The following is a 56064-nucleotide window of genomic DNA, read 5'->3' as shown; positions in this document are numbered from 1 at the left end:
CCTCCAGCACCGAAACATAACCCGTGCAGTTAGTCTGTTGGCTGAGCTGCACCATACTGGCCGCCACGCTGTCGACCAACGGCGTCGATAAATAGTGACTGGAGACCGATAACAGCAAACGACCGATTTTATACAGCTTGCTGTCAGGATCGCGCTCCAGCATGCCCTCATTTTCCATGGTCTGTAACAGACGCGAGGCGGTGCTTTTTGGCAGCGCCAATTGACTCACTACATCATTGAATGAAATACCAGCCTGGCCGTGCATCATTCGCTGTTGTGAAAATAACTTTAATACCGCAGCAGCATTTTCCAGAGTTGTCATCGCACGCCTTGTTCCACTATATGGAACTCAGTTCATGTTTGATAATTAGAAACTAAAACTCGTACAACTTATCGTCAAGCAGTTTATTTTTTATCCCGACCATTAATAGCAGCGGATGATGCTTTGCTAAATTAAATGCAAAGGCGAACGCGGATAAAATAAGCCTATTACCACTTGGTTATTCGACCACGGGGGTATAAATCAGCATGTCATGCTAATTTATCGTTATCGCGTGAGGTAATTAAAGCAGTAAGCGGAATAAATAAAGAAACCGGCCTGACGCCGGTTTCAGAGGGATACAATTTAATCTTCCAGCGCCGGATCTTCGTAACGATGCTTGGCATCGAGCGCTTCCTGCTCGGTAGGATGCTCACTGAGTAGCGTATTCGGCTCAATGTCATCGGTACGCACCTCAAAACGGTGCATATGCAAGCTTGGATCGCCCCGGTCAACGGCGACCACTCGGGCGGTTCTCGGATAGCCAGGTCGGTTATTTTCACGCATGCTGATCTCCCGTTTGATTCCACAGGGTTAAGTATAGCAGCGGTATTTATACCGACACGCGCGACCCCAGATCGCGATCGCCGTGTTCGCCTTCCAGCAGTTGCGTCAGCTCATCGCAGGCGCAGATCTTGCCGTCACGCACGGTGAAATGGGCCAACACCTTAACCAGGCTACGGCCTCCGTCACGTTTTTCCACCCGAACCAGATGGTGGGTCAGTACCGAATCCCCCTGCCCGGCCACAGCGACGATCTCCAGCATCATGCTGCGGGTGAGTTGTTTCAGTAACGCCATATGCTGCATAAAATGGGCATAATCCAGCATGTTGCCGTCTACCTGCTGGAGGTAATCTTCACTGAAAAACTCAGCAATCAGCAGCGGCTGGTGTTGTGGTGCCGCGACGACCCGCTGCAGGGCCTCGAGCACAATGGCAGTTGGGGTTTTCAGGCTCATCATTTTTCTCCAAAAATTGAATGATGAGCAGAGCATAAATCAGACAGGGAATGGCATAATAACCGCACATGGACTTTATATACCGCAAAACGGCCAATCCTGATGATCCTGCAAAGCGCACGACTTTGGCATGAGAAAAAACACTTAACACCCTGGCATCAACACACCAGCGGACAGCTTTATTTATTAACCCACGGCATGATCGCGCTGGAAACTCAGGAGCAACAATGGGCAATGACCGCCGGCAGTATCGGCTGGCTGCCACCCCATTGCGCTCATCAGGCGCTGGCGTGCGGTAACGTTGCAGGCTGGAGTTTGTATCTGCCGGAACCTTACTGTAGCGGGCTACCGGAACAACCACACCTCAGCACCGCCTCTGGGTTGATTCAAGCGTTGGTGGAACGCCTTGCACAATTCGCAGGCCAAAGGCTGAACGCGCAACAACGGCGGCTATTACAGGTATTACGGGATGAGGTACGCATGCAGGAAAATACACCGCTGCAACTGCCGCTACCGCAGGATGCACGGTTGTTGAAAATTGCGCGTGCGCTGCTGAACGAACCAGCTGATAACCGAACACAGAGTGAGTGGGCCGCCTGGGCAGGGTTGAGCATACGCACCCTGAGCCGGCGTTTTATCAACGAAACCGGCATGACGTTCGCCCGCTGGCGTCAGCAAGCCCGGGTGATCCGTTCGCTGGAGCCGCTATCTCGCGGTGAAGCCGTCAATCAGATTGCCGGCGACTGCGGTTATGACAATGTCAGCGCCTACATTGCCGCTTTCCGCCAGCGTTTTGGCACTACACCGGGATTGTATTTTGTTCAGCGCGAAACTCATTTTCGAGAGAAAAACGAGGCCGCCGTCAAGCGCAATTGACGGTGCCCCAAGAGAAAACTCACTGAGGTCTTATTTTACCGTTTCCAGTTGCAGGGCGGCGAAGATCTGCTCCACCACCTGTTGCGGACCATCGGTGCCGTCCATCACGTAGTGCGCGGCCTCCTGATACAGCGCTTCACGCGCGGCCAGCACCTCCAGCATTTCTTCGGCAATCGGACGGCCGGTCAGCGTAGGGCGCTGTGTGTCTTGCGGGTACTCTTCCAGCCGCTGTGCCAATACTTCAGCGGGTGAACGCAGGTAAATGACCTTGCCGTGCTGACGCATATAGCGGCGGTTCTCTTCCGCCAGGATCGCACCACCGCCAGTGGCAACTACAGTTGACGGTTGAGTGACCGTTTGCAGAGCAATGCTTTCACGGCGACGAAATCCCAGCCAACCTTCTTGTTCGACCATTTCCGCCACGCTCATCTGCGTGGTCTGCTGCATAAACAGATCGGTATCGATGAATTGATAGCCCAGCGCCAGCGCCAGTGCGCTGCCCACCGTGGTTTTACCGGCTCCGCGCGCGCCTACCATGAAAATGGTTTGTGTCATTACGGGTTGTCCCTTATACGGTGACTTGAGTGCATTTGCTCGCCAAAACCCGGCGTGCTGATCCTGCGATGGCGTGGTTGCTGCATCATACCGCCATCATCTTGTATTTCAATATTTACGATAGTGTAAATTCCATGGCACAGCGACTGCCGACGGTGAAGCCGTCCGCCACCTCTTGCGCCAACCGAGAGCTCAATGATGCACTGAGCCGCTCAGGGGCTATTGGCCGGAACCCCAGCCGTTGGTAATAGGGAGCATTCCAGGGCACCTCGATAAAGGTGGTCAGCGTCAGGCGCTGCGCGCCCTTCAACCTGGCTTGTGCTGCGACCTCGGCAATCAACCGACGTCCAATGCCCTGACGTTGCCAGTTGGCGGCAACCGAAAGTTCGGCGATATGCCAATCCTGCTGTTGCGCCGTCACCGCGATAAACCCGACCACCTCACCTACGGTGCTTTCCGCCAGCCATTCCTGCCGCTGCTGAATAAAATCAGTATGCTGCCGTGCATCCATCACCGGGCCTTCGGCAATAAAAGCCCAAGCCGGTTGTTGATGAAATAACTGCGCAGCCGACCGTTCGACGGCGATCAGTTGAGCAATATCCTGCAGTTGCGCCAAACGGATCTTCAGGCTCATCGGATTCTCCTTAACAACAGGCCGGCTATTTAACCAGATTTATCCGACGGCAGATACCCGCCGCCGAACTGGCTTATCGGCCCACCAAATTAGAAGTCGACGCTGGCACGCAGCACCACTTCACGTGGTTCCCCCACCGCCACACGCAAATTACCGCCGCTGGAAGGGTAATAGGTTTTGTCGAACAGATTCTTCACGTTCAACTGCCATTTCACCCGATAGCCATTGACCGGCATGGTGTAAGCGGCGAAGGCATCGACGACGGTGTAGTTATCGAGATTAAAACTGTTGGCAGCATCGCCAGGGCGGCGGCCCACATAACGTGCACCGGCCCCCATGCGCACGTTGTCTCCGCTGTATAGCCCTGGGGAACCCAAATCCTGCGTCAGGAACAGTGAAGCCGTGTGGCGAGCCACGTTGGTCATTTCCTTGCCCTTGTTGTCAGGATCATCCACCACCCGCGCATCGGTATAGGCATAAGAACCGATCAGGCTCAACGAGTCGGTAATATTGCCCGCGACATCCAGCTCCACACCCTGCGAGCGCACGCGCCCGGCGGTGCGGGTCACGGTTTCGCCATTCACAAGTTCGCTGACCATCACGTTGCGTTTGGTGATATCGAACAAGGCCAGGGTACCGGTGACACCGTTGGGTAATTCAACCTTGCTGCCCACTTCCCAGGCCTTGCCCTGTTCCGGCGGTAGCGAACCAATCTGGCTGGCGATAGAAGAGTTCGGTTTGAAAGACTCGGTATAGCTGCTGTACAGCGACACATACGGCGTCAGCTTGTAGACCACCCCGGTGCGGGGCACCAGTTTGCCGTCAGAGCTGTCGGTATTGGTCACAAACGGTCGCCCTTTGCCGGCAAGCACGTCAAAGGCATCGTAACGCAGCCCGCCCATCACCAGCCATTTATCGGTCAGCTGTACGGAGTCCTGCATAAACCAGCCGTAGCTGGTGAGGTTTTCACGCTGATCGCTGTCTTTGGCGCTGACGGCGTTCGAGGTAGGCATCTGGCCATAAACAGGATTGTAGATATTGAAATCGCTGTTCTTCTTGCCGCGGATCATATCGCCGCGGTAGGTGCGATTATCTTCAAAATCAAAGCCGAACAACATCTGGTGGTTGATGCTGCCCCAGTCGACGTCACCGTTAAGCGTCAGCTGTACCGCGTTGGCATGGCTGACGGCATGGGCGGTGGAGTCGGCCTGGCGCGTCAGTACGCCAGTTTCAGGATCCAGAGCCAGCGCACGTGCCTGGTTATCGCTGTAGCTGTTGCGGCTATAAGCGTAGGTCAGCGAGCTTTTCCAACTCTCGTTCAACACTTGATCAACCTGCAGGGTAACGCTGTCCTGATCGCCACGCGTGGCGTTATAGCTTTCGTCGAAACGACGATCGCGCGGCGTATTCACCGGTTTGCCGGTACGTGAATCAATGATGGTACCCCGATCGAAGGGCACCAAATATTCCATATGCTCGTAGGCAACGCGCACCGTGGTGCTCTCGCCATACCACATCAGCGACGGTGCGATCACCGTCTGACGGTTGCGGCCAAAGTTGCGCCAGTAGTCGGTCTCGTCGTGGTCGACAATCATCCGATAGGCAAAACCTGAAGTCCCCAGCGGCCCGGTAACGTCCAACTGGCCGCCACCGCCCTTGAAGCTGCTGCCCCAGCCTTCCACATGGGTGTGCTGCTGCAACTGCGGCTTTTTGGTGATCATATTGATCATCCCGCCCGGTTCCCCCATACCGTATAACATCGAGGCCGGGCCTTTCAGCACCTCAACCCGTTCGGTGGTTGGGGTAAAGTTGCGCGCCTGCACTGAGCGCACGCCGTCGCGTAAAATTGAGCCGTCGCGGTTATCGCCAAAGCCACGCTTCATCACGGCGTCCTGGGTTCCCCCCAACGTATTCGCCTGGGTGATGCCGCTGACGTTATACAGCGCCTCATCCAGGCTGCTGACCGCCTGATCGCTAATCACCTGCTGCGGCACCACGTCAATAGCCTGCGGCACGTTCAACAGGCTGGTTTCGGTGCGGGTGCCGGTCACACTGGTCAGCGGCTGATAGCTTTGCACACCGCCGGTCTGTTTTTGCCCGACCACCACCAGGGTTTCACCCTTGTCTGCGGTTTTGTCGGCAGCGATCGCCGGTGCCGATGCACAGGCCGCCAAAGGCAGTGCACACCACCAGCCACGTTGGGTGTTATTCATTATTTAACTGACTCCAATAAGTCCCTGAAAAAGGTAACGGCAAAAATTGTTGATATAACTGCTTAAAGGTCTGCTGCGGGTTGATGTCTGCAAACAGATCCGGATAGAAGGTTTTGGCGAACATCTCAACCGCCACCACGTGGTAAGGGCTGAGATAAAAGTTGTGCCAGAGGCTCCAGGCCTGATGATTTTTTATTGCTTTCAGATTGGCGAGCATGGGCTGCTTTTGCATCACCCGACTAAAGCTCTCATCAGCCTCCTGCTGGGTGACCAGGGGCCCAAGGCGCAGATCGGAAAAATGCTTGCCCTGCGGCCCGGCCATGCCGGTGGCGATATAGATGTCGGGGTTGGCGGTCAGAATGGTTTCCGGGTTCAGCTCACCGTAGACGCCTTTGATGCTGGCGTTGGCAATATTATCGCCGCCGGCAAAGGCCAGTAAATCACCGAGGTTGCCATGTGCCGCCGTGGTGCAGCAGGTTTCGCGCCGCCCGAGGTGCAAGTGCAACATCACCTTGGGTTTAGGTCCCTGATAACCGGCCAGCCGCTGCTGGATCACCGCCATATGCTGTTGGTAGAAGTTAATGAACTGCTCTGCGCGCTGCTGACGGTTAAGCACTTCGCCCAACAGGCGGACGCTAGGCACGGTGTTGTGCAGCAGATCAACCCGTAAATCGACGTAGATCACCGCAATTCCGGCCTTGCTCAACGCACTCAGCAATAAATCACTGTCACCTTCTTCCCGCGCATAGCGCGCGAGGATCACTAAGTCCGGCTTCAAGCGGATCAGGTTTTCAATATTTACCTGGCGGAAATTACCCTTGCTTATCGAGGGGATCGCTTTAATCTGCGGAAATTTCTGCGTGTAGAGTTGCCAGCTTTGCGCATCGAAACGCGCCATATCTTCCGGCCACCCAACGATACGTTGGGTGGGGTTTCCCGGCTCGAGCAGCGCCAGGGTATACAACATGCGGCTCTCGCCCAGCACGATACGCTGCGGATTATCTGGCACCTCAACCTGACGACCCGTAATGTCAGTGACCATTTTTGCCTGAACGCCAAAGAAGCCAAGCAGCAGGGAAAGCAGCAGAAAAATGAGGGAATTGCGCATCAGTGAGCCGGATTAGCTAAAATATGCGCGCATGATAATCACTCTCATTAGCACTTTCAATCATAACAGACAAAGAGCGGGTCAAATCCACTGAATGACGCAGTTTCGTCACTGATGCGTGCAAAACCGCTATAAATACGGTTTTATTAAGTTAAAAAAGCGGTCGATAATCCGATGACGGCTGAACCAGAGTGGCAAATAAAAGGAGGTGCAGAGATGACTCAACAGATTATTCCACTGACCGAGTGCCCACAGTTCAGCGACGTTTGTGCCGCATGGGCCTTTGGCCAATGGGGTTCGCAGCGCGGCGGTACTCTGGAACGCACGCGTCAACGCTTTGCCCAATGTGCACAACCGAGTGAAGACTACACCACCTTATTGATGATTGAGGACGAACGCCCGCTGGGCATGGCCAGCCTGTGGCCGAGCGACGATCATCACCGGATGGACCTTTCCCCCTGGCTGGCCGGGGTGTTTGTTCACCCTGACCATCGCCGTCAGGGCATTGCGCAGCGCCTGGAGGCCGCCATCGTCCAACTGGCACGCCAGCGCAACCACCCCGTATTGCACCTGATTACCGACAAATCAGAGTCGCTGTATACCGGCTGGGGCTGGCAAACCATCGAACGCCGGCAGCAATATGATGGCCAGGTGGTGGTGATGGAAAAAAGGCTTTAGTTAACGTGGCGTGCAGATATACACCAACGCCGGCGGGAAGTTACGCACCACCCGCAGTCGCTTCCAATGGAAATAGCGGGACAGTAATTTTTCTGACAGGTGGCTGTACTGAAACAACACCAATGTCCCGTTGTTTACACGCAAGCATTGCTGCGCCTGCTGCAAAATACGAATGCTGATTTTAAGCGGAATTGACAGTAGCGGCAGGCAGGAGAACACCACGTCGTAATCGCGAGCCATCAGTTCTGCCGAACGATCCATCACCTGCAGGCGACGATCATCAATTTTCCGCAATTGATGGACAAAGTTTGATTGAATTTCAAAAGCCTCCAGCGAAGCATCGGCCCGCATGCGTCCCAATATGCGCTTGGTCAAGACGCCATCCGCCGCACCCAATTCCGCGATCGACAGTGCCCCTGTCCATTCAATCTGATTGAGCATCGCCTGGCACAGCCAGGGGGAGGAAGGTGCCAAAGTGCCAATGGTGCGTGGCGAAGCCATAAACTGCTGGAGATAGGAAAAGTGGTTCTTCAGTTGCAGCCGGGTCGCATTTAACATTGGGGCCTCCTTAGGTTGAGTAGCCACCAATCTGAACTCAATTCCTTAAGCATTCATTAACATGAGTCTTAAAACCACCGACACAGTTGTAATAAAATGCAACTGACAACCGGCAAAAAAAAACGGCTGCGATAATGATCATCGGGTAAGCCAATAACGGCCTTGCCGGTCAGATTATTATCCACAACCGTTTATTTTATCGGCCACTTATTTAAGTGACCGATTTTAATTTACTGCCTGATAATTACCGGTAGATTTCCGCATTACCACGCCAGTTACTGGAATCCCCCGGGGTGTCCAGCCCAATAATACGCAGATGGCTGGCGCCATCCGCCTGAGCTTTTTCTTTCAGCGCGTGAACCGCATCAGACGGTGAACCTCTGACGCCGGAAACCGATACCACGCCAAGGCTCTGCAGGCCACTGGTTTGCTCGGTACTGACCTGTTTTACCGATGATAGCGGCGCTGCAAATGAAGAGAACGAAGCGGCTGCCAACAGAACTGCTGCGATGCCAGTTAATAGTTTCATGATTAACTCCAGGTGTTTTTGTTTATTTTGTCGTATCAGTGGAGTTAATTATCGGCCAGGCAATGAAAATGGACGTAATGCAATGTAAAGAACATCAATCATTGTGACGAAAATAAGGAGAAGGCGAGTGAGGATATGTCTTGTCGAAGATTTTTCCTAGAGGAGAGACCAACAATACCCCCGACAGATGACAATGAAAAATCAGTTTGGTCATAGAAAGATAAAAATCTCGTTTTTAAGATTTATCATCCATATCCGGGCGGCTGAACTACGCTATTGCTGAAGGTTATCATTTTGGAAGGGCTCTCTATGTCACAAACCTTGCTACGTGTACGCGATGGCCATGGTGCCTCGGTTTCGTTTTCGGAACTGCTGTTCGATCTGATCTACGTTTTTGCCGTTACCCAACTTTCCCATTATCTGCTGCATCACCTGACGCTGACCGGTGCTTGGCCGCTCCGACCGCAGCAGCGAATGGACGATTGAAGGCCATCACCTGGCAGAACGCTGCCAACTGTTTGTGATCGTCGCGCTGGGAGACACCATTCTGATCACCGGCTCCACCCTCAGCGAAATGGAGTCCTGGACGGCACTGGTGCTGATTGCCTATCTCACCGATTTATTGATGGTGAACGACCTGACCACGTTGATTATGGTGGCAGTAGCGGTATGGGTAAGCATCTCGCGTGGCAGAGCATCGCAGGCTAGCCGCGACGCTATCATATAAGGAAGGAAACAGGGGGCATGCCCCCTGTCCTGGTGTTTACTTCAGCGATTGCGGCAACGTCAATACCCAGAGTTCGCTGAGCGACTCCGGTTTTTCCAGCGGCTGCAATTCGATACGGGTCGAGACGGTTTTGCCATCCAGGCTCAGCTTGCCCTGTTGATCCAACTGATAATCGCCGATTTTCTTGGCCTTCGGCTGCGCGTCCACCAACTTGGCCTGCAGGCCAAAATCATTATCGTTGATGACGGCTAAGGTGCGATCGTCAATCAACGACAAACCTTCCACTTTCTCCTGCTGCCAGCCCAATTTGCGCAGATCCACCACTTCGCGCTTCTGTGCCAGCTTCACGCCGCGTTTAGCGAGATCTTTCGCATCGTCAAATTCCAGCGCCTTGCCCTTGCCGTCAAAAGCCGTCAGGTCAGTTGCCTGGCTGAGATCAACCAGGTAGATCTTGTTGAGCATCTGCTTGTCTTTATCACTGCCCTGCTCAACCAACAGGATGTGCTGGTTATCGACCGCCACAATGTCGCCGACCTTGGCGTCTTTGGCTTTTTTATAGCTGTCGATATCGATCGGGTAACCGTACATCGTCGTTTTAGCGCTGGCGGGATCAAAACTGACCAGACGGGTGAACTGCGCCTTGTTCTTGCTTTTACCCTCAACGTCGAGCGTGCTCTGTACCGCCGCTAAAATCCGTCCGTCCGGCATCCGGGTGATACCTTCAAAACCGCGATTCGGCTGACGCCACTTGATGATATTCGGTAACCCGCCCGCCACCGCCTGCTCGCCCTGCTCCGGCGTTGGGCCGTATTTGGCGAGGATTTTGCCCTGGCTGTCGATATGGATCAGGAACGGGCCGTATTCGTCACACAGCCAGTAACCGCCCTTGCCGTCCGCAGTGATACCTTCGGTATCCAGCCCACGCCGATCGCCCTGCAAGGTTTTCAGCGTATCGCTCAGTGCCACTTCGTTGGTGGAACCAATCAGACCCGCCGGCAGCGGCAACCCGCTGATCGGCCCTTGCTGGTCATGCAGCGGGCGTGCATTGCCGGCAACCGCTTTGCCGCCGCCGACACGGATATCCATCAACAACGGAACGAACTCCGGGTTGGCGAAAATTTTTGCTTCCTGTTCCCCAACCGCTGGTGCATCAGCATTAGGGCCACGATCGGTCAGGGTGGTCAACAGCAGTTCCTGGCCTTCACGACCATTGAATACCAGGCCCGAGCCAATACCTACAGGCAACCCCTGTGGGAAATTCCTGGCGAATGCGCCTTGATAGCTCACATGTTCGCCACCGGGAAAGCTGACCACATAGCGCGCTGCCTCAACGTCAGTGGCAGCATAGGAGAACAGAGGAAACAACGAACTGATTAACAGCGAAACCGATTTTATTTTCATGGTTATGGCTCAGAGTTAAGGGTGTGAAGTTGGCAGCTTGCTAAGGTATTAGTTCTGCATGACGATTTGATGACAGACAGACCTAATACCATGAATTATCGTAAAAATTAAATATATCAAATAGGAATTAACAATTAACTCTGATAAACCCAATGGAAAAATCATATGATAAATCGAATTTAATCGTAGCTATTTTTAGCCATAAATACCTATACCGCTTAAGCTTAGGGTAAATTCTTATAACAGCGATAAAAAAATCAGCAAACGCGCTCTGACCCTCAAAATATAGGCGTTTTCGCATAGACAAAGTTAATTGGCGGGGATTTAATACCTGTCGTTACTCAAACTGCATTAAGAATAATCCCGATAGAAACCTGCATTAATTGAAAAAGGTGTTCTATAGTTTTTAGTGCTAACGCCCGTTAGTATTTTCCGTAGGATGGAGTCTATGTCAAAGCGACTTTTTGCCGAATTTTTTGGCACATTTTGGTTGGTGTTCGGTGGTTGTGGTAGCGCAGTATTAGCAGCAGCATTTCCACAGCTGGGTATTGGTTTTCTTGGTGTCGCGCTCGCTTTTGGTTTGACCGTGGTCACCATGGCTTATGCCGTTGGTCATATTTCCGGCGGGCACTTTAACCCGGCGATTACCGTGGGATTGTTTGCCGGTGGCCGTTTCGCCGCTAAAGACGTGATCCCCTATGTGATTGCTCAGGTTATTGGTGGTATTGCTGCAGCAGCGGTGTTGTATTTGATCGCCAGCGGCAAGGCAGGTTTTGACGCTACCGGCGGCGGCTTTGCCTCCAACGGTTACGGTGAACACTCACCGGGCGGCTATTCTCTGCAGTCCGCTATCGTTATTGAATTGGTACTGACCGCATTCTTCCTGATCGTGATTCATGGTGTAACAGATAAACGTGCGCCTGCCGGCTTTGCTCCGTTGGCCATTGGTTTAACGTTAACCCTGATTCACCTGATCAGTATTCCGGTAACCAATACTTCCGTTAACCCAGCGCGCAGTACCGGCGTGGCAATATTCCAGGGAACCTGGGCTTTGCAACAGCTTTGGGTATTCTGGCTGGTGCCATTAGTAGGTGGGGCTATTGGCGGTCTGATTTATCGCTGCCTGCTGGAAGACAAGAAATAATGTCTGCCCGGTAATAGTCTGTCAGGGCAGCCGCTATATCCCATGAATTTCCGATTGCTATCGGGAAAATGAAGGGTATATCGGCTGCCCTGAATTATTTAACCTCTGATAACTTCAAACATCATAATATCGCTGGTGAATGAACCGTCCGGCTTGATGGCAAAATGCTGCAACACATCTTCAGAAAGTCCCTGTTGCAACGCGCGAATCGCAGTGACGAAATGCTCTGGTGTACGCATGCGCTCCACCCAACTGCTGAACTCCAGATAAAGCCGATCCGACGTCACCTCCCGAACCAACAATCCAGACTCTGTCAGCAGACTCAGCCATTCACCTGGTGTGTAATTGCGCACATGTGAAGTATCGCGCAGTACTTCTACGGTTTGCAGATAGATATCCAACAGCGGATGCCCCGGTGCAACCACATCCATAAAGATGGCCCTGCCACCCGGTTTCAATACCCGCCGAACTTCGCGCAGCGCCTGCCCCACGTCATGCCAGTGGTGCGCCGAGTAACGGCTGATCACCACATCAAAGCTGGCATCGTCAAACGGCAACGATTCTGCCACGCCCTGCTGCACCTGAATGTTGTTGAAGCCTTTATCTGCCGCCGCCTGGCTTACCACTGCCAGCATCTGCGCCGATAAATCATAGGCCACCACCTGCGCCACTTTGGCTGCCGCGGCAAAGCTGGCATGACCCGCGCCACACCCCAGATCCAGTAATTTGGCGTTGGTATCGGGTTCCAACAATCGTGCCAGCCGCTGTAAATCCTTTCCCTGTGCATGCACTGCACTGGTCAGATAGGCGCTGGCCTGCTCGCCAAACTGACGGTCGACCGCACTTTTATGGCTATTGCCGATGCTCATAGTTGCTCCCTTTATTGTATGGCTTTCGCCTGTGCCGGATGGCTTTTAATGACTATAATCAGCTTATTATACGGGTACAATATAAGCAGTTATCCTAGTATAAGGAGGTACCAGTCTATGCAATCAGAAGCCTTATCCGGCCCTAAAGCCCTCGGTGCCTTCCTGCGCGCACACCGGGAACGCATCACACCGGAAATGCTGGGTTTACCCTGCGCCCCACGCCGTCGCACCAGCGGCCTGCGCCGTGAAGAGCTGGCCCAAATCAGCGGTATCAGCGCCACCTGGTATACCTGGATCGAACAGGGGCGCGAAGTTTCCATATCCCCCCATACGCTGGCACGCATTGCCAAAGCGCTACGCCTGGGGGCAGCCGAACGTCACTACCTGTTTACCCTGGCGCGAGTGGCCGATCCAGAACAAGAGCATCATCAGGAAACGGCAAACAGCGCCGTGTTGCAAAGCGTTCACCAGGTAACGGTGCCCTGCTACCTGCTGGATATCACCTGGAAAGTCGTTGCCTGGAACCCGCAGGCGGAAAGCCTGTTCAGCGGTTGGCTGGGCCAGGCCGCTACCCCCAATCTGCTGCACTTTATGTTTTTCCACCCGTTGGCCAAAACCCTGGTCAGCGACTGGGACAACCGTGCACGACGCGTGGTCGCCGAATTTCGGGCCGAAACCAGTCACCATCAGAACACCGAAGAAATGCGCGCTTTCGTACGCAACATGACGCACAACAGTGAGGCCTTTAACCACTGGTGGAAACAACAGGACGTGCTGGCAAGAGAAGGAGGCGAGCGTGTGTTTACCCATTTGCAACAGGGGCAGCTGCGCTATCGGCAACTGACGTTTAACCCGGCGGAAAATAGCGGGTTGAAGCTGGTGATGCTGATCCCTCTGCCGTAACTGGTAACAAATTCATAAACAGGTTTACCTGCCATTTGTTTATTGGTTCATATAAACGCGCTAGGGTGGTGGCCACCGATGATATTCTTCATCCAGTAACGTTATTCATCTCCTTGAGGTAATCCTATGCAATCCGAAGAACAACGTCTTATCGATGGTCTGTTTGGCCGCTTGAAAGAAGCCGAGACCAAGACGGGCCAAAGGGATCTCCAGGCAGAGCAGCAAATCAACCAGCACATCCGTGAACAGCCTTCCGCACCCTATTACATGGCGCAGGCGATGATCATTCAGGAAGCGGCGCTCAAACAGTTGGATCAGCGAGTGAAAGATCTGGAAGGCCAACTTGCCCAACAGCAGCAAAATAACGCCAGCCAGCCAAGCAGCGGTGGTTTTCTGGCCGGGCTGTTCGGCGGCGGTAACCGTAACACGCCAAGCCCGCGCGAGCAGTTCCAGGCGCAACAACAGAATAACGCGGCCTGGAACAATCAGCCGCAACCGGGCTATGCTCCACAACAGCAGCAACAACCGGCTTACAGCCAGCCACCACAGGCGGCACCTTCACGTGCCGGTGGGTTCCTTGGTGGGGCATTGCAAACCGCAGCCGGTGTGGCAGGCGGGGTGGTATTGGCCGATATGCTGACCGGCATGTTCCGTCATTCGCAACCGCAAGAGATTGTGAACATTATCGATGAGCCCCCGGCAACGCCGGTGGATGACAGTGCGATGAGCAATTTCGACGCCTCTAACAACCTCGACACCTTCAACGGTGGCGATAGTCGCTTCCTCAATCAGGACAATGGCTTCCAGAACGCGGATTATCAAAACGACGATAATACCGACTTCTCTGATGACGACTACGGCGACGACGATTCGTTTATCTGATGCTGCCCCCTCTCCGCCCGGGGAGGGGTTTACTATTTCTTGTTCCCCGCATCCTGGTCTACAGTTAACCCTTGCCATTAACTGCAAGTGACGAGAAGCCATGCCACAAATTCCCTCTACCCGCCCTTTTGTTAGCGCCCGTATGCTGATGCGTCCGCCGGTGGCCGACGATGTTGCCCGCTTTTACGCTATTTTTGGCGATCCGGAAACTCAACGCTTTAATCCCGCCGGACCTGTCGCCAGTGAACACTTGGCACAACAGGCGCTGTCAGAAAGGATCGAAAACTGGCGGCAGCACGGCTATGGTTCCTGGGCGATTGCGCTGCATGAACGGCCGGAGTGGATTATTGGATTTGGCGGGATTTCCTGGCGGCCTCTGGGGGCCCAACGTACGGTGAACCTGGGCTATCGTTTTGATACGCAGGTTTGGGGCCGTGGATTAGCTACGGAACTGGCGCAAGCCTCGCTGAAATATGGTTTCGAACAGCTGCGGCTGGCAGAAATTTCCGCGATTGTTCGTGAAAAGAATCTGGCCTCGCGCCGCGTCCTGGAAAAAGCAGGTTTGCGTCTGGTGGATACCCTCGATGACGTACCCGGCGATAGGCCAAGCCTGGTATACAGCATCACGCGCAGCGCCTATCAGAGCTGCTGAGACGGGGGTTCATCGTTAATTTTCGCCAGTTTCCGGCGGTAGGACTTCACCTTCTGGCGTTTCTTCAGCCAGGTGGTGGTGGAGACGATAAAAATCAGCCCGGACATGGTCAGCACGCCGATCGGATGGCCGTAAAACACCATCAGGGTAAAGTAAATGGCAGAGACAATCGCTACCCATTTCGCCGTATTCCCCATCGTATTCTTTTCCTGACTTAAACGGCGGATGTGCTCTTCTTCACTGATTCCCATACTCTCTCCCTATTGGCTGACCGTTCCATTATATAGGGCCGGAATGCTGATATTTCAATCGATTAAAGGGTAAAGAAGAGTAAAGCTCAGCGGGTTTATTCACCACGATGATGCAGATAGCGCTCCGGCAACTCCAGCCCAGGCAAGGCAGTGCCGTCGTTGCGGCCAAACAGCCGATAGCGGTTACGCGCCACCGCATTGTAAAACGCCTCCGCCAGCCGTGACGGCAGAAAGCGAGCCAACGCCAGCAGGCGAAATGGCCTGCCAAACTGTTGCAGTGCCTGAAAGAAGGCCGCCGAGCGCAGCCAATGCTGGCCCTGCTCCAGATAAACAATGGAGTCAAAACGATCGGTGGGTAACGCCAGCCAGCGCAGAATGGCCTGCCCTTCCTCGGATTGCACCGTGGCCAGCAGGATCTTGCCCTGCCGATCGGCACGGATCAAAAATCGCACCAGCCCGTGGCACAGATTACATTCACCATCGAATAACAATGCCCGATCACCGGGCTGTAGATAAGGGGGGAGTCCTGGCCGATTCATCCTGCCTCCTGAGGGGTTGCCACCAGACTAACGCGCATTCCCCCTCAGTACCAGCAGGCTCGTTTAAGGCGCAGGCGGAACCGGTGGGTTATCCGGCAAGGCTACCACGGAGATACGCACCTCATAATGTTTGGCACTACTGGCCGGGATCACCGAGGTTAGCTTATTGATGGTTTCAGTCGGATTATCACTGGCGGAAGTCGCGCAGAATAGCTCCCCCCTGTGGCAGAAACCCGGTTTGGGCATAGGCCCACCAGGGAACGGCGGCAAGCGAAAGCCTTGCTCAGTCGGTGGAGGGGCGTTTTTATCAGCCGGAGCAGAAAGCGCACTGACGCTGAACAGCGTCAAGCCAGCCAGAAAAGGCAGTGCCAGTACTTTGACGGTATTTTTCATGTTATTGATCTCATTTGCCGGGGTTGGATTTAACCTACTCCGCCCCCGGCCCATGAGAAAGTCGCTTTTCGCGACCTTTTCACCTCAGATGATCTTTGCTTACATACCACCTCTAACGTGATGAAAAATTAAGGATTATGTAAAGAATAATCGAGGTGTGCTTCCTGTATTACATTACTTGCCGTTGGTCAGCGTATTGTAACTGGTCATCAGGTTGCGGTAGTCGGGGATATGGTTCGCAAATAGGGTACCCAGCCCTTCGACGTCGTTGCGCCAATCGCGGTGCAGTTCACAGGCAACCCCGAACCAAGTCATCAACTGCGCGCCTTCCGCTTCCATACGGCTCCAGGACGATTGACGGGTCAACTCATTAAAGGTGCCGGAGGCATCGGTGACCACAAACACCTCAAAACCCTCACTGAGAGCAGATAGTGCCGGGAAGGCCACGCACACTTCGGTAACTACACCGGCGATAATCAATTGCTTACGACCGGTGGCTTTCACTGCCTTGACGAAGTCATCGTTGTCCCAGGCATTGATCTGTCCGGGACGAGGGATAAAGGGCGCATCGGGGAATTGCGCTTTTAGCTCCGGCATCAGCGGGCCATTGGGGCCATCTTCAAAACTGGTGGTCAGGATGGTCGGCAGATTGAAATACTTCGCTAAATCACCCAATGCCAGTACGTTGTTTTTAAAACGATCGGGATCGATATCTCGTACCAGTGAAAGCAGTCCTGCTTGATGATCCACCAGCAATACGGCGGCCTGATCCTTATCGAGGCGCTTATAATTTGCAGTCATGGTTTACTCCTGTGGGGTTTTGATTATTGCGGCTAAAGTTGCCCTTGGCCGATAAGGCCAGAGCGCAGAGATTGTCTTAAAGTATAGAACCGGATCCGGAACTGTGCTTCCAGATCCGGTTCTGAGGTGTGGATTGAGCTTAGACGGCTTCGTGCTTTGCCACCATGCTGCCAAACTTGCCACCGTTGAAGTCATGGAAAGCCTGCTGAATTTCCGCATCGCTGTTCATCACAAACGGGCCGTAGCCGACGATTGGTTCGTCGATGGGCTCGCCGCTCAGTACCAGCAAGCTGACGTCATTATTGGCTTCGATAGTGATTGAATCCCCCGCACGGTCAAACCTGACCATTTGGGTTTCACGCACCACTTCCTCGCCGTTAACATGAATGGCACCGTGCAGCATCACCAGCGCCAGCGTATGGCCTTCTTTCACCGTCAGCGTGGTGGTGTGACCGGCGTTCAGCTTCATGTCCCAGACATTGAGCGGGCTGAAAGTGCGTGCCGGGCCTGCTGCGTCGCCGAAGCTACCGGCAATCACCCGAACCTGCCCTGCGCCGTCCGCCAGTGAGACCACCGGGATATCCGCATTCAGCAGCGTCTGGTAACCTGGCTCAGCCATTTTGTCCTTGGCCGGCAGGTTTACCCACAACTGCACCATTTCCATGGTGCCGCCGTTGCGCGAGAAATCCCGTGAATGGAACTCTTCATGCAAAATACCCGAAGCGGCTGTCATCCACTGCACGTCGCCGGGGCCAATCACCCCGCCGCTGCCGGTGGAATCGCGATGCTCGACTTCCCCCTGATAGACGATGGTCACCGTTTCAAACCCACGATGCGGGTGCTGGCCAACGCCACGGGTGCCGGAAGCAGAACGAAACTTGGTTGGCGCCGCATGATCCAACAGCAGGAACGGGCTCATTTCCGCCCCCAGATCGTTATAGGAGAACAGCGAATTCACCAGGAAGCCGTTGCCGACCCAATGGGCTTCAGGGCTGTTGTAAATACCGAGGATCTTTTTCATCTTGGACTCCTGTTTCAGGTCTCACGACCTTAGGTTGATGCCAGAAGTTTAATCCAACGCCATTTGCTGCAGTAGTAGGCAAGATGTACACTCAGCGTTCTATATATGGAACGATAAGGACAGGCGATGTTCACTGATTTGAACGATCTGTTTTATTTCGCCAGCGTGGTCGACCATCAGGGATTCGCCCCCGCCAGTCGGGCGCTGGGTATTCCCAAGTCCAAACTGAGCCGCCGCGTGGCACTGTTGGAAGAACGTCTGGGCGTGCGCCTTATCCAACGCTCGACGCGGCGTTTTTCCGTCACCGACGTGGGGCTGAATTACTACGCACACTGCAAGGCGATGCTGGTGGAAGCCGATGCGGCACAACAGGCAATCGAACAAACCCGCGCCGAACCCTGCGGCACAGTGCGCATGTCCTGCCCGGTGGCGATCCTGCATACTCAGGTCGGCAGCATGGTGGCGGCCTTTATGGCCGATTACCCGCAAGTCACGGTACACCTGGACGCCACCAACCGCCGGGTAGATGTGGTGGGTGAAGGGCTGGATCTGGCGATCCGCGTGCGGCCACCGCCGCTGGAAGACAGCGATCTGGTACTGAAGATCCTGGCGCAGCGCACCTGGTGTATCGCCGCCAGCCCGGCATTGGTACGCACCCTCGGCCCAGTGCAACGACCGGAGGATCTGCATAAGTACCCCACGCTCGATCTCGGGCCGGCGCGTGCACAGCATCTGTGGCAGTTGACCGGGCCGGACGGCGTGAAAGTGGAATGGGAACACCGGCCACGGCTGGTCACCGACGATATGCTGATGTTGCGTACCGCGGCGATTGCCGGTGCCGGTATTGTACAATTGCCGTCGATGATGATGCGCGACGACATGTTGCGTGGCGAGCTGGTGCAACTGTTACCCGGCTGGCAGCCACAGGGCGGCGTGGTGCATGCGGTTTACCCGTCACGCCGTGGGCTATTGCCGGCGGTGCGGCTGCTGCTTGACTATCTGGCGCAACGGTTCGCGACTATCGAAGAAGAGTGATCAACCGGTGATTTCTATGGCGTTACCGTCCGGATCGCAAATGATCGCTTCGTAAAAGCCATCGCCAGTCCAGCGCGGCGGCGCTTGCAGGATCCCCTCCTGCTGCGCGCGCTGCGCCAGTTGATCGACCAGGCCCTGATCGCCTAGCGACAGCGCAATATGCGCCCAGCCGACTCGTTCATTGGCCTGCTCCGCCGGCAGCAACTCCGGCAAACTCATGATCTCCAGCGTTGGGCCGCTGGCCAGGCTGACAAAACGGGAAACAAAACCCGGACGGTTGTTGCTGACATATAATTCTCCGGCCACGCCGTTGAAGTAACGCTGCCAGAACGCCACCTGCGCATCAATATCACGGGTCCACAGGGCAACATGGGCTATTTTCATTTCAGTCTCCAATTGATGAATCGCTGTACAACACCTTGCCACCGCTGTGGGTCACCTGCTGTTCGAGCTGTGTGTGCTTGCCGGGAGGTGCCACCAAATAATCAACGCGGCTGGCATGAAGGAAGCTGTAAGGGGCATAGGTATTCAATTTGTCGCCGGTACAGAGCACCACCACATTTCCGCAACGCGTCAGCAGGCGTTTCTTGAACTGGGCATCCTGATAATTCAGCGCCGAAAAACCGCTGCCTGGCTCATAGGCGCAGATACCGGTAAAAGCGATATCGAAATGAAAGCCGTCAATTTCCTGCACCGCTTTGGCGTCCACGCAACCACCGATGTCGGCATCCAGCTCACCACCAATTAAAATAGTGCGGATCCCCGGCCTTGCCAGCATTTTGGCGGCGATACTCAGCGAATTGGTCACCACTGTCAGCCGTTGGTCAGAGGGCAACAGATCGGCCAGATAAAGGTGGGTGCTGCCGGCATCGAGGAAAATCACCTGACCCTGCTTGATCAGCGTCAGTGCAGCCAGTGCCAGCGCCTGTTTCTCATCAACGCTCAAATGCAGTCGTGTACTAATCGGCCCGGTTGCCGGTGTCGGTGCCAGTGCGCCGCCATAAATTCGCTTACACAGGTTCTGAGCCGCCAACTGGCGCAGATCGCGCCGAATGGTGGCTTCGGTGGTGTTCAGGCGCACGGCCATTTCAGCCGCCAGCACCTGCCCCTGTTGCTGTAGCAGGGTCAGGATCGCTTCATGACGCTGGTTGGGGAGCAGTTTGGACATTCTGTCTCTCAGAGGCGAATAAGTGATCATGAATGTACATAAACGTTTATAAACGTACAACCCATTTATCCCTTATCGCAAATGGACAGCCCTGGACTAGACTTTGACTGAAGTGTTACGTCTCAGATAAAGGAATATTGATGACCTCCGCCGTGCTTTATACGCTGTTCCCCGCCGCCGCCACCGCGATCGGTGCCGCCGTTGCACTCTATCGCCGCCCTGGCGCTGCCACTATGCGCATCATTCACCACTTTACCGCCGGTATTGTGTTTGCCGCCGCCGCCACCGAAATTCTGCCCGACCTCAAACAGCAATCGCCCTGGCCGGTACTGCTTGGTGGGATCGTCGGCGTGTTGCTGATGCTGTTGGTCAGGCGTCTGGGAGAACGTGCGCAGGGGCCGGCAGGTTTTGTCGCCGCCGTCGGCGTGGACATTTTTATCGATGGACTGGTGCTGGGTATCGCCTTTGCCGCCGGTGCCAAAGCGGGTCTGCTGTTGACCCTGGCACTGACGCTGGAAGTGCTGTTTCTCGGGTTGTCGATCGTCGGCGATTTGCGTGATTTTCTTGGCAGACGGATAAGAGCCATGCTGGCGGTGATCGGTCTGGCCCTGTTGCTGCCGCTCGGCGGCATGCTGGGTGCGCCGATTGCCACGCTGGGCGCCTTCTGGCTCACGGCGTTTCTGGCCTTTGGCCTGATTGCCCTGCTGTATCTGGTCACGGAGGAACTGCTGGTTGAGGCGCATGAAGGAGGCAAAGATACGCCGCTGGCTACCGCGATGTTTTTTGCCGGTTTTTTACTGCTGTTGCTGTTGGAAGAAGGGATCGGTTAAACGCAGGTATTTCAACAGACGATCTCCTCAGCCTGAATGCTTTGGCTATACTGAGGCAAGCAACGTTACCGCAGAACGTAACGGCTTGGGCGCTAAGGGAAAAAAATGCTGTCAAAAGTGGTGAAGTGGCTGTTTCAATTGCCGGGCAGGCTGTTTGGGGGGATTTTCAGGAGTCGCCTGACGATTTTTATCTTCTTTATGCTGATCGCCGTTGGGGTGTTCAGCACCAAGCGCTATCTGCGTGCTCATCAAAATGACGATGAGTTTGTCTCGGTCATCCCCACTGATTACAACCGGGCTATCCAGCGTGAAATGCCGCTGCGCGAGGCACGCGAACAGTGCGGTGGCCCCCTGCATGACAATGCAGGACAACCCTGGCCAACCTCGGCCGGTTTCCTGCACCAGGCAGAACACCAGGCCAACGGACACCTGCAGCAACTGACGCTGGACAATCAAAACAACGATTTTCCGGTATTGGTTAAACTGGAAACGCCCGGCCAGCCGCAGCCGCAACAGCTGGCAGAAGTGTTTATTCCCGCGGCCGGCAGTTTCAATCTCAAAACCAATCCGGCCGGCGAATATGTCCTGAAGGTCAGAAATATCAAAAGCGGCTGTAACTTCCGCTCCCGGCCTTTCACCCTCAGCAGCCAGCAGAATTGGCGGCTGCCGCTAACCCCGCAAACGGACGGCAGCGTGCAGCTACAGCCGATCAGCGATCGTGAGTTTTAACCAGAGCGCTTATTTCTTCACCGGGTGGTCACGACGGAACAGTTCCCAGCTTTCAATTTCCTGGCCATCAGGCAGGGTACAGGTGGAATACTGGCCGTTGGCATTTTGCTTGGCATTCAATTTGCCGCCAATCTCGGTGCAATAAACGTCTGCCGGATTAGCCATGCCGATTGATTTCATCTTGGGTGGGGGTGGCGCATCGTTGGATTTCATGGTGCAACCCTGTAGCATCGCCATCCCTGTGAACAGCGAGATCATCAGAATTTTTTTCATGTTTTCAGCTTATACAAATTAAAAACGGCGGTGCATAAGCAACCGCCGTTTACATTATCAGGAAATGAATGACGCGCCCTGCTTCAGCACCAGATCGCAGGCCTTTTGCTTCACTTTTTCGGTAATTTGCGAGGTACCCAGGCTGTTCAGATCCAGGCTCTTGCCTTCGCCGGTTTGCAGCAGACCGCCCAGCCCTTGCTGGTAGTCCTGGCTCTTGGCGTTCTCAGGGCTGCTGATACCCAGCTTGCTCAACAACTTGTCCTGTATCGCTTCAGTGCTGTTACCTGACAGAACGTTGTTTTTCACACAGTACTGCAGGATGCCGGCGGCATTGGTCATGCTTTTGGAGCTCAGCGCTTTGTCACCGCCGTTCAACAGGCTGGTTAGTGAGGACAGTGAAGTGCCGCCAGTACTGCCGCCTGACTTGCTCAGTTCACCGGCTGCACTGCTGAGAGAATCCATCAGTCCGGCTGCCTGAGCCGCGCCACAGGTCATAGCGGTGGTCAATGTCAGTGCCAACAGTAAACGTTGTTTGGTGTTCATGGGGTAAAACTCCTGTTATCTCGCCATTCCTGCCTGCTTCCATTGCCCTGTGCGACGAGGGAAATCAGGCAGGTCTATCCGGTGCAATAAGCGCAATGCGCTGGGTCAATTGTTCGGACGCCACAACCGGCGACAAGTTCCTTTTAACTGACCACGCCGCGATTTTTTCAGAATTCAGGAAATTTTTGGCTAAATAATCAGCAGCAGGGGGGCGAATCGAACGACCCGCCGGTGATTAGAACTGCCAACGGAACCAGCCAAAAAACACGTTACCGTTATTGTAGGTACCGGGAATATAGGTGGCCTGGAAGGTCAGTTGTTTGTAGCCGATAGAGGCCAACGGCAACGGTGCCGGAATAGGAATGTAATTCCAGTTATCACGCGCGGTGATGCTGGCGGTAAAGCCCAGACCAAGGCGGAAATCCTTGTCCTCCAGCGGCCGCCAGATCTTCTCATAAGCGTAACCGCCGATCGGCTCCCACTTATTGAACGAATCCTTGAATACCATCATATAGAGGCCATGCCAGTCGCCGTCACTGTCGTAACGCGAGATACCATAGCCACCGCCCCACGGCCGCTCGTTGTACGAGTCGATTTTTTCCTGGCTGTAAGTCAGACGATTATGCCAGGTAATTGCTGGCACATAGATATCTTTATTCGGAGAGTTGTTCCAGGTTTCCGCCACGTTACTGGTGAAACGCTGCCACAGACTCGGCTTTTCAACCTGCATAGCGTTGCTATTTTCTGCACCAACCTCAGCGTAAGAAGGTAGTGCAGAAAATAGCAACGCCAGTGTGCAAGCCAAAATTGTCCGTTTAAGAAACATCATAGATTCCTGTAAAAAATAAGGCCGGGGATTCTTACCGATCACCCCGCCAAGATCAAGCTGTATCTTATTCTTCCAGCTTGTTTCTGCTCCCTGTTGTCACTTGGTTAAGTTTAGCCGCCATCAGGGGAGAGAGCCGATTTGGGGCGCTCAGGCTACCCTTCCCCCAGGGCGGCGTCTGTCAGAAAACTCCGCAATCGCACCGCCACGGCAGCAAGTGTTGGCAATTATGCGGCCTGGGGTAAAACTTCTTTTCTATTCTGGATGTAGCGAAATGTTTACCCCCTTCCGGCAAACAAATGTAACGGCGGTCACGTTTTTAATCGCTACTGAAAAGCCGTTTTATCGGCGATCCTGCCAAACTAAGGCCTCTGCCGCACAGAGTCGCTGTAAATATGCAGTTACATCGCTGCAATTGAAGCCCAAGCCACCAATAACAGGCGTATGGCAGAGAGTAATTTAATCAGCAGGCAAAAGTACCGGGTGCGTAACCCGTGCCCCATGATCTGGCTGCACAAGCCAGATTTTACATATCCGTTACATTCAATGAAAAATACCCTCGGCAGTATCCACACAATTCATGCAGCATCAGCACAGCGTAAACCCCCGAATACAAGCCACTGGCTCCCGATACAACCGCCGTAACTTGAACAAGCCGATAGTTTAAATAATTGTTAAAGCTAACCAGCGCAGCCCAGCCTACAGGGCCCAGCTTTATTTCATGATTAGCCACACAACATCGCCGGCAATTAATTTTGCCGTTCTCTGCCTGATAAAAGAAAGATAAGAAATCCGGAGAAATACATGAAAATCACTATCGGGGCTTTTATCCTGCAACAGCTCCGCACCCTCAACATCGATCGTATTTATGGCGTACCCGGCGACTATAATCTGGCGCTGCTGGAACTGATTGAACAGGATGACAAGCTGGAGTTCATCGGCAATTGTAATGAACTCAATGCTTCGTATGCGGCCGACGGCTATGCAAGGCTAAAAGGTGCCGGAGCACTGATCACTACCTATGGCGTCGGTGACCTGGCCGCACTGTCCGGCATTGCCGGCGCCTACGCCGAATCGGCCCCGGTGGTCTGTCTGTCCGGCACCCCGCCGCTGCATGCCATGAAAAACCACCTGCTGCTGCACCACACGCTGGCGGACGGCAACTTTGATAACGTAATGAACTGCTTTAAACAATTCACCGTCGCCCAGGCATTAATTACGCCGGAAAATGCGGCGGTGGAAATCCCCCGCGTTATTTCCCGCGCCTGGACGGAAAAGAAACCGGTTTATTTGCAATTGCCTTCCGATATTTGTGATGTAGAAATTGAAATTACTCAGGCTGTGGCACCACCGCAATTGCCCGCCAGCGACAAATATAATGTGCAACTGGCAGCAATGGCGTTGCTGGCGCGAATCAAACAGGCGAAAAAACCGATTATTCTGGTCGACCAAATGGTGGATCGCTTTCAGCTACAGCAATTAGTGATCGACGTGGCGCATAAATTCGCCATCCCGCTCACCAACATGCCGACGGCCAAATGCATTATTCCGGAAACCACGCCGGGCTGGATGGGCGGCTACAGCGGTAATCTGTCACGCCCCGAACTCTATGAACACATGGCACACGCCGACTGCGTGCTGAGCTTCGGCGTACGGCTGGTGGACTCTACCACCGGCTATTTCTCGCATCGCATCCTGTCCGACGCGCAAATCGATATTCAGCCGTTTTCAGTGAAGCTGGGCGAGACTTCTTATCCGGCAGTGGCGACGGCAGACCTGCTACAGGCGCTGCTGGCATTGGGTGAAGGCGTGGCAGATCATCACCCGGCCCCGCTACCCGAAGCGCGCCATCGGCTGGCAACACCGAGCGAAACCCCAATCGATCAAGCTTATTTATGGCAGCGCCTGCAACGCTTTATTCGGGCCGATGACGTGCTGGTGGTAGAAAACGGCACCTCGGGCGCGGCGATTGGCGGCATGCGGATGCCTGACGGCGTCCAGGTGGTCAATCAGCCAATTTGGGGGTCGATCGGTTATACCCTGCCGGCGCTGCTGGGTACCATGATGGCCGCACCGGAACGTCGGCACCTGCTGTTTATTGGCGATGGCTCGTTCCAGCTTACCGCACAGGAAGTTTCAACCCTGCTGCGTTACGAGCAAAAGCCGATTATCTTCCTGATTAATAACGACGGTTACACTATTGAGCGTTACATTCTCGGCGAAAATTCGTCGTACAACGATATTGGGCCGTGGGACTACGCCAAACTGCCTGCGGTGCTCAACACCCAGGCGACACCGTATTGCGTGGCGGTAGAAACCACTCAACAGCTGGAGTTGGCGCTGGAGCACGCCTCACGACAGGATCAATTGATCTTTATCGAAATAAAGGTGCCGATGATGGACACACCGCCGGTGATGAAGGAGTTCTGCAGCCGCTGCAATAACTTTAACTTTGGCCTGACCAACCCGCGTCGCGCTTAACCTGTCCGGATCCGCCGTTGCTCAGGGAACGGCGGATTTTCCCAAAATCTGCACCACCTGCTGCTGCAAGGCTTGCAGTAGTGGGTGGTGCCGCCTTGCCCCCAGACGTAACGCATGCGCCACGGGTGGCAAAGGCATCCTGCGTTTATCAGCACCCCACAGGTTTAACCCGCCGAAGCGCGCGTCATGCAACGCTGGCGCCGCTCATCCACCCGCTTGGCAAACCAGGCGGTGGTCAACTTACGGGTAATTTTCGGGCTTTCCAGTTGAATGCCCGGCAGCATTTCCCGTGGCAGTTTCTTGCCGGTGGATATCTCCGCCAGGGCATAGACTCGCTCATACAGGTCGGTGTCGGCAAACTCCGGCAAATCCCCCTTTTCCAACGCCCGACGAATCGACGAGTTACTCATATCCAACCGTTTACCGAGGGTACGCACCGCCAGCTCGGTGGTGCCCGGCTTGTCGGTACCGTAGTTAATCAAATCGCCGTCCAGCGCCAGCGGAATACCCGTCGCCCGGCTGACTGCGCTCTGGAAGGCCGCGTTGCGGCTGGCGTACCAACCAGCATTGAAGTCGGCAAAGCGATAAATCGGCTGGCTGTAGTTGGCCGGGTAGCCCAACAGGTGAGCGATACCGAAATACATACCGCCACGGCGGCTGAACACTTCGCGGCGGATGGTGCCGTCAATCGGGTACGGGTAGCCTTTGGCATGGGCTTCGGCAAAGGCAATACTCACCTGCATCGGCCCGGCGGTATGCACCGGATTCAGGCTGCCAAACAACCTTTGCCCCATCGGCACCGAATTAATCATGTCATCAAAGATATCGCTCAGGTCTTTTTCGGTGCGCACCTTATCGAGCCGCTCGCGGTAGCTCTTGCCGCTCGGTGATTTGATCATCAGGGCGGTATGCACCAGGAAGTTGGGAATATGCAGCTGGTCGGCGCGGCGGTCGATCTCTTTCCAGGCGATTTTTGGCAGCCCCGGCACCGGCGGGTTAGCCTGGAAGGTCGACTCCTGCTCGGTGACCGCCAGCACCGAACACAGGTTCTGGTCGCTGGGTTCAATGCCCTGCGCGGCAAAGGCAGCGGTGATATCGGTGGCCCACCCCTGGCGGTCTGCGGTGTTGGCCGGCATTAACCGCACCAGTTGGGCTTTGACGTCTGCCGGACGTTGCACCGGCGTAGTGGTCGTGGTTTTGGTGCTACAACCGGCCAGCACCAACAGTGCACCCAGGCTCAATGGCTTGATAAAATGGCGAATTAGCATCTTTTCCCTGATCTTTCAGCATAAACTGCACTGACGTTAGCCCAGGCTGGGGCCGTGATCCAGTTTAAATATGCCAATCCTCTCGTACGGCCACTAGGAACATCTGCTTTGATGATCTCAGACATGTTCAAATCACCGATAAAAATGTATTTTACATGCAACATATAAAATAATTCTGTTCGCCCGCCACATGCGGCAACGCAGAACCAAGGAGTGATTGATGAACGAACTGCTTTGTTATAAAACCCTGCCGGAGTGGAACAGCACTACACTACCAGAGAGTTTCCAGCAAAAGCACAACACCCAAAGCGGTACCTGGGCCAAGCTCAAGCTACTGAGCGGAACATTAACCTTCGCACTGATGAACGAACAGGGCGAGGCCAGCGAAACCTGGCAGTTCAGCCCCGAAAACCAACCGCCGTTTATCGAGCCGCAGCAATGGCACCGCATCGTTTCATTCTCCGATGATATGACCTGCCAACTGGCTTTCTATTGCTCGCCGGAAGATTACTATCACAAGAAATACCAACTGACGCGTACCCACTCCGAAGTGATTGAGGCCGTCCAGCAGATCGCGCCCGGCAGAACGCTGGATCTGGGCTGCGGCGGCGGACGTAACTCGCTTTATCTCAACCTGAAAGGCTTTGACGTCACGGCATGGGACAAACACGGCCCGTCGATCGATAACCTCAACAACATTATCGACAGCGAAGGCCTTTCGCACATTCGCGCCAGCGTGCAGGATCTCAATACCCACAGCTTCGGCGGCGAATACGACTTTATCCTTTCTACCGTGGTGTTGATGTTCCTCAACCCGGCGCAGATCCCACGACTGGTGAAAGACATGCAGGACAGCACCGTCAACGGCGGTTACAACCTGATCGTCGCAGCGATGGATACCCCGGATTACCCTTGCAGCCTGCCCTTCCCATTCACTTTTAAACCGGGTGAGTTGAAAGACTACTACGCCGGCTGGGAAGTGCTTAAGTACAACGAGGACGTTGGCCAACTACACAAAACCGATGCCGCCGGTAATCGCATTTCACTGCGTTTCGCCACGCTGCTGGCACGTAAGCCATAACCCCTGTCTGGCTGCGCGCGACTGATGACAAAAGATGGCAATCAACATGAAGTTTATTACGTTGCCAACCCGCCCCTGCGGCGTTAGGATCGCGCCCGGCTACGGGTGTAGCCAGTGTTATTGGCTGTCAGTTCCGCGCATGGAGAGGTTATTGTGTTAGAAAGTTTTGGCGTCCTGAATCTTTGGACCTATCTGGCCGGGGTGGTTTTTATCATCATCCTGCCGGGCCCGAATACGTTGTATGTGTTGAAAACCGGCGTAACACGCGGTGTGCGGGCCGGCTATACCGCCGCGCTGGGCGTGTTTATCGGTGATGCAATCTTGATTTTCTGCGCCTATATCGGCGTGGCTTCGCTGATCCGTACCACGCCGTTTCTGTTTACCCTGGTGCGTTTTCTCGGCGCGATCTACCTGCTGTTCCTGGGTGCCAAAATTCTTTACGCCACCTTTATTCAGAAAAATGCCGAGCAGCATCAACAGATTGAAGGCAGCCACAGCATTCTGCGCAAATCGCTGACGCTCAGCCTGACCAATCCGAAAGCGATCCTGTTTTATGTGTCGTTCTTCGTGCAGTTTATCGACTTCAACTATGCCCACACCGGCCTGTCGTTCACCATTCTGGCATTGATCCTCGAATCGGTCAGCTTTATCTATATGACCACGCTGATCTTTTCCGGCGCGATGCTGGCGCACTTCTTTAACCACAAGAAAGGCCTGGCAAAACTGGGCAATGGCCTGATTGGCCTGCTGTTCCTCGGCTTCGCCACCCGCCTGGCGACCCTCAGCTCCTGATCCTGTCGATTAACGGCTGGCTCGCTCAGCCGTTATGTCACGTAGGACAAACCGATTGTCAGGCAGACAAAAGTCGTGCTTCTCCACCTGCTGTAAGCTTTTAAGGTTAACGATAGCGACCTTTTTTGTCTGACAGGAGGGCGTATGCCTGACAATACCCTAGCAGTGATGGACAGCGTTTCGCGTTTTCTCGATCGTCATCATGGGCTGTATATCGACGGCCAATGGTGCGAGTCCAGTGCCGAACACCGGTTGGCGGTATTTAACCCCGCTGACGGAAAACAAATCTCCTCCACCGCCGACGCCAATGCACAGGACGTCGCGCGCGCTGTGCAATCCGCCCATCAGGCTTTCACCTCCGGAGTCTGGGCCCAGCGTTTACCCGCCGAGCGCGAGCGCATTCTATTGCGCTATGCCGACCTGCTTGAACAACACACCGAAGAGCTGGCCCAGTTGGAAACGCTGGAACAGGGTAAGTCGATCAATATTGCCCGCATGTTCGAGGTCGGCTGCACGCTGAACTGGATGCGCTACACCGCCGGGCTGACCACCAAAATCACCGGCCAGACGCTGGACGTGTCGATCCCGATGCCACCGGGTGCCAAATATCAGGTGTATACCCGTAAAGAGCCGATTGGCGTGGTAGCCGGTATCGTGCCATGGAACTTCCCGCTGATGATCGGCATGTGGAAGGTGATGCCGGCGTTGGCGGCGGGTTGCTCTATCGTCATCAAACCCTCTGAAACCACCCCGCTCACCCTGCTGCGCATGGCCGAACTGGCCACCGAAGCCGGTATTCCGCCGGGCGTATTTAACGTGGTGACCGGCAAAGGCACCGGCTGTGGCAAGGCACTGACCGAACACCCGTTGATCGCCAAAGTGAGCTTTACCGGCTCCACACCGGTGGGTAAAGGCATCGCGCGGGCGGCGGCAGATCGCCTGACCCGCGTCACGCTGGAACTGGGCGGCAAGAACCCGGCCATCGTGCTGAAAGATGCCGATCTACCACAGGTGATCGAAGGCCTGATGGCGGGCAGCTTCCTCAATCAGGGCCAGGTGTGCGCTGCCAGTTCGCGGATTTATATTGAAGCACCAGTCTACGACAGCCTGGTCGCCGGGTTCGAGCAGGCGGTGAAGTCTCTGACCGTCGGGCCGGGCATGGATGCCAACGCGCAGATCAACCCGCTGGTCTCCAGCGATCACCGTAATAAAGTCGCAGCCTATCTGGACGACGCCAGATCCAAGCATGCGGAGCTGATCAGCGGCGCAGCCGGGCCGGACTCGCAAGGGTTCTATATTCCGCCGACGCTGGTGATAAACCCGGATGATAAGTTGAATCTGGCACGCGAAGAAGTGTTTGGCCCGGTGGTCAATTTGATCCGGGTGGCGGACGCCGAAGAAGCGCTGAGCAAAGCCAACGACACCGATTACGGCCTGACCGCCAGCCTATGGACCACCAGCCTGCAGGCGGCGATGGCTTATACCCCACGCATTCAGGCCGGTACAGTGTGGGTCAATACCCATACGTTGATCGATGCCAACATGCCTTTTGGCGGCTTCAAACAATCGGGCAGCGGCCGTGACTTTGGCCCGGACTGGCTGGATGCCTATACCGAATCCAAATCGGTGTGCATCAGATACTAAAGTACCCGGATCATCAGTAGCGTCGCCTGCGGCGCTACTGATATTGCTTGCGATATTCGCTCGGCGAAACGCCAAAACGGCTTTTGAAAGCGGTGGAAAAGTGGCTGTGATCGGCAAAACCCCAGTCATAGCCGATAGTGGCCAGTTTCTGTCGCTCCGGCGAGCTGCGTAATGCCTGCGCGCACAAATCCAGACGGCGGTGCTTGATATATTGCGCCACCACCAGCCCCTGACGAGCAAACATCCGATACAGACTGCGCACCGAAACGCCAAGCTCATCGGCGATCCACTCCGGCCGTAACTGCGGCGACTGAATATGCGTATCGATAAACGCCAGCGTACGGCTGAAGCTGCGCGGAGGGCTCTCTTCCCCCACTACGCGATCGACCAGCGCCGGACGCAACAGCGTCGCAACCGCGTTCAGGATCGCCTCACTCTCTGGAGCGCTCATCTGTGAGTCCTGCATACACCCCAGCACCAGTTGCCGACTAAGGCGCACCACGCTGCTTTGCGCATCAAGCCGCCGCACGCACTGTACATCTGACGCAGACTGCTCAAGATAGCTGCGCGGCATCAGCAATGAAATTTGGCGGGAGTCTTGTTGAAAGGTAAAGCTGCTGGTACGCGAAGCGTCGATTAGCGTGACGTCACCGGCAGACAACACCGCCTGCCGATCGCCCTGCTCCATCAATGAGCTGCCACGTAGCTGAAACACCGTGAAAAAGTGCGAGCCGTCGCTGCGGGCAATCTCCTGCTGGGTACGATACAGCCGGGTCTGGGCGGCATCCACCACGCTCAGGCGCAGCGCGTGGGAGCGAAACTCCTGCATAGCACCGCTAAAACCAGGCCCCAATGTCCTGGCGCAAAACCGGCCGCAGGCGGAATTGATTTTCGCCAACCACTCCTCGAAGCTGGCCTCCCTGACCTGCGCGGAAATTGCCATGCTTTTCCCCTTCCAACATCAGCGATGAACAGAAAATCAACATAACAACCCGATAACATACAAGCAATGCCGAAACCGGGATCTGGCGCTGGGATCACAGATTGCGTTCGCAATATCGGCAGCGTCATTAAATCGACACTTTTCCGTCATGTAACCATCACAACACTCGCCAAATATAGAGCTCGGTTTGATGACAGCCACCTTCACACCATGGGTATGACTAATAAAATTATTACAAAAATCTGCGCTGGCACTGTGTTTGTTCACTATGGTGCCGGAAAAGCGCGCCGAGATCATGGCGCGCCTGGCAATACGGCGATAACCGCGTGGTCGCCGGTATTCACGCCCCGTCAGATATTGAGATGGGCCGAATCTCCGGCAGCGTGATCAGCCAGCAGCTCTCACACCAAGAAGATTTCCAGCAGCAATACCTGCCAGCGCGTGAAGAACTGCGTCACGCGCTGGATTTGCCTGCCGCAAAATAGCGCTTAGGGCTGGGTATCCAATAAATAGCGGACCACGGCTGCGTACTCTTTGGCGTAGCCGTCCACGCTTTGGCTCGCCATTCCGGCATTGTCGATCTTGTACTTGCCGGAAACATAAAACGATGGCGTGGCGCGCACGTCCAGCGCTTTGACCGCTTCATTCTGTTTGGCGATCATGCCCTTCACCAGCAGGCTGTGACGCGCATTTTCATAGCTGGCGGCATCAACACCGGCAGCGGCAAACACCCGCTGAATATCCTGTTCATTGTTGATGGCACGCTTCTTTTGCAACTCGTCGAACAGCATACCTTCGATTTTGTCCTCAATGCCCATCACCATCGCCACCGACCAGGCTTCGGTCAGCTCATTCCCCAGCTTACCCATCAGGCCAACGTGGTATTTGATCAGTTTAGTGCCCTCCGGCAAGGCCTGGCTGACGGTGCTGCCCACATGGTAAGTCTCGGCAAACTGATAGCAAGGGCCGCAATAAAAGGAGAAAAACTCCACCACCGCAGGGGCGGAAGCGACTGGTTTATCCAGGCGGGTGAATTGCTCGCCCGCACGGTAATCTGCTGCGCCAGCGACGGCAGGAAGCAGTAACACCAATAATGCACCGGCAAGCAGCCGATTGATTTTAGCCAACATAAATACTCCAATTCAGATGAGAACATTGTCCCTAACGCCGGTGTTTATAATCAAATTATCGGTTCAAGGCCAGGTTTTATTACCTTATGCTTATGTGGAATTGACCCATATCAAAGGCGTGGACCAGGCATCCGGTGGCAATCTCTGACTCAGGTTCTATGCTTAAAAAAAGGCGTTGAACGGTGCTTAGCGGCACCAGTATTTACAGCGTCTTTGCCCGCAGGGTGTCGCCACTGCGAATAAAATTGCCGGCTCCCAGATGATGGATGGTATGCAACTGCAGATTGGCATCGGCAAAGTTCCAGCGACCACCGTGAAACGCTACAATCCCCCAAATACAAAAAGGGCACAGTCGAATGAACTGCGCCCCTGTATTTTTACTGCCCCGAACTAAAACTTAGCTACGAACCAAATCATCACCGTAACCGATCCACTTGTAGGTGGTCAGCGCGTCCAGGCCCATCGGGCCGCGGGCGTGCAGTTTTTGGGTGCTGACGGCCACTTCTGCGCCCAGGCCGAACTGGCCGCCGTCGGTGAAGCGGGTGCTGGCGTTGACGTACACAGCGCTAGAGTCCACCGCGCGCACGAAGTGCTCGGCGCTGCTCAGTGAACGGGTGAGGATCGCGTCGGAGTGGCTGGTGCCGTGGGTGCGAATATGGTCGATGGCCTGATCGATATCATCCACCAGCGCCACGTTCAGATCCAACGACAGCCATTCGTCATCGTAATCTTCCGCTGCAACCGCCACCACCGTTGCCGGGCCGTCTTGCAACAGCGGCATGGCGTTCTCTGCCGCGTGCAGGGTCACTCCCACCGCCGCCATTCGCGTGCTCAAGGCAGGTAAGAACTCTGCGGCGATGTTGCGGTTCACCAGTAGCGTCTCCAGCGAGTTACAGGCGCTTGGCCGTTGGATTTTGGCGTTCTCGATTACCGTCAGCGCTTTGTCGAAATCAACGCTGTCATCCACGTAGGTATGGCAAACGCCGATACCGCCGGTGATCACCGGGATGGTAGATTGTTCGCGGCACAGCTTGTGCAGGCCGGCGCCACCGCGTGGGATCAGCATGTCGACGTAGCGATCCATCCGCAGCAGTTCATTCACCAATGCGCGATCCGGGCTTTCAATCGCCTGTACCGCCGCAGCCGGCAGGCCGCACTGTTCCAGCGCCTGCTGGATCACCTTCACCGTCGCCTGATTGGTGTGGTGGGTTTCTTTGCCGCCGCGCAGGATCACCGCGTTGCCGGTTTTCAGGCACAGGCTGGCGACGTCGATGGTGACATTGGGCCGTGCTTCATAAATCACGCCAATTACCCCGAGCGGTACCCGGCGGCGTTCCAGCTTCAACCCGCTGTCCAGCAGGCTGCCGTCCAATACATGGCCGACTGGGTCATTCAGGCGGCAAACCTGGCGCACGTCGTTGGCTATCGCCGCCAGGCGTGCCGGGGTCAGCAACAGGCGATCGAGCAGCGCTTCGGTCATCCCGCTGGCGCGTGCCTGTTCCATGTCCTGTTCGTTAGCCTGTAAAATCACTTCGCTTTCGGCTTCCAGTCTGTCGGCAATCACCGACAGAACCTGGTTTTTCTTCGCCGTGCTCAGCACCGCCAGTTGCCAGGAGGCCTGCTTGGCGGCCTTCCCCATCTGCTCCAGCATGCTCACTCCTTAGCTGACAATCATATCGTCGCGGTGCACTGCCACCGGGCCGTATTCATAACCGAGAATTTCGCTGATTTCCTGCGAGTGGTGACCGGCAATCATGCGCATCGCGTCGCTGTTATAACGGCTGACGCCGTGCGCCAGATCGCGCCCCGTCAGGTTGCGGATGCGGATCACTTCACCACGGGAGAAATCGCCTTTAACTTCGCGAATGCCCTTCGGCAGCAGTGAACTGCCGCGCGCCATAATGGCGTCCACCGCACCGTCGTCGACGGTGATCTCACCGGCCGGGGGTGCGCCGAAGATCCAGCGTTTACGGTTTTCCAGCGGGGTTTCCAGCGCGTGGAAACGGGTGCCCACCGGTTTGTCTTCAATCACGTCAGCCACCACGCCTGACTTGCTGCCAGCGGCGATGATCACGTCGATACCGGCACGGCAGGCCACGTCGGCGGCTTGCAGCTTGGTGCCCATGCCGCCGGTGCCCAGGCCGGACACGCTGTCGCCGGCGATGGCGCGCAGTGCGTCGTCGATGCCGTGCACTTCACGGATCAGTTCTGCCTGCGGGTTGTTACGTGGGTCGGCGGTGTACAGCCCCTGCTGATCGGTCAGCAACAACAGTTTATCGGCCCCGGCCAGGATCGCCGCCAATGCCGACAGGTTGTCGTTGTCGCCAACCTTGATTTCTGCGGTCGCAACCGCGTCGTTCTCATTGATCACCGGCACGATACGGTTGTCCAGCAACGCCGTCATGGTGTCACGCGCATTGAGGAAGCGTTCGCGGTCTTCCAGATCGGCACGCGTCAGTAACATCTGCCCGACGTGGATGCCATAAATGGAGAACAGTTGCTCCCACAGTTGGATCAACCGGCTCTGCCCGACCGCCGCCAGCAACTGCTTGGAGGCGATGGTGGCGGGGAGTTCGGGGTAACCCAAATGTTCGCGCCCGGCGGCAATCGCGCCGGAGGTGACGATAACGATGCGGTGACCCGCTGCATGCTGTTGTGCGCACTGGCGAACCAGTTCGACAATATGGGCACGGTTAAGACGCAGCGATCCGCCGGTCAACACGCTGGTGCCCAATTTCACAACCAGTGTCTGGCTGCCGTTCATAGTGTTTCTGCCGTATAAGATGAGAAGAATGATACTAGGGACTTTGTAACAGGAGAGACGCGTTATGCCAACAGGCACAACGCGAAATCAGCAGAATACTTGCGGTCAAACGGGGTCAGGCGGAAAGTTTAATTAGTTTTTCTTTGAAATCAGCGGCGGGTTCAAGCGTCAGTTCCATGGTGGCCAGCAGTTCGCCCAGACGACGATGGAAATCACGCAGGGTGGTTTCCAGCTTGGTTTTCACTTCAGTATCTTTAATCTTTTCCGGCGTCCACTGCCCTTTCTTATCAAACAGGCCAAACTGATAAGCGTAGGTGAAACGCGTATCTTCGGCATGCAGTTCGATCCACCAGCCCCAGAACTCACGCAGTTCTGGAGAAGGCTTAACATTGACGCAGACGGCTAAACAATCAAAGAAAAAACGGTCGTTCTCACATTGCCCTTCTCGCAGATACGGCCCCAAGCTGGCGAAACGTTTCATTAGTCGGCTTTTAGGGTGACCACTCGGTAACGTCATTCTTAAGCTCCTCAATGTAGACCATTCTTTTTAACAAATTGTTAAAATTTAGCAACTAATTAACGCATTTTATCTTTCATCCAATGGGACATTTGCAGCAGCGCCTTGTGGAAACTGCTGTACACTGGCTTGCGCGGTATGGCGATCAGTTTGCCGTCCATCGAGGATGAAACGATCAGTTGCGACTCTTCTTTCGGGCTGAGCGGATCCTGCTCCCAGTAACCGGCCAGCATCGGCGTCGGGCAACGACGGCCCAACAACCCCTGGGTTTTCAGCGAATAGCTGTTCAGCTCGACCTTCAGCACATGATCCGAAGCGTTGGCCATGCCCATCCGACTGGCCAGCACGTCCATATACATGTCCGGTACGTGCTTCTGGGTGCTGCTGTCGCACAGCAGGCGATGCACCACCGGTCCCAGACAGGCCACCCCACGCAGCCGCTGTGGCTCCAGATAGGCCAGACGCACCGCCACATTGGCGCCAAAGCGGAAGCCAAACGCGGTGACGCGCTGATGGTCAATCCAGGGCACAGTGGTTAACTGGGTCAGCACCTGCTGATGCAGGAAGCTGGAATCCTGCGTCAACTTCCACTTGTAAGAAGAACCGATGGAAGGCATATCAATGGTCAGCATGGCGATGCCCTGCGGTGCCAGATAATCGCGGAACAGGCGGTGATAGTCGGTCTGCAGGGTATCCAGGCTGCCGCACATCAACACCGTCGGGAACGGCGCTTCGCCCTTCTCCGGCAGATGCAGGAAGCCGGTAATGCTGCTGCCACCTTCAATGCGAAACTCCAGTTCTTTCAACTGGTACGGCAGTAACAACGCGCCCTCTTCGTAAGCCCGGTTGGACAACGCCTCCGCCTGCTCGGCCAGTTCATCGCCCTTCAGATGCGGGTAGCCGGCAATGCTGTAAAAGTTGGCAGCATTGAGCCAATGCTGGCCACCGATCAGCGGATCCTGCTGTTCCAGGGCACGCTGCTGCCAAAGCATGCCCTGGTGTACCCATTCGTAGATCCAGTTGCCGTTGCGGTAACCGACCACGGTATCCAGCCATTTGTCGTTGGTGTGTTCCACATCAGCGACGGCAATGCGTGCCAGCACTTCGTTGATTTCTATCGGATCGACACCGCGCCAAGCCCACAACAGCGGGTTGAGCATGCGGTACCAATTGCTGACGGTATTACCCTCCAACGTGGAATGCAGATCGGCACTGACTTTACTGCGCGCGCGCAGTACCAGAGTTGAGGTCTCAGGATGTTTAAATGAGGGTTTGAACAGGGTTTCAGAAAGGTTGGCTTGTGCCATGGTAACAACAGCCTCCGTAAATCTGGTAATAGGCCGCAAACAGCCTAATCAACTGGAGGTAGTGTACCTAACTCTGTCGCGATAAACCCGTCATACTTGAAGGTGTATCTGTGGGACGGAAATCAGAAATGCAAACGCCCGGCTCAGCCGGGCGTTTTAATCAATCAGCGTGGCAAACTTAACGACCGCCGATCGGTGGCACGAAGGTCACCGCCATATCCCATGGCTGTTCGATCCAGGTATCCTGTGGGATATCAACTACATAATCGTCTACCAGCGGGCGACCTGCCGGTTTGGCGAAGATAGTGACGAAATGCGCTTTCGGGTACATTTCACGGATCGCTTTCGCGGTGCCGCCGGTATCCACCAGATCGTCGATAACGATAAAGCCTTCACCGTCGCCTTCGGCGCGCTTGAGCACTTTCATTTCGCGTTGGTTGTCATGGTCATAGCTGGAAATGCAGACGGTATCCACATGGCGAATACCCAGCTCACGCGCCAATAAGGCAGCCGGTACCAGACCGCCGCGGCTTACGGCAATAATGCCAGTCCATTGCTCAACCGGCAGCAGGCGGTGAGCCAGTTTGCGAGCTTGCATTTGCAGCATGTCCCAGGTAACAACGTATTTTTCGCTCATAGAATGGTGTCCCAGCCAGCAGTGGTGCGGCTTACTCAGTAATCAGGGGAAAAAAGGTTGCGCGAGATTATAAAGACTGACCGCATCAAATACCAGTTGTACCTGGAATTTCATAAGTATTTCATATGGTGATTGATGCTAAATAAATGAGCAATAACCAACCAAACGAGTGTGATCAAGCGCTTGAACAGCGCAATACGGTACGGGCACCGCCCGGAATAAAGTGATATTCTCTGGAGATCGTGCCAAAACCGCACAGATGCCCCTAACCCAAACCGAGCGGCATTCCCGCACTGCCGAGAATGCTGTTACAGGAGACTTATAGTGTCTGAATTGTCTCAACTTTCGCCACAGCCGCTGTGGGATATTTTTGCCAAAATCTGCTCTATTCCGCATCCTTCTTATCATGAAGAAGCGCTGGCACAGCACATCCTCGAGTGGGCCAAAGAGAAACACCTGCACGCCGAGCGTGACCATGTAGGCAACATCCTGCTGCGCAAGCCCGCGACCAAGGGGATGGAAAACCGCAAGCCGGTTGCCCTGCAAGCACACCTGGACATGGTGCCGCAGAAAAATAACGACACCGTGCACGACTTCACCAAGGATCCGATTCAGCCGTACATCGACGGTGAGTGGATCAAGGCGCGTGGCACCACGCTGGGTGCCGACAACGGTATCGGTATGGCCTCCGCACTGGCTGTGCTGGCCGACGACAGCGTCGAACACGGCCCGCTGGAAGTGCTGCTGACCATGACCGAAGAAGCCGGTATGGACGGTGCATTTGGTCTGCAGGCTAACTGGCTGCAAGCGGATATCCTGATCAACACCGACTCAGAAGAGGAAGGTGAGATCTACATGGGTTGCGCCGGGGGGATTGACTTCATCACCACCCTGCCACTGCAGCGCGAAGCCGTGCCTGCCGGTTATCAGACCCTGAAGCTGACCATCAAAGGCCTGAAAGGCGGCCACTCTGGCGCGGATATCCACGTCGGGTTGGGCAACGCCAACAAACTGCTGGCACGCTTCCTGTTCGACCGTAGCGCCGAGCTGAACCTGCGCCTGCTGGACCTGAACGGCGGTACGCTGCGCAATGCTATTCCGCGTGAAGCCTCTGCAGTGGTTGCCGTGCCGGCCGAGAAAGCCGATGCGCTGAAAACGCTGAGTCAGGCGTTCCTGGCCACCCTGCAAAATGAGCTGGCGGCCAAAGAGAAGAACATCACCGTGCTGTTGGAGCCTGTCTCCAGCACCTCTCAGGCGATGACTGCCGACAGCCAACAACGTTTTGTGGCGCTGCTCAATGGCACGCCAAACGGTGTGATCCGCATGAGCGACGCGGTGAAAGGCGTAGTGGAAACCTCACTGAACGTGGGCGTGGTCACCACCAGCGACAGCGAAGCAGAAATCATCTGTCTGATCCGTTCGCTGATCGACAGCGGTAAAGACTACGTGGTCGGCATGCTGACCGCTCTGGGACAGTTGGCCAACGCCAAAGTGTCACCAAAAGGCGGCTACCCAGGCTGGCAGCCAGACGCGGACTCACCGGTGATGCATCTGGTGCGCGAGATTTATCAGGATCTGTTCAACAAGACGCCGAACATCATGGTGATCCACGCCGGTCTGGAATGCGGTCTGTTCAAAAAGCCGTACCCGAACATGGATATGGTATCGATTGGGCCAACCATCACCGGGCCACACTCGCCGGATGAACAGGTGCATATCGAAAGCGTGGGCCTGTACTGGAAACTGCTGACGGCGCTGCTGAAAGCGATCCCGGAACGCGCGTAATATTCCAGATAAACCCAAGGCGCAAATATTTGCGCCTTTGTTATTCCCAGGGTAGCAACAGTTGCCGCTCCAGTTGCGGATCCAGTAACGTCACGTGCAACCCGACCAGTCGCACCCCGCGACCTTCACGCCGCTCACGCCATACCTGCCGCGCCACGTTGATCAAATCGTCTTTATTCAGTACCGGCCAAACGTGTTCCTGCGTCGTTTGCTGGAAATCCTGAAACTTCAGTTTTACCCCTTGCCGGGCGATGTGCAGATCCGGTTTCACCTTACGCAACCGCAGTTCCAGCTCGGGATAGAGTTTGTCGACGATCAGCGCTTCGCAGTCTTCCCAGTCATGGATATCTTCCGCCAGCGTGCGCTCCACCCCCACCGATTTACGCAACCGCTCTGGCGAAACTTCACGCAGATCGATCCCCTGACAACGCTCCCATAGTACCCGGCCAAATTTGCCGAAACGCTTTAACAGCGCCGCCAGGTCATACTGCTGTACATCGGCGCAGGTGATCAGCCCCACTTCCTCCAGCCGTTTGGCGGTCACTTTGCCCACGCCGGGGATTTTACTCAGCGGTAACTGCTGTAAAAAACCTGGCACCTGTGCCGGGGTGATGACGTATTGTCCGTTCGGCTTATTCAGCTCTGAGGCAATTTTGGCGAGGAACTTGATCGGCGCGATACCGGCAGAAGCGGTGAGGTTGAGTTCGTCGGAGATAGTCTGGCGGATTTGCTCGGCGATCAACGTCGCCGAGCCGTTGCACTGGCTGCAGTCCGTCACGTCCAGATAGGCTTCATCCAGCGACAGTGGTTCAATCAATGGGGTGTAACGGGCGAATATTTCGCGGATATGCTGCGAAGCTTCCTTATACGCCGCCATACGGCCGGGCAACAGCTTAAGGTGCGGGCAAAGCTTGAGTGCCATCGCCGTCGACATCGCACTGTGTACGCCATAGCGACGCGCAGGATAGTTGGCGGTGCTGATCACCCCACGCCGGTCGGCACTGCCGCCGATCGCCAACGGAATATCGCGCAGGCTGGGATCGTCGCGCATTTCTACCGCTGCGAAGAAGCAGTCCATATCGACATGAATGATTTTACGCATCGCGCCTCCAATAATACTGTATAAGTATACAGTCAAAAATGGAAAGCTCAAGCCCCGGCTCGACTCGGTGAAAACAGGCTTTCACCCAATTATCTTCGATTTGTTAAAAAAGCGTAATTTTTCAATAGTACGCTATGGCAAATTAACCACCGCTGTTACTGATAACAATAACTCTACGCACAGGATGGTGCCCTACATGAAATCATTATCGGTCTATTTGTTAGCTTCAGCCCTATCCCTGATATCCCTTGCCGCTACCGCAGCTCCCGCCATTATCGCTCACCGTGGTGGTACTGCCGACGCTCCTGAAAATACCCGCGTCGCGATTGAAACCGCGCTGAAAAATGGCGCTGACGCCATCTGGATCACTCTGCAGGAATCCAAAGACGGTGTGATCGTGCTTTACCGCCCTTCCGATCTGAAAGCGCTAACCAATCAGCAGGGGCTGGTCTCCGCCTTTACCGCTGCACAACTGGCGAAAGTTGATGCCGGTTGGTCATTCACCAAAAGTGAAACCTACCCGTTCCGGGGGAAAGGCATTGGCATTCCTCGTTTGGATGAGACCCTCAATGCCTTCCCCAAGGTTAACTTCTATCTGGATATCAAATCCCCAGACGCAGACCCGGCCCAGTTCGGCAAAGCCCTGCTGGCAACGCTGGAAAAAACCAACAGCCTGAACCGCACCCGCGTGTACTCCACCGATACCAAATATCTGCAAGCGCTGCCACTGGCAATTAAGCGTTTTGAAACCCGCGATAAAACCCGCGACCTGCTGGCGAATATCAGCCTATCGCACCTGTGTGAGTTGAAACCAAGCCATCAGCAACCGCGCTGGTACGGGCTGGAACTAAAGCGTGAAGTGGAAGTGGTGGAGAAATTTACCCTGGGTGAAGGGCGCTCCAAGGCGTTTCTGACCTGGGATAAAGAATCGATCGACTGCTTCCGCTCACCAGGGCCAGCGCACATCATTCTGTTCGGCATCAACTCACCGGCGGAATACCAGCAGGCGGTGGCGTTAGGCGTGGACGGAGTGATGGTCAACTCACCGGCCGAAGCAAAGAGCTTTGTTAAGGCAAAATAACCGATAAAAAAGGGGCGCTGCATGCGCCCCTCAGACTGATGACAAACCTCATTCCTGCCCAGAGCGAGTCGAGGCCGATAAATAAAAATCAGGAAAATCAATTTATTGATTTTCGGCTGCTCACCACAAAGCAGGAAAAACCACGCTTTTTCCTGCTTTGTCAGCAACCTAAGGGGCGCTGCATGCGCCCCTGTTATTCAGATGATCCGGTGTTTTTCCAACTGTTTCTGGCGCAACGCCTCTTTTTCCAGACGCTTTTTCCGCGCATCGCAGGGTTCAGGACAGTCACAGACTTTATCCATCCCCAACGCCGTAATGCCGCCGCAGCTGCCCTGCAGGCTTTTACGCTTGAACACGTAACCCAGCGACATCCCGCCGACAATCAGCAGAAACAGCACGAAGCTGGCGACAAATACTGTCAACATAGCGACCTCACTAGCTCTTGTTCAAATAGGGTTTGAACGCCTCGGAGTAGCGCTCTTCAAAACCTTTGGCAGTTTTCACAATCATAAACACCGGGATCCCCATCAGGTTCGCCAACGCCATGCCACGCTCCGGCCCCAATACGTTCAACCCGGTCGACAGACCGTCGGCAGCCATACAGGTCGGGCTCAGCACCGTCACCGATACCAGATGGTGATGGATCGGCTTGCCGGTAACCGGATCTATGGTATGCGAATAACGCACGCCGCCCTGTTCGAAGTAGTTGCGATAATCCCCCGAAGTGGCGATCGACATCTCGCCCGGCTGGATCACCAGTTGCGCCTTCTGCTCCATGCCGGCCGTCGGCCGTTCAATGGCGATACGCCACGGTTTTTTCTCACCATTGTGGCCGCGAGTACGGACTTCGCCGCCAATATCCACCATGTAGTTCTTAATCTGCTGCGATTGCAGATACTGGGCAATCACATCCACCCCGTAGCCCTTGGCAATCGAAGAGAGATCGACATACAGCTCAGGGATGCTCTTTACCAATGCGTTGCCCTGCACCGACAGCTTGTCGATACCGGTCCAGGCGCGGCGGCGCTCCAGTTCGGCAGCGCTCGGCACCTTGTCCAGTCGCCCTTCCGGGCCGAAGCCCCACAGATTAACCAGTGGCCCGACGGTCACGTCCAGCGCGCCGTCGGTGACGCGGTTAATGCGCAGTGCTTCCAGCACCACCTCGGTGGTCGCTGCCGATACCGGGAAGGGTTTATCTATCACGCGGCTGGCGTTGAAGCGGCTCAGTTCAGAGCCTGGCCGGTAGGTGGACATCTGGTCATTCACCAATTCCAGCCGTTTGTCGATCTCCGCCTGAATTTTGGCGGCAGACGGCGTGTCGTCACCGGTGACATAACGGACAGAATAAGAAGTCCCCATGGTTTTGCCATCGAGATTGACCTGCTCCGGCCCGCAGCCGGTCAATAACAGGGTGGCGCTGAGCGCCACCGTCGTCATTAACCCCTTCATTGCCCATGCGCGCATTTAGCCACCAAAGTCATCAAGCATGATATTTTCGTCTTCGACACCCAGGTCTTTCAGCATCTTGATCACCGCAGCGTTCATCATTGGTGGACCACACATGTAAAACTCGCAGTCTTCCGGCGCCGGGTGGTTCCGCAGATAGTTCTCTAACAGAACATTATGGATAAAGCCGGTGTAACCCGTCCAGTTATCCTCAGGCTGCGGATCGGAGAGCGCTACATGCCAGGTGAAGTTCTCGTTCTCTTCCTGCAACCGATTGAAATCGTCCTCATAGAACATTTCACGCAGTGAACGCGCACCGTACCAGAAGGTGATTTTACGCTTCGACTTCAGGCGGTTGAGCTGGTCAAAGATGTGCGAACGCATCGGTGCCATACCGGCACCGCCGCCGATGAAGATCATTTCCGCGTCGGTATCCTTGGCAAAGAACTCGCCGAACGGCCCGGAGATCGTCACCTTGTCACCGGCTTTTAACGACCAGATATAAGAGGACATGATGCCCGGCGGCACGTCAGGATCGCGCGGCGGCGGCGTGGCAATACGCACGTTGAGCATAATAATGCCCTTTTCGTCCGGATAGTTGGCCATCGAGTAGGCGCGCACCGTGGTTTCATCCACTACCGAGCGGTAACGGAACAGGTTGAACTTGTCCCAGTCACCACGGTATTCGTCCGGCACGTCAAAATCGGCATAGCTGATGTCGTGTACCGGCGCTTCGATCTGGATAAAACCACCGGCGCGGAACGGCACGTCTTCCCCGTCAGGGATTTTCAACTTGAGCTCTTTGATAAAAGTGGCTTTGTTATCATTGGAGATAACCTCGCATTCCCACTTCTTCACACCAAAGATCTCTTCCGGCAGCTCGATTTTCAGGTTCTGCTTCACGTTAACCTGGCAAGCCAGGCGGCAGCCCTCTTTCGCTTCACGTTTGTTGATGTGTGACAGTTCGGTCGGCAGAATATCGCCACCGCCCTCTTTGATCACCACCCGGCATTGGCCGCAAGAACCACCGCCACCGCAGGCGGACGAAACGAAGATCCCCTGGCTGGACAGCATATTCAGCAGCTTGTCACCCGCCGGAGCGGTAAAGCTCTTGTCCAAATCGCCGTTTACTTCCACCGCAATGTCACCGGTGTTCACCAGCTTGGATTTGGCAAACAAGATAAGCAACACCAGCACCATAACGATGCCGGTAAACATCGCGACACCTAAAATAATTTCCATAAATTCTTCCCGCCTTTACAACTGAACACCGGAGAAGGACATAAAGCCCAACGCCATCAGCCCGGTGGTGATAAAGGTAATGCCCAGGCCACGCAACCCTGCGGGGACATTGGCATACTTGAGTTTTTCCCGGATCCCCGCCATTGCGACAATCGCCAACATCCAGCCGGTGCCGGAGCCGAAGCCGTACACCACCGATTCGGCAAAGTTGTAGTCACGTTGCACCATGAAGGAGACGCCGCCAAAGATGGCGCAGTTCACGGTGATCAGCGGCAGGAAAATGCCGAGTGCGTTGTACAGCGACGGGAAGAAGCGATCGAGGATCATCTCCAGAATCTGCACCAGCGCCGCAATTACGCCGATAAAGGTAATGAAGTTGAGGAAGCTCAGATCAACGCCTTCCACCAGCGCACCGTCGCGCAGGATCAGGTTGTAGACAAGGTTGTTCACCGGCACGGAGATCCCGAGTACCAAGGTCACCGCGATGCCCAAACCAAAGGCCGTCGATACTTTCTTCGATACCGCCAGGAAGGTACACATCCCCAGGAAGAACGCCAACGCCATGTTCTCAACGAACACCGCGCGTACAAACAGGCTGATATAATGTTCCATCGGCCATTACTCCTTTTCGATCTGCGCTGGTTTCAGGGTGCGTAGCGCCCAAATCAGCAGGCCGATGATAAAGAACGCGCTCGGTGCCAGCAGGAACAGGCCGTTCGGTTGATACCAGCCGCCGTTCTGCACCGTTTCCAATACCGGAATGCCAAACAGCTTGCCGGAACCGAACAGCTCACGCAGGAAACCGACCAACACCAAGATCACCCCGTAGCCCAAGCCGTTACCGATACCGTCCATAAAGCTCTCGATCGGCGGTGACTTCATGGCGTACGCCTCGGCGCGCCCCATCACGATACAGTTGGTGATGATCAGGCCGACAAACACCGACAGTTGCTTGGAGATCTCGAACGCATAGGCGCGCAGCAACTGATCGACCACAATCACCAACGAGGCGATAATCGCCATCTGCACAATGATGCGCACGCTGTTCGGGATATGGTGACGGATCAGCGAAATAAAGAAGCTGGAGAACGCAGTAACCAGCGTCACCGCGATGGTCATCACCACCGCCGTTTCCAGCTTGGTGGTCACCGCCAGCGCGGAACAGACACCCAGCACCTGCAAAGCAATCGGGTTGTTGTCGAACAGCGGTCCTAAAAGGACCCGTTTAATCTCTTTGGAATCAGCCATTTTTCAGCGCTCCTTCACGAACTTTTTGCAGGAACGGGCCAAAGCCGTGCTCGCCCAACCAGAAGTCAAAAGTATGCTGCACGCCGTTGGAGGTCAGCGTGGCTCCGGACAAGCCATCCACCCCATGTTCATCCCCCTGACGTGCCCCGCCTTTCACCACGCGGATCGCCGGTTTGCCGCTGTCATCAAACAGCTTTTTACCGATCCACTGCTGGCGCCAGCTGGCATTTTCGACCTCACCGCCCAGCCCCGGAGTTTCCCCCTGCTGGTAGTAAGTGATGCCCTTCACCGTATTGCCGTCGCTATCCAGCGCCACAAAGGCGTACATCATCGACCACAGGCCGGTACCGTAGACCGGCAGTACGATTTTGTTGACCGCACCGCTGTCGTCCCGCACAAGGTAGATTTCCGCCTGGTTGCTGCGGCGCTTGATGCCGGCAGGATCGTCAGCCGCCGGTAGCGCTACGCTTTTGGCGTCATCACGCAGCGCCGCAGCCAGATCAAACGCCGTCGCCTTGCCGGTGACAAACTCACCGCTGTTCAAGTCCAGCAGGTGCGGTTCGATACGTTGGGTGAACAGCGCCTTGACCTGCTCGCCTTCCATTTTCGGCTGCAGCAAACCGGCCACGTCGAGAATATTGCGCTGTTTGTCGAGCAGCTTCTGTTCCTGCTGTTTGGACTTCAGGCCGACGGCGGAACCCGCCACCACCACAGAACACACCAGGCACAGCAGCAGTACCACCAGCAGTGTTTTACCGATACTGTCGTTTTTAGATTCATTCGCCACGGGCTTTTCTCCGCTTGATGTTGGCCTGCACCACCAGGTAATCGAACAGCGGCGCGAACAGGTTGGCGAACAGGATCGCCAGCATCATGCCTTCCGGATAGGCCGGGTTGACCACCCGGATCAGCACGCACATCACGCCAATCAGAATGCCGTACCACCACTTCCCCTTGTTGGTGAACGAGGCGGAAACCGGATCGGTAGCCATAAAGATCATACCGAAGGCGAAACCGCCCAACACCAGGTGCCAGTACCAGGGCATGGCAAACAGCGGGTTGGTGGTTGAACCGATACTGTTGAACAGGAAGGCGGTCGCCATCATGCCGAGCATCACCCCGGCGACAATGCGCCAGGAAGCTACGCGGCCAAACAGGATTATCGCCCCACCGAGCAGGATCATCAGCGTGGAGACTTCACCTACCGAGCCGGGAATATTGCCGAGAAACGCATCCATCCAACTGATGGAATGGCCGGTAGCCACGTTGCTCAGGCTATGTGCCCCGCCCGCGCTCCACTGTGCCAGCGGCGTCGCACCGGAGAAACCGTCGGCGGAGGTCCACACCAGGTCACCGGAAATCTGTGCCGGATAAGCAAAGAACAGGAACGCTCGCCCCGCCAAAGCCGGGTTGAGGAAGTTGCGTCCGGTACCGCCGAATATCTCTTTCGCCACCACTACGCCAAAGGTGATACCCAACGCGGTCTGCCACAGAGGCAGCGTTGGTGGCACAATCAGTGCAAACAGGATTGAGGTAACGAAGAAGCCTTCGTTAACCTCATGCTTGCGAATGACGGCGAACAACACTTCCCAGAAACCACCGACCAGGAACACCACGGCGTAAATCGGCAGGAAATAGCAGGCGCCCAGCACCATTTTGCTGATCCAGCCCGCGTCCGCCGCCAGTGAGGCCCCCAACCATTGCGCCAACCGATAGTGCCAATCCCCCGCCAGCACCTGCTGCAGTTGATCGCCACTGTAAAGGTGGTGCAATGCCGGAATGGCCTGTTGGCCGACGTTGTACATCCCCCAGAACATCGCCGGGAATACCGCCAGCCACACCAGGATCATCATACGTTTCAGATCGATGGCATCACGTACGTGCGAAGCCCCGCGCGTCACCGAACCAGGGGTATAGAACACCGCGCTCGTCGCTTCATACAGCGGGTACCACTTTTCCAGCTTGCCGCCCGGTGTGAAGTGATGCTCGATTTTTTCAAAAAAGTTCTTCAGGCCCATCGGTTATCCTTCCTGCTCAATCTTGGTCAGCACATCGCGCAGCACCGGAGCGTATTCATACTTGCCGGGGCAAACGAAGGTGCACAGCGCCAGATCTTCCTCATCCAGTTCCAGACAGCCCAACGCCTGTGCGCTATCGCTGTCACCCGCCAGCAGATCGCGCAGCAGCAGGGTCGGCAGGATATCCAGCGGCATCACCCGCTCGTAGTTGCCAATCGGCACCATTGCACGCTCACCGCCGTTGGTGGTGGTCGAGAAGGCAAACAGTTTGTTCTTCAGGAAGTGGCCCAGCGTGGTGCGGGTGATGGTAAATTTATTCGGTGATGGCACGATCCAACCAAATAACTCTTTATCGCGCCCTTCCTGCAGTACGGAAACCAGCGAATGGAAACGGCCGAGGTAAGCGTTCGGCCCGTCAACGTGGGTGCCGCTCAGCACCGAACCGGAAATCACCCGGTTCTCACCGGCTTTCAGACGCCCGGCGGTCAGTTCGTCGATACTGGCGCCCAAGCGGGTGCGCAGCAATACCGGCTGTTCCACCTGCGGCCCGGCCAGTGCCACCACCCGGCGGGTATCGAGCTTGCCGGTGGTAAACAAGGTGCCGATGGCGATCACATCCTGATAGCCGATATGCCAGACGGTTTTTTTCAAACTGACCGGCTCGAGGAAATGAATATGAGTGCCTACCAGGCCTGCTGGATGTGGGCCGGCAAATTCGTTATAGACCACCTGGGCATCGGGCTGTTTGCCCAGGTTCACGCCAGCGGCGTGGCAAACGTGCACCTTGCCGTCGGTCATGCGGGCCAATACCGCCAGCCCGGCGTTGAACGCCGCCAACTGCTCGGCGATGATCACCTGCGGATCGGCAGCCAGAGGCTGGCTGTCCATCGCGGTAACGAAGATGGCACGTGGAGTGGTGCCCGGTGCCGGCGTTTTGCTGAATGGGCGGGTACGCAGCGCAGTCCACAGGCCACTGGCGAGTAATTCGCTTTCGACCTGTTCCCGCGGCAGCATGGCCAGTTCGGCAACCGGATAATGAGCAAACTCAAGTTGTTCATCGCCGCCGTTTTCAACGGCGATGACCACCGACTGCAAGACTCGCCGTTCACCGCGGTTGATCGAAAGAATGCGGCCGCTGGCAGGAGCGGTGAAGAAAACCCCGGGGGTCTTTTTATCTTCGAACAGCACCTGGCCTTTCTTAACGTTCTCGCCTTCCTGCACCAGCATAGACGGGCGCATTCCGACGTAATCTTCCCCAAGCAGGGCGACATGCTGAATGATTGGGCCGTCCTGAATCGCCTGAGCCGGGGCTCCGGCAATTGGCAGATCTAACCCTTTTCTGATTTTAATCATAGGATTTATACGATGTTGGTTAGTTTCACACGTCTTACCGGCCCCAGAGGCTGGTGCTGACGATGCCTGGATGATGAGGCCGCTTCGGTAGCCTCTGGGTTGAGCGCAACGGCATCACGCTCAACGTGAAATATTTCGCACTGACAAAATGGGGTAGTGTACATTCCGTTGATTAACTCCCGCGTCCATTTTTTGCGCGCTAATTCGAGGTGGAATATTAACATTTTCCACAACATTTTTCTGCGTCAGGCAGTGACCTGAGTCAAGCAAACACAATTAAATTTCGGCTGTTTCGCCCCACTAATCGTTAAAATCTGCCTGTCGATTCACTTTTATCGAGGTTAGTAGTTTTTTTATACACAACACATATTGCTAAAAAAGAACACACTGGTAATCTGACGGTGTTTTAAGAGCGTAAAACAATAATCAGTGGCATGTTGGCCAAGTGCATTGAGCCAGCAGATAAATATAAGCAGGAATAATAATGAGCAAAATCGCGTTGTTGTTTGCGATGCTTTTTTCTATGCCGATGATCACGGCCTGCAGCGCCAGCGAGCAGGTTCCCGAGCTTCCGGTAGTTAAGCAGCAATTAGTGGGTTCACCGGTTTATATTCAGATCTTCAAAGAGGAACGCACGCTGGAATTGTATGCCAAAATGGGCAACGAATTCCGTCTAGTGAACTCTTTCCAAATCTGTAATTTTTCCGGCGGCCTCGGCCCGAAACGCCGTGAAGGTGACTTTAAGAGTCCAGAAGGCTTTTATAGCGTCGACGCGCGCCATCTGAAACCCGACAGCAAGTATTATCGTGCCATCAATATCGGCTTCCCGAATGATTACGATAAATCACAGGGTTATTCCGGTGCTTATCTGATGATCCACGGTGAATGTAAATCTATTGGGTGTTATGCAATGACCAACGCCTATATGGATGAGATTTATCGCTACGTCGAAGCCGCGTTTGCTCACGGCCAGAGTCGGATTGATATCAGCATCTATCCGTTCCGCATGACCGACAAGAACCTGAAACGCCACAGCTCCTCCAGCTATATCGCCTTCTGGCGCCAGTTGAAGCCGGGCTATGACTACTTCGTCAAAAACCACCAGCCGCCGATGGTCAGCGTAGCCAATGGCCAGTACGTGTTGGGTCAACCCGTGCTGAGCAGCAGCCAGATGACGCAGTACGCGTCAACCACGGCTCCCGTTGTCAGTACCAATCCCTTCGCTCAGACCAAGCCGCTCACCGAAGTGAAATAGTGCGAATTCACCTGGCGCAATCTTGTGCCAGGTTTCGTTCGCCGTCAGCGGCTGGGTAGCCATTACCGTGACCACATCGTTAGGTGTGGTCTGCTGCTGAAAATCAATCTCTACGTCCTGATCGAGCAGCGTGGCTTTGCCAAACGGCGCGCGACGCGTGATCCAGTACAGGTTGGTCGAGCAATAAGCCATCACGAAGCGCCCATCCGACAGCAACATATTGAATACCCCCTTCTGACGCAGTTGATCCGCCAGCAAAGCGATATACCGGAAAACCGCTGGCCAACGGCTCGGGGTGCGCGGGTATTTCAGGGAAAGTTGATGCAGCAACCAGCAGAAAGCGTATTCGCTGTCAGTCTGCCCAACCGGACGGAAAGTGCCGGTTTCCAACTGACGGTAGCCTTTCAACTGGCCATTGTGCGCGTAGGTCCAGTTACGGCCCCACAATTCACGGGTGAAGGGATGGGTATTTTCCAGCGCCACTTCACCGCGATTGGCCTGGCGGATATGCGAAACCACCGCACAGGATTTGATCGGGTATTCCTGCACCAGACGGGCAATCGGCGAGTCAAAACTCGGCTGGGGATCCTTAAACGTGCGGCAACCGTTCCCTTCGTAGAAGGTAATGCCCCAACCATCTTTATGTGGCCCGGTACGGCCACCGCGCTGAACCAGCCCGGTAAAGCTAAAGCAAATATCGGTCGGTACGTTTGCGCTCATCCCGAGCAGTTCACACATCGATTGCCACTCCTTAACCACTCGCGCTATACATGATTAGCGGGGGCTTAACGCCCCCTAAAGCCATTAAGCCTTAACCATCTCTTTTTCAATCAACTGAATCAAGATGTGGATCGCTTTGATATGAATTTCCTGAATGCGGTCGGCGTAACCGAAGTGCGGTACGCGGATTTCCACATCGGCAGAACCGGCCATTTTGCCGCCGTCTTTGCCGGTCAGAGTAATCACTTTCATCCCTTTGGCGCGCGCCGCTTCGATGGCTTTAATAATGTTGCCGGAATTACCCGAGGTGGAAATGCCGAGCAATACATCGCCTTCACGACCTACCGCTTCCACATAGCGTGAAAACACATACTCGTAACCAAAGTCGTTGCTGACGCAAGACAGGTGGCTAACGTCGGAAATGGCAATCGCCGGATAACCCGGACGGTTTTCACGGTAGCGGCCAGTCAGCTCTTCGGCAAAGTGCATCGCGTCACAGTGGGAACCACCGTTACCGCAAGAGATGACTTTCCCGCCGGCTTTAAAGGAATCAGCCAGCAGCACGGCTGCGCGTTGGATCGCGTCAATATTGGCATCGTCATTGATAAATTTCGCCAGGGTATCGGCCGCTTCGTTCAGTTCACTGCGAATAAGGTCGTGGTACATGAGGAACCTCTTGTTATCGTCAATCTTCCGCCCCGCAGTGTAACGGATCGGGGAAAAACCGAGAAGCATTGTCAGTCAAACAGCAGCCCGGTTGAGGCAGCGATGAGGTTTTTGATGATTGATGCGGTCAGTTTGTGACTTAAGTTGTAATTAAACTGTAAATGCATTGATAAAAATATGGGGTTGTACTAAAACCTATTACATACACACAACAGGTCAGACCTCTTGCCACTTTGGAGCTTCTTATGATGGTTCTTAGTATTGTTGTTTTGCTGGCACTCATTGGTGTGGTGTTTTATCACCGAGTGAACCTCACCCTCAGTAGCCTTATTCTTCTGGCATACACCGCCGCCATGGGTGCTATCGGCCTGTGGAGCTTCTGGGTGCTGCTGCCGCTGGCGATTATCCTGCTGCCGTTGAACGTCACGTCATTACGCCGTTCAATGTTGTCTGCCCCGGCACTACGCGCATTCCGCAAGGTAATGCCGCCAATGTCCACCACCGAAAAGGAAGCGATCGAAGCCGGGACCACCTGGTGGGAAGGCGATCTGTTCCGCGGTACACCGGACTGGAACAAGCTGCATAACTACCCGAAACCGCAGTTGAGCGCCGAAGAACAGGCGTTCATCGACGGCCCGGTGGAAGAAGCCTGCCGCATGGCCAACGACTTCCAAATCACCCACGAGCTGGCCGATTTGCCCCCGGAACTGTGGGCGTACCTGAAAGAACATCGCTTCTTCGCGATGATCATCAAGAAAGAATACGGCGGCCTGGACTTTTCTCCTTATGCTCAGGCGCGCGTGCTGCAAAAACTGTCCGGCGTCTCCGGCATTCTGGCCATCACCGTCGGCGTGCCAAACTCCCTTGGCCCGGGCGAACTTCTGCAGCATTACGGTACTGACGAACAGAAAAACCATTACCTGCCAGGCCTGGCGCGCGGCGACGAGATCCCTTGTTTCGCCCTGACCAGCCCGGAAGCCGGTTCCGATGCCGGAGCCATTCCGGACGTCGGCACCGTCTGCATGGGCGAGTGGCAAGGCGAACAGGTACTGGGCATGCGCCTGACCTGGAACAAACGCTATATCACGCTGGCGCCGGTTGCGACCGTGCTGGGCCTGGCGTTCAAATTGTATGACCCGAATCACCTGCTTGGCGATAACGAATCGCCGGGCATCACCTGTGCGCTGATCCCAACCAGCACGCCGGGTGTTGAAATCGGTAACCGCCACTTCCCGCTGAACGTGCCGTTCCAAAACGGCCCGACTCGCGGCAATGACGTGTTCGTGCCTATTGATTACATCATCGGCGGGCCAAAAATGGCCGGTCAGGGCTGGCGTATGTTGGTTGAGTGTCTGTCGGTGGGTCGTGGCATCACCCTGCCTTCCAACTCGACCGGTAGCGTGAAGTCCATGGCGCTGGGGATTGGGGCATACGCCCATATCCGCCGCCAGTTCAAGCTGTCGATCGGCAAGATGGAAGGTATCGAAGAGCCACTGGCGCGTATCGCCGGTAACACCTATGTGATGGACGCTGCAGCTACGCTTATCACCAGCGGCCTGATGCTGGGCGAGAAACCGGCTGTACTGTCGGCCATCGTGAAATACCACTGTACCCATCGCGGCCAACAGGCAATCATTGATGCAATGGATATCGCCGGCGGTAAAGGCATCATGCTGGGTAAATCCAACTTCCTGGCCCGTGCCTATCAGGGCGCGCCTATCGCCATCACAGTAGAAGGCGCCAATATCCTGACTCGTACCATGATGATCTTCGGTCAGGGAGCTATCCGCTGCCATCCTTACGTGCTGGACGAAATGGCTGCAGCACAGAAGAACGACCTGAACGCCTACGACAAATTGCTGTTCGGCCATCTGGGCCACGTGGGCAGCAACAAGGTGCGCAGTTTCTGGCTGGGCCTGACTAACGGTCGCACCAGCAGCACACCAACCAAAGACGCGACTCGTCGTTACTACCAGCAGTTGAACCGCCTGAGCGCTAACCTGGCGCTGTTGTCAGACGTTTCCATGGGCGTACTGGGTGGTAGCCTCAAGCGCCGTGAGCGTATCTCCGCCCGTCTGGGGGATATTCTCAGCCAAATGTACCTGGCTTCCGCGGCACTGAAACGTTTTGAAGATGAAGGCCGTCAGAAAGAAGATTTGCCGCTGGTACATTGGACCGTACAGGACAGCCTGCATCAGGCCGAACAGGCGCTCGATGACCTGCTGCGCAACTTCCCGAACCGCTTTATCGCCGGAGTGATGCGCCTGGTCGTCTTCCCGTTAGGCCGTGTCCATACCGCACCGTCTGACCGTCTGGATCACCAATTGGCCAAGATCCTCCAACAGCCGTCTGCTACCCGTAGCCGTCTGGGCCGTGGCCAGTATCTGACACCCAGCGAGCATAACCCGGTTGGCCTGCTGGAAGCCGCACTGGCTGACGTAATCGCCGCCGAACCGATTCACGACCGTCTGTGCAAGGCGGCCGGCAAGAACCTGCCATTCACCCGACTGGATCGTCTGGCACAACGTGCGCTGGAAGAAGGCAAGATCAACGCCGATGAGGCGAAGATCCTGGTGAAAGCCGAAGAAAGCCGTCTGCGTTCCATCAACGTGGATGACTTCGAGCCGGATGCGCTGGCAGCCAGTAAGCCGGAAAAGTCGCTCAAGCAGGATAAACGCCTGAAACACACCGAAGCCGCGTAACTGCAATAAACTGACTTACCGAGGGGCGATAATCATCGCCCCTTTTCTATTTCTGCTTAAAATTGCGTAGCGCTCCGCAACCTTATAAGAACGGCTAATTTAACCCTGGGGATTATCGGATAGACTGCCGGTGGGTGCTCTGGATCTTTCTGTCCGGAGTCTTGGTAACGGATAGAAAGAGAAAGGCCCCGAGTCGATATTATCAACCCGAGGCCACTCTGAACGCTTAGCAACGTCAGGTTAGCCTCTTCCCCGCCGCAAGGCAAGGATAAGGAGGTCAAAAATGCAGCAAGAACGGGTCGTTCTGAGGCTGATGATTATCTGCATAACGCTGATAGCGCTGATGTGGATCACCCGCGGTTCGCTATGTGAACTGCGCATCACACTGGGAGACACGGAGGTTGCCGCCATTTTGGCTTACGAAACCGAAGGATAAGGCAACCCAACGGCGGGGTTCGCCCCGCCTGTTGGTTGTTACGACAGATCCATGAGCACCCTTCCTCGCCGTATCCGTCAGGCTGCTAGCCGTTTTGGCGAATACGCGCCAGCAGTGCATCGATATGTTCGATCTGCGGAGCGTTGACGATCAGCGCTCGGCCGAGGCTCAATGCGTGGCGCTGACATTCGGCACGCATTTCGGCGTCACTGATGCTGTCCAGATCGGCCACGTGTGCCAGACCAATAGTACGGCGAATCAGTTCGCTGCCACAGTAACCTACCGTATCCGCCCACACCTGCTGCAGGAATTGTTCGGCATAACCCGGCACCGCCAGTGCCGCTTCGCGGGTCTGTTGGTGGCATAATGCCAGGAAGCGATCGGCGAAAATCAACCACAGTTCGCGCACATCCTGCAGACGTTGCTCACGCCCGGCAGCGGCGTCGCGCGGCCCTAACAGGCCCGGTAGACCGCAGTAGTTCAATAACAAATTACCCAGCGCGGTGCCGACGTCAAAACCGATCGGGCCATAGAAGCCGAACTCGGCGTCGATCGCCTTCAACTTGCCATCTGCAACAAAAACCGAACCGCTATGAATGTCCCCATGCAACAGCGCTTCCGCCTTGCTCAGGAAGCGATGCTTCAGCCCGGCGACCGCCAGTTTCAGCGCTGCATCGTTACGCAGCTCAAGCACCTGCGGTAATAACACTGGTTCGAACTGATTGCGCTCATGGTCGATATAGGGATCGGTAAAGAACAGATCTTCGGTGATCTGGCACATCTCTGGGTTGCTAAAGCGGCTGACCTCCGCTTTTTTCTGCTGGGCCGTTTGATAAAAATCGGAGGTATGAAACAGGGTTTGCGCCAAATATTCTGCCAGTTGCCCAGCTGCCAGCGGGTAATAGTGACCCTTGACCAATTCGCTGCGCCAGATGTGGTGATCAGAAAGATCTTCCTGCACCATCACCGCCAATTCGGCATCGTGATGGAGTACCTTTACCGTATGCCTTGGGCAAAAACCGCCGTGAATC

60 protein-coding genes and 1 pseudogene (2 of these 61 only partly in view) are annotated in these 56064 nt (G+C 55.2%); 20 read left to right on the top strand and 41 right to left on the bottom strand.

Features of this window, described 5'->3' with window-relative positions; genetic code table 11:
• The 3 genes from ACUTSU_RS04050 to ACUTSU_RS04040 all read right to left on the bottom strand — a co-directional run.
• Positions 1-322, bottom strand: partial view of an IclR family transcriptional regulator gene (locus ACUTSU_RS04050; protein WP_445649667.1) — the 5' portion only. Its footprint begins 452 nt before the window's first position; 322 of the gene's 774 nt are visible here — the first part of the coding sequence; its start codon is at positions 320-322; the stop codon falls past the left edge of the window.
• 303 nt (positions 323-625) lie between these two features.
• Entirely contained in the window at positions 626-826 is a 201-nt protein-coding gene (locus tag ACUTSU_RS04045; RefSeq protein ID WP_026142228.1) for a YaiA family protein, read from the bottom strand.
• Between the two features lie 46 nt (positions 827-872).
• On the bottom strand, positions 873-1277 hold the full coding sequence (locus tag ACUTSU_RS04040) for a nuclear transport factor 2 family protein (RefSeq protein ID WP_445650234.1): 405 nt from the start codon (positions 1275-1277) through the stop codon (positions 873-875).
• A 102-nt stretch (positions 1278-1379) separates the two neighbouring features.
• Between ACUTSU_RS04040 and ACUTSU_RS04035 the strand changes: the two genes are divergently transcribed.
• Complete coding sequence (locus ACUTSU_RS04035) at positions 1380-2153, top strand: helix-turn-helix domain-containing protein (protein WP_445649666.1); 774 nt, start codon at positions 1380-1382, stop codon at positions 2151-2153.
• 30 nt (positions 2154-2183) lie between these two features.
• Here ACUTSU_RS04035 and aroL read toward each other — a convergent pair whose 3' ends face one another.
• The 4 genes from aroL to ACUTSU_RS04015 all read right to left on the bottom strand — a co-directional run bounded on the left by aroL (position 2184) and on the right by ACUTSU_RS04015 (position 6663).
• Positions 2184-2708 (bottom strand): shikimate kinase AroL, encoded by a 525-nt coding sequence (gene aroL, locus ACUTSU_RS04030; RefSeq protein ID WP_445649665.1) that lies wholly within the window; start codon positions 2706-2708, stop codon positions 2184-2186.
• Between the two features lie 115 nt (positions 2709-2823).
• Positions 2824-3342 carry a GNAT family N-acetyltransferase gene (locus tag ACUTSU_RS04025; protein ID WP_445649664.1) on the bottom strand — a complete coding sequence of 173 codons (519 nt, stop codon included), beginning with the start codon at positions 3340-3342 and terminating at the stop codon, positions 2824-2826.
• 89 nt (positions 3343-3431) lie between these two features.
• The gene (locus ACUTSU_RS04020; protein WP_445653801.1) at positions 3432-5555 is read right to left on the bottom strand and encodes a TonB-dependent siderophore receptor; all 2124 of its coding nucleotides are present in this window, start codon (positions 5553-5555) and stop codon (positions 3432-3434) included.
• Complete coding sequence (locus ACUTSU_RS04015) at positions 5548-6663, bottom strand: ABC transporter substrate-binding protein (protein ID WP_445649662.1); 1116 nt, start codon at positions 6661-6663, stop codon at positions 5548-5550. Before ACUTSU_RS04015 ends, ACUTSU_RS04020 begins: the two co-directional genes overlap by 8 nt.
• 216 nt (positions 6664-6879) lie before the next feature.
• On the opposite strand from ACUTSU_RS04015, the gene ACUTSU_RS04010 reads away from it, so the two are divergent.
• A complete protein-coding gene (locus ACUTSU_RS04010; protein WP_135315335.1) occupies positions 6880-7341 on the top strand; it encodes a GNAT family N-acetyltransferase in 462 nt (153 codons plus the stop codon).
• Here ACUTSU_RS04010 and ACUTSU_RS04005 read toward each other — a convergent pair whose 3' ends face one another.
• On the bottom strand, positions 7342-7899 hold the full coding sequence (locus ACUTSU_RS04005; RefSeq protein WP_445649661.1) for a class I SAM-dependent methyltransferase: 558 nt from the start codon (positions 7897-7899) through the stop codon (positions 7342-7344). It abuts the gene before it with no gap.
• Between the two features lie 244 nt (positions 7900-8143).
• On the bottom strand, positions 8144-8428 hold the full coding sequence (locus ACUTSU_RS04000; protein ID WP_445649660.1) for a DUF1471 domain-containing protein: 285 nt from the start codon (positions 8426-8428) through the stop codon (positions 8144-8146).
• A 309-nt stretch (positions 8429-8737) separates the two neighbouring features.
• Between ACUTSU_RS04000 and ACUTSU_RS03995 the strand changes: the two are divergent.
• A pseudogene (locus tag ACUTSU_RS03995) lies at positions 8738-9041 on the top strand (low temperature requirement protein A); the annotation flags it as partial.
• A 150-nt stretch (positions 9042-9191) separates the two neighbouring features.
• On the opposite strand, the gene ACUTSU_RS03990 reads toward ACUTSU_RS03995, so the two are convergent.
• Positions 9192-10556: an esterase-like activity of phytase family protein gene (locus ACUTSU_RS03990; protein ID WP_445653800.1), complete on the bottom strand. Its 1365-nt coding sequence runs from the start codon at positions 10554-10556 to the stop codon at positions 9192-9194.
• A gap of 448 nt (positions 10557-11004) precedes the next feature.
• On the opposite strand from ACUTSU_RS03990, the gene aqpZ reads away from it, so the two are divergent.
• A complete protein-coding gene (gene aqpZ / locus ACUTSU_RS03985; RefSeq protein WP_445649658.1) occupies positions 11005-11700 on the top strand; it encodes an aquaporin Z in 696 nt (231 codons plus the stop codon).
• Positions 11701-11798: 98 nt separating this feature from the next.
• Here aqpZ and ACUTSU_RS03980 read toward each other — a convergent pair whose 3' ends face one another.
• Positions 11799-12569 carry a class I SAM-dependent methyltransferase gene (locus tag ACUTSU_RS03980; protein ID WP_445649657.1) on the bottom strand — a complete coding sequence of 257 codons (771 nt, stop codon included), beginning with the start codon at positions 12567-12569 and terminating at the stop codon, positions 11799-11801.
• A 117-nt stretch (positions 12570-12686) separates the two neighbouring features.
• On the opposite strand from ACUTSU_RS03980, the gene ACUTSU_RS03975 reads away from it, so the two are divergent.
• The 3 genes from ACUTSU_RS03975 (at position 12687) to ACUTSU_RS03965 (ending at position 15006) form a co-directional block, all read left to right on the top strand.
• On the top strand, positions 12687-13472 hold the full coding sequence (locus ACUTSU_RS03975) for a helix-turn-helix transcriptional regulator (RefSeq protein ID WP_445649656.1): 786 nt from the start codon (positions 12687-12689) through the stop codon (positions 13470-13472).
• A gap of 126 nt (positions 13473-13598) precedes the next feature.
• Positions 13599-14354: a DUF2076 domain-containing protein gene (locus tag ACUTSU_RS03970; RefSeq protein ID WP_445649655.1), complete on the top strand. Its 756-nt coding sequence runs from the start codon at positions 13599-13601 to the stop codon at positions 14352-14354.
• A 100-nt stretch (positions 14355-14454) separates the two neighbouring features.
• Positions 14455-15006: a GNAT family N-acetyltransferase gene (locus ACUTSU_RS03965; RefSeq protein WP_445649654.1), complete on the top strand. Its 552-nt coding sequence runs from the start codon at positions 14455-14457 to the stop codon at positions 15004-15006.
• Here ACUTSU_RS03965 and ACUTSU_RS03960 read toward each other — a convergent pair.
• The 5 genes from ACUTSU_RS03960 to ACUTSU_RS03940 all read right to left on the bottom strand — a co-directional run bounded on the left by ACUTSU_RS03960 (position 14994) and on the right by ACUTSU_RS03940 (position 18011).
• A complete protein-coding gene (locus ACUTSU_RS03960) occupies positions 14994-15257 on the bottom strand; it encodes an ABC transporter ATP-binding protein (RefSeq protein WP_445649653.1) in 264 nt (87 codons plus the stop codon). The two genes, ACUTSU_RS03965 and ACUTSU_RS03960, sit on opposite strands and share 13 nt — an antisense overlap.
• 95 nt (positions 15258-15352) lie before the next feature.
• Complete coding sequence (locus ACUTSU_RS03955; protein WP_445649652.1) at positions 15353-15796, bottom strand: thiol-disulfide oxidoreductase DCC family protein; 444 nt, start codon at positions 15794-15796, stop codon at positions 15353-15355.
• 63 nt (positions 15797-15859) lie between these two features.
• Positions 15860-16189: a hypothetical protein gene (locus ACUTSU_RS03950; protein ID WP_445653799.1), complete on the bottom strand. Its 330-nt coding sequence runs from the start codon at positions 16187-16189 to the stop codon at positions 15860-15862.
• A 174-nt stretch (positions 16190-16363) separates the two neighbouring features.
• The gene (gene ycaC / locus ACUTSU_RS03945) at positions 16364-16990 is read right to left on the bottom strand and encodes an isochorismate family cysteine hydrolase YcaC (protein ID WP_445649650.1); all 627 of its coding nucleotides are present in this window, start codon (positions 16988-16990) and stop codon (positions 16364-16366) included.
• 139 nt (positions 16991-17129) lie between these two features.
• The gene (locus ACUTSU_RS03940; protein ID WP_445649649.1) at positions 17130-18011 is read right to left on the bottom strand and encodes a pirin family protein; all 882 of its coding nucleotides are present in this window, start codon (positions 18009-18011) and stop codon (positions 17130-17132) included.
• A gap of 126 nt (positions 18012-18137) precedes the next feature.
• On the opposite strand from ACUTSU_RS03940, the gene ACUTSU_RS03935 reads away from it, so the two are divergent.
• Positions 18138-19046, top strand: a complete 909-nt coding sequence (locus ACUTSU_RS03935; RefSeq protein WP_445649648.1) for a LysR family transcriptional regulator — start codon at positions 18138-18140, stop codon at positions 19044-19046.
• Here the strand turns inward: ACUTSU_RS03935 and ACUTSU_RS03930 are convergent, their stop codons facing one another.
• Together ACUTSU_RS03930 and ACUTSU_RS03925 are read right to left on the bottom strand one after the other, a co-directional pair.
• Complete coding sequence (locus ACUTSU_RS03930) at positions 19047-19430, bottom strand: VOC family protein (protein ID WP_445653798.1); 384 nt, start codon at positions 19428-19430, stop codon at positions 19047-19049.
• A gap of 1 nt (position 19431) precedes the next feature.
• Positions 19432-20214 (bottom strand): DeoR/GlpR family DNA-binding transcription regulator, encoded by a 783-nt coding sequence (locus tag ACUTSU_RS03925; RefSeq protein WP_445653797.1) that lies wholly within the window; start codon positions 20212-20214, stop codon positions 19432-19434.
• Between the two features lie 140 nt (positions 20215-20354).
• Here ACUTSU_RS03925 and ACUTSU_RS03920 point away from each other — a divergent pair, with 140 nt between their 5' ends.
• Together ACUTSU_RS03920 and ACUTSU_RS03915 are read left to right on the top strand one after the other, a co-directional pair.
• Positions 20355-21044, top strand: coding sequence for a transporter (locus tag ACUTSU_RS03920; protein ID WP_445649645.1), 690 nt, complete (start codon positions 20355-20357; stop codon positions 21042-21044).
• 105 nt (positions 21045-21149) lie between these two features.
• Positions 21150-21773: a hypothetical protein gene (locus ACUTSU_RS03915; protein ID WP_445653796.1), complete on the top strand. Its 624-nt coding sequence runs from the start codon at positions 21150-21152 to the stop codon at positions 21771-21773.
• Between the two features lie 9 nt (positions 21774-21782).
• Here ACUTSU_RS03915 and ACUTSU_RS03910 read toward each other — a convergent pair whose 3' ends face one another.
• The 3 genes from ACUTSU_RS03910 to pagP all read right to left on the bottom strand — a co-directional run bounded on the left by ACUTSU_RS03910 (position 21783) and on the right by pagP (position 23418).
• Positions 21783-22046, bottom strand: a complete 264-nt coding sequence (locus ACUTSU_RS03910) for a putative hemolysin (protein ID WP_445653795.1) — start codon at positions 22044-22046, stop codon at positions 21783-21785.
• Positions 22047-22103: 57 nt separating this feature from the next.
• On the bottom strand, positions 22104-22589 hold the full coding sequence (locus ACUTSU_RS03905; protein WP_445649642.1) for a DUF2501 domain-containing protein: 486 nt from the start codon (positions 22587-22589) through the stop codon (positions 22104-22106).
• A 235-nt stretch (positions 22590-22824) separates the two neighbouring features.
• Positions 22825-23418, bottom strand: a complete 594-nt coding sequence (gene pagP, locus ACUTSU_RS03900; protein WP_445649641.1) for a lipid IV(A) palmitoyltransferase PagP — start codon at positions 23416-23418, stop codon at positions 22825-22827.
• Positions 23419-24219: 801 nt separating this feature from the next.
• Between pagP and ACUTSU_RS03895 the strand changes: the two genes are divergently transcribed.
• Complete coding sequence (locus ACUTSU_RS03895; protein WP_445649640.1) at positions 24220-25896, top strand: alpha-keto acid decarboxylase family protein; 1677 nt, start codon at positions 24220-24222, stop codon at positions 25894-25896.
• Positions 25897-26060: 164 nt separating this feature from the next.
• Here ACUTSU_RS03895 and ACUTSU_RS03890 read toward each other — a convergent pair whose 3' ends face one another.
• Positions 26061-27164, bottom strand: coding sequence for a DUF1615 domain-containing protein (locus ACUTSU_RS03890; RefSeq protein ID WP_445649639.1), 1104 nt, complete (start codon positions 27162-27164; stop codon positions 26061-26063).
• 220 nt (positions 27165-27384) lie between these two features.
• Between ACUTSU_RS03890 and tehB the strand changes: the two genes are divergently transcribed.
• From tehB to ACUTSU_RS03875, 3 genes are all read left to right on the top strand, one after another.
• Positions 27385-28245, top strand: coding sequence for an SAM-dependent methyltransferase TehB (tehB, locus tag ACUTSU_RS03885; protein WP_445649638.1), 861 nt, complete (start codon positions 27385-27387; stop codon positions 28243-28245).
• A 153-nt stretch (positions 28246-28398) separates the two neighbouring features.
• The gene (leuE, locus tag ACUTSU_RS03880) at positions 28399-29037 is read left to right on the top strand and encodes a leucine efflux protein LeuE (RefSeq protein WP_261432306.1); all 639 of its coding nucleotides are present in this window, start codon (positions 28399-28401) and stop codon (positions 29035-29037) included.
• 144 nt (positions 29038-29181) lie between these two features.
• Positions 29182-30681 (top strand): aldehyde dehydrogenase family protein, encoded by a 1500-nt coding sequence (locus ACUTSU_RS03875; protein WP_445649637.1) that lies wholly within the window; start codon positions 29182-29184, stop codon positions 30679-30681.
• A 34-nt stretch (positions 30682-30715) separates the two neighbouring features.
• Here the strand turns inward: ACUTSU_RS03875 and feaR are convergent, their stop codons facing one another.
• Positions 30716-31624 (bottom strand): transcriptional regulator FeaR, encoded by a 909-nt coding sequence (feaR, locus tag ACUTSU_RS03870; RefSeq protein WP_445649636.1) that lies wholly within the window; start codon positions 31622-31624, stop codon positions 30716-30718.
• 362 nt (positions 31625-31986) lie between these two features.
• Here feaR and ACUTSU_RS03865 point away from each other — a divergent pair, with 362 nt between their 5' ends.
• Positions 31987-32109 (top strand): hypothetical protein, encoded by a 123-nt coding sequence (locus tag ACUTSU_RS03865; protein ID WP_445653794.1) that lies wholly within the window; start codon positions 31987-31989, stop codon positions 32107-32109.
• A gap of 3 nt (positions 32110-32112) precedes the next feature.
• Here the strand turns inward: ACUTSU_RS03865 and ACUTSU_RS03860 are convergent, their stop codons facing one another.
• The 6 genes from ACUTSU_RS03860 to gpt form a co-directional block, all read right to left on the bottom strand.
• The gene (locus ACUTSU_RS03860) at positions 32113-32754 is read right to left on the bottom strand and encodes a DsbA family protein (RefSeq protein WP_445649634.1); all 642 of its coding nucleotides are present in this window, start codon (positions 32752-32754) and stop codon (positions 32113-32115) included.
• A gap of 397 nt (positions 32755-33151) precedes the next feature.
• Complete coding sequence (gene proA, locus ACUTSU_RS03855; protein ID WP_445653793.1) at positions 33152-34405, bottom strand: glutamate-5-semialdehyde dehydrogenase; 1254 nt, start codon at positions 34403-34405, stop codon at positions 33152-33154.
• Between the two features lie 9 nt (positions 34406-34414).
• Positions 34415-35518 (bottom strand): glutamate 5-kinase, encoded by a 1104-nt coding sequence (proB, locus tag ACUTSU_RS03850; protein ID WP_445653792.1) that lies wholly within the window; start codon positions 35516-35518, stop codon positions 34415-34417.
• 115 nt (positions 35519-35633) lie between these two features.
• Positions 35634-36035 carry a sigma factor-binding protein Crl gene (gene crl, locus ACUTSU_RS03845; RefSeq protein ID WP_445649631.1) on the bottom strand — a complete coding sequence of 134 codons (402 nt, stop codon included), beginning with the start codon at positions 36033-36035 and terminating at the stop codon, positions 35634-35636.
• Between the two features lie 59 nt (positions 36036-36094).
• Complete coding sequence (gene frsA, locus ACUTSU_RS03840) at positions 36095-37342, bottom strand: esterase FrsA (RefSeq protein WP_445653791.1); 1248 nt, start codon at positions 37340-37342, stop codon at positions 36095-36097.
• Between the two features lie 178 nt (positions 37343-37520).
• On the bottom strand, positions 37521-37979 hold the full coding sequence (gpt, locus tag ACUTSU_RS03835) for a xanthine phosphoribosyltransferase (RefSeq protein ID WP_037423424.1): 459 nt from the start codon (positions 37977-37979) through the stop codon (positions 37521-37523).
• A 324-nt stretch (positions 37980-38303) separates the two neighbouring features.
• On the opposite strand from gpt, the gene pepD reads away from it, so the two are divergent.
• A complete protein-coding gene (gene pepD / locus ACUTSU_RS03830) occupies positions 38304-39764 on the top strand; it encodes a beta-Ala-His dipeptidase (RefSeq protein WP_445653790.1) in 1461 nt (486 codons plus the stop codon).
• Between the two features lie 40 nt (positions 39765-39804).
• Here pepD and dinB read toward each other — a convergent pair whose 3' ends face one another.
• Entirely contained in the window at positions 39805-40866 is a 1062-nt protein-coding gene (gene dinB, locus ACUTSU_RS03825) for a DNA polymerase IV (RefSeq protein WP_445653789.1), read from the bottom strand.
• A gap of 196 nt (positions 40867-41062) precedes the next feature.
• On the opposite strand from dinB, the gene ACUTSU_RS03820 reads away from it, so the two are divergent.
• Positions 41063-41947 carry a glycerophosphodiester phosphodiesterase family protein gene (locus tag ACUTSU_RS03820; protein ID WP_445653788.1) on the top strand — a complete coding sequence of 295 codons (885 nt, stop codon included), beginning with the start codon at positions 41063-41065 and terminating at the stop codon, positions 41945-41947.
• A 197-nt stretch (positions 41948-42144) separates the two neighbouring features.
• Here the strand turns inward: ACUTSU_RS03820 and nqrM are convergent, their stop codons facing one another.
• From nqrM to ACUTSU_RS03780, 8 genes are read right to left on the bottom strand one after another with little or no spacing between them, the layout of a single operon-like run.
• On the bottom strand, positions 42145-42372 hold the full coding sequence (nqrM, locus tag ACUTSU_RS03815; protein ID WP_174353412.1) for a (Na+)-NQR maturation NqrM: 228 nt from the start codon (positions 42370-42372) through the stop codon (positions 42145-42147).
• Positions 42373-42382: 10 nt separating this feature from the next.
• On the bottom strand, positions 42383-43411 hold the full coding sequence (locus ACUTSU_RS03810; protein WP_445653787.1) for an FAD:protein FMN transferase: 1029 nt from the start codon (positions 43409-43411) through the stop codon (positions 42383-42385).
• The gene (nqrF, locus tag ACUTSU_RS03805) at positions 43412-44635 is read right to left on the bottom strand and encodes an NADH:ubiquinone reductase (Na(+)-transporting) subunit F (protein WP_445649625.1); all 1224 of its coding nucleotides are present in this window, start codon (positions 44633-44635) and stop codon (positions 43412-43414) included.
• 15 nt (positions 44636-44650) lie between these two features.
• Positions 44651-45247 (bottom strand): NADH:ubiquinone reductase (Na(+)-transporting) subunit E, encoded by a 597-nt coding sequence (nqrE, locus tag ACUTSU_RS03800; RefSeq protein ID WP_012005400.1) that lies wholly within the window; start codon positions 45245-45247, stop codon positions 44651-44653.
• Positions 45248-45253: 6 nt separating this feature from the next.
• Positions 45254-45883 (bottom strand): NADH:ubiquinone reductase (Na(+)-transporting) subunit D, encoded by a 630-nt coding sequence (locus ACUTSU_RS03795; RefSeq protein WP_020825369.1) that lies wholly within the window; start codon positions 45881-45883, stop codon positions 45254-45256.
• A complete protein-coding gene (locus ACUTSU_RS03790; protein WP_445649623.1) occupies positions 45876-46670 on the bottom strand; it encodes a Na(+)-translocating NADH-quinone reductase subunit C in 795 nt (264 codons plus the stop codon). The genes ACUTSU_RS03795 and ACUTSU_RS03790 overlap by 8 nt, the downstream gene beginning before the upstream one ends.
• Positions 46660-47901, bottom strand: coding sequence for an NADH:ubiquinone reductase (Na(+)-transporting) subunit B (locus ACUTSU_RS03785; RefSeq protein WP_445649622.1), 1242 nt, complete (start codon positions 47899-47901; stop codon positions 46660-46662). Before ACUTSU_RS03785 ends, ACUTSU_RS03790 begins: the two co-directional genes overlap by 11 nt.
• A 3-nt stretch (positions 47902-47904) precedes the next feature.
• Positions 47905-49254, bottom strand: coding sequence for a Na(+)-translocating NADH-quinone reductase subunit A (locus ACUTSU_RS03780; RefSeq protein ID WP_445649621.1), 1350 nt, complete (start codon positions 49252-49254; stop codon positions 47905-47907).
• Between the two features lie 484 nt (positions 49255-49738).
• Here ACUTSU_RS03780 and dpaA point away from each other — a divergent pair, with 484 nt between their 5' ends.
• Positions 49739-50509 (top strand): peptidoglycan meso-diaminopimelic acid protein amidase, encoded by a 771-nt coding sequence (dpaA, locus tag ACUTSU_RS03775; protein WP_445649620.1) that lies wholly within the window; start codon positions 49739-49741, stop codon positions 50507-50509.
• Here dpaA and ACUTSU_RS03770 read toward each other — a convergent pair.
• Both ACUTSU_RS03770 and lpcA read right to left on the bottom strand, forming a co-directional pair.
• Positions 50441-51247: a class II glutamine amidotransferase gene (locus tag ACUTSU_RS03770; RefSeq protein WP_445649619.1), complete on the bottom strand. Its 807-nt coding sequence runs from the start codon at positions 51245-51247 to the stop codon at positions 50441-50443. The genes dpaA and ACUTSU_RS03770 overlap by 69 nt on opposite strands.
• A gap of 66 nt (positions 51248-51313) precedes the next feature.
• The gene (gene lpcA / locus ACUTSU_RS03765) at positions 51314-51895 is read right to left on the bottom strand and encodes a D-sedoheptulose 7-phosphate isomerase (RefSeq protein ID WP_004949058.1); all 582 of its coding nucleotides are present in this window, start codon (positions 51893-51895) and stop codon (positions 51314-51316) included.
• 245 nt (positions 51896-52140) lie between these two features.
• Here lpcA and fadE point away from each other — a divergent pair, with 245 nt between their 5' ends.
• Both fadE and ACUTSU_RS03755 read left to right on the top strand, forming a co-directional pair.
• Positions 52141-54597, top strand: a complete 2457-nt coding sequence (gene fadE / locus ACUTSU_RS03760) for an acyl-CoA dehydrogenase FadE (protein ID WP_445649618.1) — start codon at positions 52141-52143, stop codon at positions 54595-54597.
• A gap of 283 nt (positions 54598-54880) precedes the next feature.
• Positions 54881-55033, top strand: a complete 153-nt coding sequence (locus ACUTSU_RS03755) for a Hok/Gef family protein (protein ID WP_012005392.1) — start codon at positions 54881-54883, stop codon at positions 55031-55033.
• Positions 55034-55118: 85 nt separating this feature from the next.
• Here ACUTSU_RS03755 and mtnK read toward each other — a convergent pair whose 3' ends face one another.
• Positions 55119-56064 carry the 3' portion of an S-methyl-5-thioribose kinase gene (mtnK, locus tag ACUTSU_RS03750; protein WP_445653786.1) on the bottom strand. The gene runs 254 nt beyond the window's last position, so only the last 946 of its 1200 coding nucleotides appear in the window; its start codon lies beyond the right edge, outside the window; it ends in the stop codon at positions 55119-55121.

It is taken from the genome of Serratia sp. NA_13, assembly GCF_052691735.1.
This window is presented reverse-complemented; position numbering and strand designations above follow the sequence as displayed.

Coding starts and splice junctions, on each gene's coding strand:
- ACUTSU_RS04045 (WP_026142228.1), bottom strand. CDS start 826: ATGCGTGAAAATAACCGACCTGGCTATCCGAGAACCGCCCGAGTGGTC.
- ACUTSU_RS04040 (WP_445650234.1), bottom strand. CDS start 1,277: ATGAGCCTGAAAACCCCAACTGCCATTGTGCTCGAGGCCCTGCAGCGG.
- ACUTSU_RS04035 (WP_445649666.1), top strand. CDS start 1,380: ATGATCCTGCAAAGCGCACGACTTTGGCATGAGAAAAAACACTTAACA.
- aroL (WP_445649665.1), bottom strand. CDS start 2,708: ATGACACAAACCATTTTCATGGTAGGCGCGCGCGGAGCCGGTAAAACC.
- ACUTSU_RS04025 (WP_445649664.1), bottom strand. CDS start 3,342: ATGAGCCTGAAGATCCGTTTGGCGCAACTGCAGGATATTGCTCAACTG.
- ACUTSU_RS04020 (WP_445653801.1), bottom strand. CDS start 5,555: ATGAATAACACCCAACGTGGCTGGTGGTGTGCACTGCCTTTGGCGGCC.
- ACUTSU_RS04015 (WP_445649662.1), bottom strand. CDS start 6,663: ATGCGCAATTCCCTCATTTTTCTGCTGCTTTCCCTGCTGCTTGGCTTC.
- ACUTSU_RS04010 (WP_135315335.1), top strand. CDS start 6,880: ATGACTCAACAGATTATTCCACTGACCGAGTGCCCACAGTTCAGCGAC.
- ACUTSU_RS04005 (WP_445649661.1), bottom strand. CDS start 7,899: ATGTTAAATGCGACCCGGCTGCAACTGAAGAACCACTTTTCCTATCTC.
- ACUTSU_RS04000 (WP_445649660.1), bottom strand. CDS start 8,428: ATGAAACTATTAACTGGCATCGCAGCAGTTCTGTTGGCAGCCGCTTCG.
- ACUTSU_RS03990 (WP_445653800.1), bottom strand. CDS start 10,556: ATGAAAATAAAATCGGTTTCGCTGTTAATCAGTTCGTTGTTTCCTCTG.
- aqpZ (WP_445649658.1), top strand. CDS start 11,005: ATGTCAAAGCGACTTTTTGCCGAATTTTTTGGCACATTTTGGTTGGTG.
- ACUTSU_RS03980 (WP_445649657.1), bottom strand. CDS start 12,569: ATGAGCATCGGCAATAGCCATAAAAGTGCGGTCGACCGTCAGTTTGGC.
- ACUTSU_RS03975 (WP_445649656.1), top strand. CDS start 12,687: ATGCAATCAGAAGCCTTATCCGGCCCTAAAGCCCTCGGTGCCTTCCTG.
- ACUTSU_RS03970 (WP_445649655.1), top strand. CDS start 13,599: ATGCAATCCGAAGAACAACGTCTTATCGATGGTCTGTTTGGCCGCTTG.
- ACUTSU_RS03965 (WP_445649654.1), top strand. CDS start 14,455: ATGCCACAAATTCCCTCTACCCGCCCTTTTGTTAGCGCCCGTATGCTG.
- ACUTSU_RS03960 (WP_445649653.1), bottom strand. CDS start 15,257: ATGGGAATCAGTGAAGAAGAGCACATCCGCCGTTTAAGTCAGGAAAAG.
- ACUTSU_RS03955 (WP_445649652.1), bottom strand. CDS start 15,796: ATGAATCGGCCAGGACTCCCCCCTTATCTACAGCCCGGTGATCGGGCA.
- ACUTSU_RS03950 (WP_445653799.1), bottom strand. CDS start 16,189: ATGAAAAATACCGTCAAAGTACTGGCACTGCCTTTTCTGGCTGGCTTG.
- ycaC (WP_445649650.1), bottom strand. CDS start 16,990: ATGACTGCAAATTATAAGCGCCTCGATAAGGATCAGGCCGCCGTATTG.
- ACUTSU_RS03940 (WP_445649649.1), bottom strand. CDS start 18,011: ATGAAAAAGATCCTCGGTATTTACAACAGCCCTGAAGCCCATTGGGTC.
- ACUTSU_RS03935 (WP_445649648.1), top strand. CDS start 18,138: ATGTTCACTGATTTGAACGATCTGTTTTATTTCGCCAGCGTGGTCGAC.
- ACUTSU_RS03930 (WP_445653798.1), bottom strand. CDS start 19,430: ATGAAAATAGCCCATGTTGCCCTGTGGACCCGTGATATTGATGCGCAG.
- ACUTSU_RS03925 (WP_445653797.1), bottom strand. CDS start 20,214: ATGTCCAAACTGCTCCCCAACCAGCGTCATGAAGCGATCCTGACCCTG.
- ACUTSU_RS03920 (WP_445649645.1), top strand. CDS start 20,355: ATGACCTCCGCCGTGCTTTATACGCTGTTCCCCGCCGCCGCCACCGCG.
- ACUTSU_RS03915 (WP_445653796.1), top strand. CDS start 21,150: ATGCTGTCAAAAGTGGTGAAGTGGCTGTTTCAATTGCCGGGCAGGCTG.
- ACUTSU_RS03910 (WP_445653795.1), bottom strand. CDS start 22,046: ATGAAAAAAATTCTGATGATCTCGCTGTTCACAGGGATGGCGATGCTA.
- ACUTSU_RS03905 (WP_445649642.1), bottom strand. CDS start 22,589: ATGAACACCAAACAACGTTTACTGTTGGCACTGACATTGACCACCGCT.
- pagP (WP_445649641.1), bottom strand. CDS start 23,418: ATGATGTTTCTTAAACGGACAATTTTGGCTTGCACACTGGCGTTGCTA.
- ACUTSU_RS03895 (WP_445649640.1), top strand. CDS start 24,220: ATGAAAATCACTATCGGGGCTTTTATCCTGCAACAGCTCCGCACCCTC.
- ACUTSU_RS03890 (WP_445649639.1), bottom strand. CDS start 27,164: ATGCTAATTCGCCATTTTATCAAGCCATTGAGCCTGGGTGCACTGTTG.
- tehB (WP_445649638.1), top strand. CDS start 27,385: ATGAACGAACTGCTTTGTTATAAAACCCTGCCGGAGTGGAACAGCACT.
- ACUTSU_RS03875 (WP_445649637.1), top strand. CDS start 29,182: ATGCCTGACAATACCCTAGCAGTGATGGACAGCGTTTCGCGTTTTCTC.
- feaR (WP_445649636.1), bottom strand. CDS start 31,624: ATGGCAATTTCCGCGCAGGTCAGGGAGGCCAGCTTCGAGGAGTGGTTG.
- ACUTSU_RS03865 (WP_445653794.1), top strand. CDS start 31,987: ATGGGCCGAATCTCCGGCAGCGTGATCAGCCAGCAGCTCTCACACCAA.
- ACUTSU_RS03860 (WP_445649634.1), bottom strand. CDS start 32,754: ATGTTGGCTAAAATCAATCGGCTGCTTGCCGGTGCATTATTGGTGTTA.
- proA (WP_445653793.1), bottom strand. CDS start 34,405: ATGCTGGAGCAGATGGGGAAGGCCGCCAAGCAGGCCTCCTGGCAACTG.
- proB (WP_445653792.1), bottom strand. CDS start 35,518: ATGAACGGCAGCCAGACACTGGTTGTGAAATTGGGCACCAGCGTGTTG.
- crl (WP_445649631.1), bottom strand. CDS start 36,035: ATGACGTTACCGAGTGGTCACCCTAAAAGCCGACTAATGAAACGTTTC.
- frsA (WP_445653791.1), bottom strand. CDS start 37,342: ATGGCACAAGCCAACCTTTCTGAAACCCTGTTCAAACCCTCATTTAAA.
- gpt (WP_037423424.1), bottom strand. CDS start 37,979: ATGAGCGAAAAATACGTTGTTACCTGGGACATGCTGCAAATGCAAGCT.
- dinB (WP_445653789.1), bottom strand. CDS start 40,866: ATGCGTAAAATCATTCATGTCGATATGGACTGCTTCTTCGCAGCGGTA.
- ACUTSU_RS03820 (WP_445653788.1), top strand. CDS start 41,063: ATGAAATCATTATCGGTCTATTTGTTAGCTTCAGCCCTATCCCTGATA.
- nqrM (WP_174353412.1), bottom strand. CDS start 42,372: ATGTTGACAGTATTTGTCGCCAGCTTCGTGCTGTTTCTGCTGATTGTC.
- ACUTSU_RS03810 (WP_445653787.1), bottom strand. CDS start 43,411: ATGCGCGCATGGGCAATGAAGGGGTTAATGACGACGGTGGCGCTCAGC.
- nqrF (WP_445649625.1), bottom strand. CDS start 44,635: ATGGAAATTATTTTAGGTGTCGCGATGTTTACCGGCATCGTTATGGTG.
- nqrE (WP_012005400.1), bottom strand. CDS start 45,247: ATGGAACATTATATCAGCCTGTTTGTACGCGCGGTGTTCGTTGAGAAC.
- ACUTSU_RS03795 (WP_020825369.1), bottom strand. CDS start 45,883: ATGGCTGATTCCAAAGAGATTAAACGGGTCCTTTTAGGACCGCTGTTC.
- ACUTSU_RS03785 (WP_445649622.1), bottom strand. CDS start 47,901: ATGGGCCTGAAGAACTTTTTTGAAAAAATCGAGCATCACTTCACACCG.
- ACUTSU_RS03780 (WP_445649621.1), bottom strand. CDS start 49,254: ATGATTAAAATCAGAAAAGGGTTAGATCTGCCAATTGCCGGAGCCCCG.
- dpaA (WP_445649620.1), top strand. CDS start 49,739: ATGAGCAAAATCGCGTTGTTGTTTGCGATGCTTTTTTCTATGCCGATG.
- ACUTSU_RS03770 (WP_445649619.1), bottom strand. CDS start 51,247: ATGTGTGAACTGCTCGGGATGAGCGCAAACGTACCGACCGATATTTGC.
- lpcA (WP_004949058.1), bottom strand. CDS start 51,895: ATGTACCACGACCTTATTCGCAGTGAACTGAACGAAGCGGCCGATACC.
- fadE (WP_445649618.1), top strand. CDS start 52,141: ATGATGGTTCTTAGTATTGTTGTTTTGCTGGCACTCATTGGTGTGGTG.
- ACUTSU_RS03755 (WP_012005392.1), top strand. CDS start 54,881: ATGCAGCAAGAACGGGTCGTTCTGAGGCTGATGATTATCTGCATAACG.